We start from the raw sequence: 56,908 nt of genomic DNA on the forward strand, positions 1-56,908 counted from the left end.
TGCTTATCGTGCTGTGATGCAGCAAGTGTATCCAGAACGAGAAATTCGCTGTTTTCTCGTCTGGACAGAAGGGCCAGAAGTGAGTGAATTACCGGCGGACCTTCTTAAAGAATATGAGAGAAGTTTTTGATAATTATCAAATATGGTTGCGCTTTTGGAAAAGCGCCCAATATCTCTATGTCCGAAGGCATTATCGCATCATGGATTGCGTTTAAGGGAGTTTTTTATGAGTGAGCATACAGTTGCCGTAACGGATCAGGGTTTTGAGGCAGACGTTCTTAAAGCAGATGGTTACGTTTTGGTTGATTTTTGGGCAGAATGGTGCGGTCCTTGCCGGATGGTCGGGCCTGCTTTGGAAGAAATTGGTGCCGATTACAAAGGTCGCGTGAAAGTGGCGAAGGTGGATATTGATTCCAATCCTGAAACACCAACGACTTATGGTGTGCGGAGCATCCCAACGATGATTATTTTCAAGGGTGGGAAGCCAGTAGCGCAGCAAACGGGTGCACTTCCAAAAAGCCAATTGAAAGCATGGATTGATCGTACATGCGTGTAATGGCCTGAAAGTATATTTTGTGTTCCTGACAGAGATGTGCTGTCATTTGGAGGCGTTGTACCGTTTTTCTTAGGATAGCATGAGTTGGGAGCGTGGCCAGGACGACAGGGAGAGTGTAAGATGGGAGGATGTCTAAGCGTCCAGTCTTTCCTTCGCCTGTCGTTCTGACCTCTTCAGAGGCAGTTGCATCATTATGTGAAACATTGCGTCATGAACCCTTCGTGACGATTGATACGGAGTTTGTTCGAGAGAAAACATATTGGCCTAAGTTATGTCTTGTTCAGTTGGGAGGGAAGAACGACGTTGCGTTGATTGATGCTTGTGCCCCGGGGATTGATTTGACGCCTTTAGCTAATTTGTTGGCAGAACCTTCGTGTAAGAAAGTATTCCATGCGGCTCGGCAAGATTTAGAGATATTTTTGCATCTCTTTGGGCGTTTGCCCGTTAATGTCTTTGATACTCAGATTGCGGCTATGGTGGCCGGATTTGGTGAGCAAGTGGGGTATGATAGTCTGGTAGGGGCTATTACAGGGCAATCAATTGATAAAACGCATCGCTTTAGTGACTGGGCTGCACGTCCATTAACGAAAGCACAAATTGCGTATGCAAGCGCAGATGTAACGCATTTGCGTGTTGTGTATTGTGCATTGCGTGATCAATTGAAAGAGCAGGACCGTATTCATTGGGTTGAGGCTGAGCAGGCTATTTTGACGGAGGAGAAGACCTTTCGTCCTGACCCACGGCGTTTGTGGGAAAAATTAAAGGCACGCACGAATAATCGTCGCATGTTGGCCATTTTGAGGGAGATTACAGCGTGGCGTGAAGGTGCTGCGCAACGTGTTGATGCCCCCCGGCAAAGAATTGTGCGTGATGAAAGCCTCTTAGAAATTGCTGCGGTGAAGCCACGGACCGCGAGTGATCTGGCGCGCATTCGGGGTGTTAGTTCTGGGTTGGCCGATGGAGAAATGGGCAAGGAGCTTTTAAACGCGATTATTGTGGGAGAAGCTGTTTCAGAAGATGAATTGCCAGTACCTCCTTCGAGAAAAAAAGCGGATCGCCCTAAAGTGCCTCAAGGTGTCGTGGCCTTATTAAAAGTTTTGCTCGCGGCGCGTTGTGAGACATATCGTGTAGCGGCCCGTTTGGTTGCCTCGAATGATGAATTAGAGCAACTGGCATTGGGAGAGACAGATTTACCTGTAATGAAGGGATGGCGACGGGATGTTTTTGGGCAGGAGGCACAATTGCTTCTTGCAGGAAAGGTCGTTTTTTCTATTCGTAAGGGGGAATTGCATGTGGAAGCGCCGTCGCTTTAAGAAGTGATGGTGCGTCGAGCTAAGAGATATGAACTCTTCCACCTGCATTTGAATTATTGCTAATGATGGGTTCCTTCTTTGTAGAGTAGAAGGAACTAGATGAATGGGAAAGGGAAGCCGAAGGCTATGGAATGGACAGAGGAACTGATCGCCAAACTTCGGGAATTGTGGAGCCAAGGTCTCTCAACGGCAGAAATCGGGCGACAATTATCCATTACGAAGAATGCGGTTGTAGGTAAGGCACACCGTTTGGAGCTTCCTCCACGCCCTTCTCCTATTCGTAACAAGGGAGCAACTTCTGAGGGAGGCGCTACCACGGCACGTTCACGGACTAGTAAAACGACGCGCCGTAAAAAAAATGCCGAGAGTGAGTTACCTTTTGAGGATGCGAAGGAAAGAAGAGTCCCAGCAGCATCAGATGGGGCTTCGTCAGCAGGGGACGTGAAAGAATCGGCGAAGAAAGTTAGCGAATCAGTTGCCGTGGAAAAAGTTTCTTCCCGTGAGAAGAAGGCTCAGCCAGAGAGGAATATTCTTTCCGAGGATGTCGTAGCACGGGATGTTTCCAAAGAAGAATCACCCCCTGTGCGTTCGTCAGCGCCTCAACCACGGAAAGTTGTCCCGCCTCGTCGTGTAAGAGAGGCGATGGACCGTCCTACTCGGCAGGGGCCATCATGTCAGTGGCCCATTGGTGATCCTGGGACACCAGACTTTCACTTTTGTGGTGCTACCCCCTTACCTGGCAAGCCTTACTGCGGTGAGCATGCGGCTATTGCCTATGTAAAGATACGGGACCGCCGGCATTAGTGGACGCAGCGCACCTACCCCCTCTTTATCAAGAGTAAGGAGGGGGTGCGTTGGTCTCATGGTTAACTGGCAGGATCTTCAGCCTTATTAGGCTCATCATTTTCTACTTGTTTGGCAGGTGTGGCAGCGTTGGGCTGCTGCGGTGTTGTGATGATATCGAGTTTGCCGATAATTTCGCCACCTTCATCAACCTGCAGACGACGGCATGAAGCATCGCCGTTCAAACGGCCGGAATTACGGACACATAAGCTATTTCGTGCCGTTAATTCGCCATCTAGTGTTCCACTAATTTCGGCAGTCTCTACGTTGGCAATACCTTGAAAGGCTCCACCGTGAGCAATAACAAGCTCTTTCGCTGTGAGATGATCCGTTTCAACAGTGCCTTCAATGACGAGCTTTTCAACATCTTGAAGAGCGCCTTTGATCGTGATTCCCCGACCGATCACTAATGTTCGGGAAAAATTCGTTTTGGGCCGACGTTCTTCTCCATTGTCGTGATTAGACGTTGTATGGCGCGCACGAGAGACGAGAGCAGGAGAGCGGGAAGGAGCAAAGGACATATTATCTCTAATGTTACGAAAAGGGGTTGGTTGAGTTGGGGATGTGTTCCCTGGAGTTGATTGGGAGTTATCAGTTGAGGAAGGTTTATCAACCAAGGGGACCTCGCTATTGTCTCTAGAGTAGCAGAAGTGAAGAAAGTCCATTAGGGCGGAAGCCCCATTGGAATAGATAATACCCAACTGGCACAAGATGATGGCAAAATCTTATACGCCACTACGTGATGGCGACAAGCGTTGCGTGGACGTGTGGCGCTGTTTTCTGTCCAGTGTTGTTAAGATATGTCAAAATTTCACAAGATGATGCAATGCGTTTTGTTAATTCTCATGAGAGTTTCTTGTGAGGAATGGGGTAATAAATAAGCCGTTGCTTCGATCCATCGAGGCTTTATGGTGCAGCTGCATTGTTATGAAAAGTTAGGAAAATTATGTCAGATTCATCCACCCCTGTGCGGTATGATCTCCTTTGTGTTGGCAACGCCATTGTCGATATGTTGGCCTCAGTAACGGTTGATAAGGTGACGGAGTTGGGAGCGGTGCCTGGGAGTATGACTCTCATTGACACACCGACAATGGAGAATTTGCAGAAAACCATTACGGTGGAACATGTTGCAGGGGGCGGATCCGCTGCGAATACCGCCGTTGTCGCTGCACGGATGGGAATTCGCTCTGGATATCTTGGTAAAGTTGCCAAAGATCAAGCCGGAGATGATTTTACGGATGATTTGAAAGCACAGAAGATTGCTTTTCCGTCGCGTCCTTTGGAAGCATCTCATGGGAGTGATGTTATTCCAACGGCACGTTGCATTGTTTTGGTGACGCCTGATGGGCAACGTACAATGTTCACATATTTGGGTGCGTGCGTTGAGTTTACGCCAGATGACGTACAAGAAGAAATTGTTGAGCAGTCAGCGGTAACATATCTGGAAGGGTATTTGTTTGACCGCCCACGTGCGCAAGAAGCGTTTCATCGGGCTGCTGAGCTTGCCCATAAAGCAGGGCGTAAAACGGCATTAACACTTTCTGATACGTTTTGTGTGCAACGTCACCGTGATGCCTTCCGTCAATTAGTGGCGGAATCGATCGATATTCTCTTTGCTAATGAGGCGGAGATCCAGGCGCTTTATGAAACAGAACGTTTGGATGATGCTCTCGTCCAAGCAGCACGTGATACGGCCCTTGTGGTTGTGACGCGGGGAGCAGCCGGGGCTGTTGTGCAGTCTGGCTCAGAGCGCTTTGATGTACTGACTGCGCCCGTGAAGGTCGTGGATACTACTGGAGCCGGTGATGCGTTTGCTGCAGGCTTCTTGGCGGGTTTTGCGCGTCATAAATCCCTGAAGGAGTGCGCAGAACTTGGCAACCGTGCAGCTGGCTCGGTTATCACTCGTTTAGGGGCTCGTCCTAGTGAGGACTTTGATATAACGGTTTAATATCAAAATAGGATGGTTTTCAGTGGGAAGGCATAGATATTTTGGTGCTGCTTCCCACTGAAAGGACTCTATAGATCACGCCACCCAATAGAATGGATATGATTTTCTTCCAGGCAGTGGCGTGTTTCAGGGGCTATGAGGGCATTGAGTTCCCCTCGTTGGTCATAGCCAGGCATAAGCTGAGCCATTTGAGTGTTTTGGTGTGTCGCTGGGTGGAAATAAATCTCACTTGTTCCAGACGGAAGCTGTGGGAGTAGAGATTGAACTTTTTCTGGCGTCATATGGCCGGACCATCGAAGGCCGAAGCAATAGTGATTCGTTTTTATCCCGGCCAATCGGATTTGTGCGCGCAGTATATGCGTCCAATAGTGAAGTGCTCGATCCCCTAGGGAGGTTGCTTCGTTAAGCGGATTGGAAGGCTCATAAGGGGTACGCACAGCTTTTAAGCCATAATTGAGCCCAGTTTTAATCAGTAAATTTCCAATAGTGGGATGAAGATGCATGTGTTTATGTGCATTGGCATGATCCAGTGATAAGCCGCTGAGAGAAAAAGCACGAAACTGAGCTTCAATTTCTCTTTTCATGGCTGAGCGTGCATGGGGAGAGAAAAAATAGCGAATGCCAAGTTCTAATTGATTACGACCAAACCACCCTTGAGTGTCTGTAATGGCGGGGAGCTTTAAAATTGAATCGCCTTCAATGGTTACAAGATGGAGGCCGACCTTTAGATTAGGCATGCGTCGTGCGCGTTCGATCGCATCTTGAGCAGCCGGTGCTGCCACCATGAGGCTTGTTGTCGTTAAGACACCTTCACGATGTGCCTTTTCAATGGCTTCATTAACTTCAAGGCTCATCCCAAAATCATCGGCGGAGATGATGACGCGGCGCTGATGTGACGGTAAGGCCATAAGAGAACATATCCGTAAATAATAAAGGGAATAGCTGATAAGCTATTCCCTTTGATGCAGCCCATAAACGTGATGGGGTTTTAATTAGTTAGCGTGACGCTGGCGAAGGAACTGGAAGAACTCCACACCTTCACGAAGGCGACGTTTCATCATCTGAGGATCACGAATCATCTCGTTGACGATAGAAGCAATTTTTGACGGACGGAAATAAAATTCCCGGTAGAATGTTTCTACACTCTTGAAGATTTCTGTGTGTGACAGATGAGGGTAGTGAAGAGGAGCAATCTGCACGCCATCATCATCAATCAGCTCAGCTTCGTCTTCGTTTAACCAGCCATTCTCGGAGGCCTGCTTATGCAAGGCGGTACCAGGATAAGGTGCCGCAAGAGAAACTTGCAATGTATGAGGGTTAATTTCCTTAGCGAACTCGATGCTTTCACGAATTGTTTCGCGTGTTTCGCCTGGGAGACCAACAATGAAGGTTCCGTGAATTTTGATACCCAGTTTATGGCAATTCTTCGTAAATTCACGTGCAACTTCAATGCGCATACCCTTCTTGATGTTGTGAAGGATCTGCTGATTTCCGCTTTCGTAACCGACGAGGAGCAAACGGAGCCCATTGTCACGCAATACTTTTAATGTGTTGTAGGGAACATTAGCTTTTGCGTTGCAAGACCATGTAACACCCATCTTGCCAAGCTCACGCGCAATCGCTTCAGCACGAGGGAGATCATCGGTAAAGGTATCATCATCAAAGAAGAATTCTTTGACCTGAGGGAAGTATTGTTTTGCGAGTCGTACCTCTGCGGCCACATGTTCAGGGCTGCGTGTCCGGTAACGATGTCCCCCAACAGTCTGCGGCCAGAGGCAGAAGGTGCAGCGTGATTTGCAACCGCGGCCTGTATAGATGGAGATATAAGGGTGCTTTAGGTACCCAATGAAGTAATCTTCAATTTTAAGGTCCCGTTTGTACACTTCCGTCACAAAGGGGAGGCTGTCCATGTCTTCAATCATGGAACGGTCTTTGTTGGTGATAATCTCACCAGCGTCATTCCGCCAGGTAATACCGTCAACGTCGGCAAATGGCGTGCCTTCAGCAATTTCCTTAATGGTAAAATCGAATTCGTTACGTGCAACGAAGTCGATAGGGCTACCCTGAAGCAAGCTTTCGTTAGGTTGCACGGCTACTTTGGCGCCGACCATGCCAATTTTCAGTTTTGGATTGGCTTCTTTCAGCATCTTGGCGACTCGAACATCGGAGCTGAAAGAAGGGGTCGATGTATGAATGATGACAAGGTCACGATTCTTAACATCTTCCAAAATAGGTCCCATGCCCATTTTGGCTGGTGGAGCATCGATCAGACGGGAGCCAGGAACAAGCGCCGCAGGCTGGGCGAGCCATGTTGGATACCAGAAAGAACGAATCTCTCGTTTTGCTTGGTAGCGTGATCCTGCACCACCATCAAAACCATCGAAGGAAGGGGGTTGTAGGAAAAGGGTTCTCATCATGATCGGACACTACTCCTGTTGATGTCTGACGTGTCGACGCCGTGCCCATGGACGCTCGGAGAGGAAGGGTCGTCGGCTGCGCGTGGTGTTCGACGACGGGACGCTGATTGTGTTTTGTTACGGTTGATATGGACTGTTCGGCCACGCCATGCAACGCGCGAGCCGCGCGCGCTGGCGATCATGACGGCAGCAGATAGCCAATCTCGTAAAAGAATGTAAGGGGAAATGCTGGGTAGTGGGCATTTCGTCAAGCGGGAAATATGGCGAGTTGTTAAGCTGCGTACTAGCCATCCCCCAATTAGTAACAGCCACGCTTTCCGCGATTTAGGAGAAAGAATGACACTCAGTGTTGCCCAAACAAGTGGGAGTTGGAGGGATGAAAGAGCATAACCAAGAGGTTCAATGCTTCTTACCGTTCGCCCCCAACGAATCTCGTGCGCTAAAAGCTCCCCAAGAGTTTCCTCCGCAACGGTAGTTAAGCACAAAGTGGGAGCTAATGCGATAGTTCCGCCTTGGCGTACAATACGTTTTCCTAGTTCCGAATCATCAGCAAGATAATTGACGAGAGCATGGAAACCACCAATGCGTTCAAGATTTTTCTTCGTAAGTGCCATGGTCGCGCCTAGGCAATCTTGCCGACCGAGAAGGCGAGACATCATAACACCCGGAAGAAAATTGCTGTTGATGCTATAGGCCCCTAATTGCCGGACAAGGCGTCGGTCTGCAGGGAGCCCGGCATAAAGCGTCGTGACAAGCTGCACATCAGGTTTAAGCAGTGTAGCAACGATGCGCCGGAGATAAGAAGGTTGAACATGAATATCGGAGTCCGCGATCACAAAAAGATCGTGCTGGCACACCGATTGCATGTTGACGAGGTTGCTTACCTTACGGTTTGGTCCGTGGTTGGTTGTATCTATGACAACTGAGACAGGCCGTTCCGGGAAGCGGGCGCGCAAGCGATCTATGATAGGCAGAGCCTTATCATGAGGGTGCTGCACGCCAAAGATGAGCTCATAATTAGGATAATCTTGCTGGAAAAAGCTTTCAATGGCTTCTTCAAGAAGAGGCTCTTCCCCTGCGAGTGGTTTGAGTACGCTTACAGGAGGGCTGGTCTGAGGAGAGGCATCATGGGATGAAGATGCAGTTTCGCGTTCCATCCTACGGAAACGCGAAAGCAAGGTAACGCCGATGATGCCTTGAATATGGCCGGCAATCGATAAAAGGCCGCTAACGGCAGCTGCAAGTGTCGTCAATGCCGGCATCGCTTACCGTGCTCCTTTGCTTTTTTCATCACAGCATGAGGAGAAAACTCCCGTGCTGTTTGCACAGGAGTCGTGTGGTGAAAGAAGACTCGGAGGGTAAAAGGCCATACAGTGATTATTCATGAAGGAAATCATCAGCCTTTTGAGTCAGATTTTTTGTCAAACCGCTGGCTCCGCTTTGTCCGAAGATGGCTCTAAAATCGGATCGTTGGACGGCGACTTGGCTAATGTGACCATTCAGGAGGATGTCAATGATACGCCATCCCTGAGGGGTTTGCGACATAACATAGTCGATGGATGTTGCATCGCTCACGGGGTCTGCTTTGCCACGGATTGTGGTATGAACAACTGTGCCGCCCGTTGAATTCTTTTTCGTCGTAGGCGAGACCATGAAGACAGCATCCGTTCCAGGCTTAAAGGTGGATGCATAATGTGCAGCGGTGAAACGCTGAAAAGCAGCCAAAAGCTGTGAGCGCTCATCGGCCGAGAGGTGGTCAAACCGTAGCCCAATGGAACGGCGCAGAATGGCACTTAGATCAAATGCCTGATCAACGGCGGGACCAATGATAGTGCTACGTTTATCGGCACTATCTCCATCCGTTTCAGCCTTTTGTAGGGCTGCATACAGTCCTTGGATCGGCGTAGTGGCGGCGGATTCGTTTGTATTGCTGGCTGCATGTGCAGCTGACACGATGGGGGTTACACTAAGGCCGCTAGCAACGAATAGGCTTCCAACGAGCAAGACAGAACGGGTAGTGTGAATCATAAAACGCCTGTTCATGTTCATGCTATTTCTCCCATATGGTTTCGTACAAGTTTGCCGTCATCCAGCTGCCTTGTAACAGATGGAGACGCTCCGTGCTGTGTTAGATATGATACAGTCATGATGGCAATATGGTGTTTTGTCATTGAATGAACAGTTACCAACGAGCTATATCAGCACATGAATTGCGTGGCGTTTGCCGTAGCTGGTGCTGCCATGGCCACGCGCAGTCCATATATTGGGCGTGGCTTTGGAAAATATAAAGAGGCAGTTTTCCGGTTTGGTCGCTGTGTGGAATTGTTGTCCCGACATGTCGGGGTGTGCTGGGCGTTGCCCCAGAGAGTGATCAGAGGATTATAATGGCCGTACCATTGATGCAGGCTGTCCGAGTTGGACGGTACGTTCTCAAGCAGCACCTATCAGGGCGTAAACGCTACCCGCTTGTGCTGATGCTTGAGCCGTTGTTCCGTTGCAATCTAGCTTGTGCGGGTTGCGGTAAGATTGATTATCCAGCGAAGATATTAAACCAGCGCATGAGTTTGCAGGAATGTCTTGATGCCGATAGTGAAGCGGGTGCGCCCATTATCGCCGTTGCAGGTGGTGAGCCGCTTTTGCACAAAGAGATGCCTCAAATTATTGAGGGTCTGATTGCGCGTAAGAAATACGTTTATCTTTGCACAAATGCGTTGTTGCTCGAAAAAAAGATTAACGATTATAAGCCATCTCCCTTTTTCTCTTGGGATATTCACCTGGATGGCGACCAGCAGATGCATGATTCTTCTGTTTGTCAGGAAGGGGTTTATGACCGTGCTGTCGCCGCTATTCGTTTGGCAAAATCCAAAGGATTCCGTGTTTCCATAAACTGCACTTTCTTCGATGGTGTCGTCCCGGAAAGAGCTGCTGCTTTCTTTGATGAAGTCATGAAGATTGGTGTTGATGGTATCATGACGGCTCCGGGCTATGCCTATGAGCGTGCACCTGACCAGGAGCACTTTCTTAATAGGCAGAAAACAAAGACACTTTTCCGGGATATTTTCCGTCTTGGGAAAGGGAAAAAGTGGCGGTTTACCCAGTCTCCTCTCTTCCTAAACTTTTTAGCAGGGAACGAGAACTATCGGTGCACCCCATGGGGTAAGCCGTTGCGGACCGTCTTTGGTTGGCAGCGCCCATGCTATTTGCTGGGAGAGGGCTATGCTAAAACGTTCAAGGAATTGATGGACGATACAGCATGGGATCAGTACGGCACAGGTGCTTATGAGAAATGCGCAGATTGCATGGTGCATTCAGGGTATGAATCAACAGCGGTTATGGATGCTGTGCGTCGCCCATGGCATTTCATTAAAGTAGCTCTTACAGGCCCTGAGACAGAGAAACCAATGCTGCCTGAGATTTCTCTCGCTAACCAACGTCCTGCCTCTTATGGGTATGATGAACAGGTGGCTGAGCAGATGAATCGTATTGAGACAAAAGAGAAACCCAGCCGGGGGCCGCGTATTCGTGTTAACGGTAAGCCGGTTAATACGGCGGTGGAATCTGCCGGCGCAGCGAGATAATTAGTATTTAAGGAGTTTCTGCTGGGCAGGTAGGCTATGTTTTAGCAGCCTACCTGTTCTATGCTCCCAACCTCATGCTCATCCCTCTTTTAACGATTGTTATGCTGATCTTCCTCAATGGCGTTTTTGCTATGGGGGAGTTAGCGCTGATTTCTGCAAAAAAACCGCGTCTTGCACGTATGGCAAGTGAGGGAGTAGCGGGGGCCGAACGAGCCTTAAAATTAGCAGAGCATCCACATAAATTCCTTCCGACCGTCCAGATTGGCATGACGCTCGTGTCAATTTTGGAAGGGGCCTTCGGGGGGAGTCAGCTTGAAGAACGCGCGAGTTCTTTTATTGGGCTTGTTCCTGCATTGCGGCCTTTTGCTGGTGAGATTTCGATTGTTGTCGTTGTCGCGCTGATTACCTTTGTCATGTTGGTTTTTGGCGAGTTGGTGCCAAAGCAAATTGCGCTACAACGTCCAGAGATAATTGCAAGCCGCTTGTCGCTGTTGCTTCTCGGTCTAGCGAGAGTGACACAGCCGATCGTCTGGCTCTTGAGTCAAACCTCAAGTTTCGTTTTGCGTTTGATGCGCAGTGGCTCTTTTACCCATTCAGCCGTCACAGAGGAAGAATTACGTGCTGTTCTGACGGAGGGGATGCAGGCTGGTATCTTGGAAACAGAAGAAAGAGCCATTATCGAGCGTCTCTTGCGGTTAGCTGATCGTCCGGTGAGGGCGATCATGACGCCACGAAATGATTTATTTTGGATAGATCGTCATGCTAGTCGAGAGACGTTGGTCCGTAAATTAAGGCAATCATCTTATGGCAGAATAGTTGTCTGTGAAGGTGATGTAGACCATCCTGTTGGCGTTATTTTAGCAAAAGATATTATGGATCGCCTTCTCTTGGGGCTGCCTGTTTCCATCGAAGCTGTATTGAGGGAAGCTCCTGTTATTCCTGATAGTTTGACGGCCCAGGGGATGATCGAACGTCTTAAGGGTATTTCTCTGGGAATTGTCTTTGTCTTGGATGAGTACGGATCATTCGAAGGCATTGTTACACCATCAGATGTTTTCGAAGCGATTATAGGTGATGAAACCGCAGAGACATCATCAAAAAATCTCACGGAAACGGAAGGTGTTGAAGAATGCGAGTTGGATGGTGTGATGCCCGCTGATGAGGTTTCGTCTAAACTCGGTATTCCTCCATTTCCAGATACAGCGACTTATCACACATTAGGTGGGGCGATTATGGCTCTTTTAAAACGTGTTCCGGCTAAAGGGGACAAAGTCGTTTTTGCCGGGTGGTTATTTGAAGTGCTTGAAATGGAGCGGCGACGTGTTGTGCGTGTACGGGCAAGCCGTCGGGTTTTGGCACGTAATTAAGCTTTTTTAGGATATTGCGGTCAAAAGTATTGTTGCGCTCTTGGCTATTTGTGGAAGGCCAGATATACAGCCCCGTAGATCACCCTCCCTTGTATCGCTCGATGGTTAGAGTGGTGAGGTGATGGTGATGCGTCAGTACGGGGAATTGCGCATGATCACGCTCTCGCCAGATTATCGTCCATCTGACGATGAAGAATTCATGAATGAACGACAGCTTGAATATTTTCGCCAGAAGCTTTTGCACTGGCGAGGGGAGTTGCTGCGTGAAGCTGGAGATACCCTAGCGAGTTTGTCCGAAGGCGGTATTCATGAGGCTGACCTTGCGGATCGTGCGACGGTTGAAACAGATCGCGCTTTTGAATTGCGCACGCGAGATCGTGCTCGTAAGCTGATCGGTAAGATAGATATGGCGTTAGCGCGTATTGAAGACGGTAGCTACGGTTATTGTGAAGAGACTGGTGAGCCGATTTCTCTTCCACGATTAGAGGCACGTCCTATCGCGACGCTTTCTCTTGAAGCCCAAGAGAGGCATGAAAGACACGAAAAAGTGTACCGTGACGAGTAAGGGGCTTGCATAGCTGCTCTTAACACGGTAGGAAGCTCTGCAATAGAGCGTGTGCTGCTGTAGCTCAGTGGTAGAGCACTCCCTTGGTAAGGGAGAGGTCGCGAGTTCAATCCTCGCCAGCAGCACCATTCATTTTGGCTAGCAGATTTCCGTTATCAGACAGGGTGTTTTTTTGTCAACCTGTCTGTTCACCCTCTCTGTATAGGGTATCGTTTCGTTTCTTAACTAAGTCGGCAGATTGACTTGTGTCTGTACTTGGGGGAAATGTAGTCGGAAGTCGTTCTCTTCGTGGTCGACATTAAACCTGCGGGTAGTACCGGGAGGGACAGCACTGTGAACAGTGTTGGTTCTTTGAAAGAAAAGGTTTCATGATTTGCGGTGTGACCATTTACGGTATTCGTAACTGCTCGACGGTGAAAAAGGCGATAAGTTGGCTAGATAGCCAGGGTATTGCGTATCATTTCCATGACGTTCGTAAAGATGGTCTCGCACAGGAGCTCTTGATGACTTGGGTGCGGGCGTTGGGTTGGGAGAGGCTTCTCAATCGTTCGGGAATGACTTTTCGGAAACTACCAGAAGAGGACAAAAATGGCCTTGATGAGGCTAAAGCGGTGTCGTTGATGCTGGCGCATCCTGCTTCTATTCGTCGTCCGATAACGGTTTACGGGGCGTGTATACAGGTGGGGTTCAAGCCAGAGGCTTACGAAGCGGCATTTTTGTTACATTCTGAGGATAACTAAACGTTCTGATTGATACCGACCTTCAGATTCTGGCCGGTTATTTTGGGTAGATTTTGGAGGACGGAGCAGATTTGCGCCGTCACCCTATTGCATGTGTTGTGCGCATAGCTGCTATATTTTTCCGGAATATAGGAAAAAGGAAGACGCTATGGCGAATCCCGACCAACTTGCGAACTCGCTTCGCACCCGTCACATCATGATGATCTCTCTTGGGGGCATGGTGGGTGCTGGGTTTTTCATTGGAGCAGCATCAGCCATCCTAAAGGCAGGCCCTGCTGTATTCATCTCGTACATCATTTCTGGGTTGATCGTTTATTTGGTCAATCTTTCTATTCGTGATCTTGCATTGGATGGGGGCCCAGATGGTGGGTCTTTCATGAAGCAGATTCGTACCCACCTTGGTGAGCGCGTGGGCTTTATTGCGGGTTGGGCCTATTGGTTGACCTGGGTTGTTGTGCTTGGCGCTGAGGTATTGTTTGGTGCTGAGCTTTTACAGCCGTACATTCACTTACCAATTGTGACGTTGGAAATCTTGATTCTCATTGTCATGACAGCCGTCAATCTGATGTCGGTTAAAGGTTATGGCGAGTTTGAATATTGGTTTTCTTTGATTAAGCTTCTTGCCATTGGAGTGTTTGTTGCTGTGGCACTCTGGGCGCTAGGGCGCGGTTTCTTTGGGTGGGGACCACAGGTTCCTGTGATGCATAATATCTTAGGATATGGTGGTTTTCATCCTAAAGGCTGGATGGCTGTTATTGCTGTTGTGCCGACAATCTTCTTTTCCATGAATGGCAGTGAGATTGTAACGGTTGCCGCGCTTGAGTCTGAAGATCCAGATGGCAATATTGTCAGGATTACCCGGACAATTGCTGTTCGGATTGGTGGCTTTTTCCTCATTTCTATCGCCCTGATTTTGGCATTGCGCCCATGGACGACGTTAGATCCTTCACAGTCACCTTTTCTTTTTGTGCTACGCCAAATTGGTGTTCCATATGTTGATACGTTTGTCTGGGCTGTGATTGTAACGGCTGTCTTATCATCACTGAACTCAGCGATTTATGTAACGTCACGTATTCTTTTTGAGATGGCGGAACATAAGGATGCTCCTGCGTTCTTTTTGAAGGTTGATGAGAAGACGCAATTACCACGTCGTTCCGTGATTGCTTGTTTTATCGGTGGTGTAATTGTCGTTCTTGCTTCGACACTTTCGCGTGACGAGATATTCTTTGTGATGCTGAGTTTGACAGGGACGTTAATGCTCTTCAATAATTTGCTGATTGTTTTGGCACGCATGAAGATGGATGCGAAGAACCAGTTTGCTCCGCGTTTGGCCTGTTTCTTGCTGGCGATTACGTTTGGGTCGATGTTCTTGGTTCCGAGTACGGTGAGCCAGGCGTTAATGGGGGCTGCTGCGATTGTTATCATCGGTATTGCTGCCTATTTCCATAATCGTCGCTTAGAGGCGTAAGACTGTTTCTCATTAGGTGAAATACGACAGAGGGATATGGAAGCTTTTGTGAAGCAGCCCCGTTCTTCATCATTGGAGAATGGGGGGATCAAGTCGTTAGCGGTGGTAACACCGGCACGGTTTCAATCTTTGGTTGGTAGGCGTGCAAACGAGATTTGCTCACGTTTCGAAGAGTGGACTGTCCCTCTGACTGTTATCGGGCGTTTGGGGGCTTTCCCTCCAGACACTTGGCGTCGTTACGGCGTCTTACCACTGCTTGATCAGCAGGATGGTACGGAAATTCATCTCGAAGTGCCTTCTTCCCTGGTAGAAGAAGATACGTTGAAGCCTGGTGATGTCATAAGGGCGACAGGTTTTGTGCGTGCGCGATTGCAACGAAGTGAATTAGTCTGCCGATTGGACGTTGTATCCCTGGAGGCTCATGATCACGGGGCCTCTCTCTCATCAGGGAATGGACAGCTTCTACATAGTTTTTTGCGTGATCTTTCCGTAGGATATCATCCCTTTCCGGTGCGGCCAGAGGCCACATTGCAGGTTTTGGGAATTGGAGTGCTTCCTGCCGTCTTAGACGAGCTCTGTCAGACGTTGGGTGGCTTATGGCGGGAGAGCTCGGTACAGCGCACCTTGCTGCCAGCTAACGATCCATTAGCTTTTGTGAAACAATTTCGTCAGACAGAGTCGTTTGACATTGTGTTGGTCGTTGCGGATGAAAAAAGTGCCGCGATGTTAGAAAACCAGGACGTGTTAAAAATATTGTCTTTATGTCCAGCCCACCGCTTGTTGGTTGTGGAGCGTGGAAAGGAAGGAGAAGAGTCTCTCGCGCGCTATGTGGTGGATCATAGCTTTCCAAGCTTTGTCGAGGCAGGACGTTATATCCGCCGAGAAAAAGCATGTTTTCGAGAGAAACAGGAAGAAGAGAGAGCGATTCAGGAAGAGCTTAGTGCTTTGCGGGCAAGTATTGCTGAGCTTACGGACACGTCTAATCGGAAAAAAACCAAATTAGGGATCGTGATTTCGTTGAGTGTGTTGGCCGTAGTGATAGCATTCTTCGTTCTATTGATAACGAATAGTCGAGTTTTTCATTATGTGATGGGTATTCTGTAAAACCATGCCTATTTGGATAATAGGCATGGTTTTTAGAAGAGTTAACGTCGTGTCAGGGAAGAAAATCCTGCAATTCTGGGATTTCCTGACATAGGAGTATGGCATCCTCCTTCGTTAGTAGACATAAAGCCCGTTGTAGATCCTGTAAGTGTATTGAAGGATGCGCTTCAATCCATATGAGGAGACCTTCCAAGCTTAACCCTTGACGTCTATCCAAGTCTGGCAAGGAGAGGAGTTCAGGAGGCGTAAAGTCAGGTAATGGGACAGCTTCGAAAAGGGTCTTTCCATGTCCCGTTTCCTCTGGAAGAGAGAAAACATCGGGGCGATGTGTGCGACGTGTCATGACGGTGGCCATGCCCATGGGGGTTGGGACATCCCCCAATGTGAATTCACGATAGTCACGAGGGAAAAGGCACAGCAGCCGTGGGTTGTGCTCTTGGATAAGCGCAATGAGCGGACGATGAGATTTTGGAGGATCTGCCTCCAACAACATGCCTTCAGTTGAACGCAGAAGGAAAGCACGTGTGATTGTGCAAGGAGGGGCCGCTTGCGGATTTAACAAAAGTTGCTCTCGTCGTGTCAGTCTCTGTCGAAGATAAGCAAAGCCTGGACGTTGAGCATAATCAGGAAGATGAAAATCATCCTCAGATGATAAATTCTTCTGATCGTCAAGTTGGGTAATGATTGAGCGGAGGCGGTGAAGGCCTGCTTCAAGGAGCGTCTGCCATAAAGCATTTTGGGTTTGTCGCGCGGCATTTAATAATGTTGGAGAAACATTTTCTTCAATGTCATTGCGATTAAAGTGACGATAATGATGTGGTGGTAGTTCTTCTGCACTATCAGAGGACGGACAAATATAGTGCTGGATACGTCCTCCTTCCCAGTGAGGAGTCCCATCACTTTTATCTAACGGAGTTCCTTGCGGCGTGACAAGACGATGATGCGGAATATCAAGGGGCTCTCGTTCTGAAGCGTGGTTTGGAGAGGTCAGATAAGCCCCACGGACGAGTAGGCGCGTAAAGGCATGATCAGCAAAAGAAGGGGTGGCATGTCGTGTGTGTGTCGCCACAATGTGCCCTCGAGGGCGATGGCGATGCCCAGAGCTGCCGTAGATACACCAGTTTAAAGCAATACCAGCAGCGTCTTGGCCGCGGGCGAGAAGAGTGGATAAGTCTGGCTCAGGCACGAGGTATTCATCACTATCAAGGACAATGAGCCACTCTTCCTGACCGATGAGATGATTGAACGCGTAACGTGTTAAAAATTCTCGGCGCTCTTCACCAGAAAATTCTGGTTCTAAGGAAGGGGCATGCCACGTGACGGGCCATGCTTGCGCGAGAGACTGTACAATTTCAGATGTACCATCCTCGGAGCCTGCATCTATGACCGCGATATGGCGTATGCCGAGGGAAAGATGCCAAGAAATCCAATTAAGGATAGTATCCTGTGAATTGCGAACAAGAACGGCACAGGCAGCTGAGGGAAGATTATCGGACATTAACACGTACCATGGCATGTGAGACAGTGGAGTCGGTGCTAGCGCGCATTTCAATTTGGATAGGAAGCGCTCCAGCAGCTTGGATTCGTTTAGCAACAGGTACGACCAAATTTTGAGTCAGGTCAGAAAGTATCTGCAACTGCTTGTCTGGCGTGCTCTGCATGGGTGCTATGCCCTGTATGATAAAAAGAATATTAGACTTGCGAGCAAGTGCTGCTTTGGTGGCCGTTTCAACGGGGGCTGCATAATCGCTTTCAGGCGTGCCTTCCATGATTTGCAAGAAAGGGGCCTTCGGCGTGGGAGCTACAACAGGGGCTATATACGGCTTAGGAGGCGTTCCCGCACGCGGATCAAAGGTGCGTTGGTCGAGAGGAGAACAGCCTACTACCCCTCCCATAACGGCAAATACCGCAGGAAGGTAACAGAAGGAAAAAATCCGTGAAAATTCGAAACGGTCAAAAGCATCCATAATACACTAAATAGTCGCAGGAAGTAGAGTATTAGGCAAGAGGGAAGCGGGCATGCAGTAAAAACTTGTCTTACCCCCCTGTTGCTTCAATCCAGTGGTGCTATGGATAAAGGGTCTTTAGTTCCAAGTTAAATCGGAGGAACCGACCAATGGCCGTTAAAATTGCAATCAACGGATTCGGACGTATCGGGCGTTTGGTACTGCGCGGTATTATCGAGAGCGGACGCACGGATGTTGTTCCAGTGCTGATCAACGATCTCGGTTCTGTGGAGGCGAATGCCCACCTCCTGAAATATGACACCATTCATGGTCGTCTACCGGCTGAGGTAGAAGTGTCTGATGGCAATCTGCTGATCAAGACACATCAAGGTAAGACGATTGGCCCGATCAAAGTGACGGCTCATCGTAATCCAGAGGAAATTCCTTTGGAGGGTGTTGATGTTGCTATGGAATGTACGGGTCTGTTCACAGCACGTGATAAGGCTTCCGCACTTCTTAAAGCGGGTGCAAAGCACGTTCTGATTTCTGCTCCTGGTAAGGATGCAGATGCAACGATCGTCTATGGCGTTAACAACGACGCTCTGAAGCCAGGCATGCAGATCGTGTCTAACGCTTCTTGCACGACGAACTGCCTGTCCCCTGTTGCTTCTGTGTTGGATGAAAAATTCGGCATTGAGCGCGGTTACATGGTAACAGTTCACTCTTATACGGGTGATCAGCGCACTATCGATACCTTGCACAAGGACCCACGTCGTGCGCGCGCTGCTGCGGTAAACATTATTCCGACAACAACGGGTGCTGCTCGTGCTGTTGGTTTGGTGTTGCCTCACCTGAAGGGTCGTTTGGATGGAACATCTATCCGCGTGCCAACACCGAACGTTTCTTTGGTATCCTTGGATTTCGTTCCAAAGAATGCGCCAAAATCGGTTGAAGAAGTAAATGCTGCAATGCGTGAAGCTTCTGAAGGCCGTCTGAAGGGCATTCTTGGCTATAATGAAGAGCCATTGGTGAGCCATGACTTCAATCACGTGAAGTTCTCTTCCACCTTTGACGCAACAGAAACAGCTATCGTTGATGGCGGTAAGCTTGTGCGCGTATGTGCTTGGTACGATAACGAGTGGGGCTTCTCCAACCGGATGTCCGACACGGCGTCATTGTTTGGGAAACTCTAATCATGGCTTTTCGCACGCTTGATGATGTGGAGGTACGCGGTAAACGCGTACTTCTCCGTGCCGACCTCAATGTGCCTGTGCATGACGGGGCGATCACAGATACAACGCGCATTGAGCGCGTGTTGCCAACGATTCGTGAGCTTTCTAAGAAGGGTGCTAAGGTTATCCTTTTGAGCCACTTTGCCCGCCCTAAGGGTAAGGTGGTGCCAGAAATGTCTCTCGCTCCTGTTGGTAAGCGTCTTGCGGAATTATTTGGCCATCCAGTTTCCTTTGCCAAGGACTGCGTAGGACCAGATGCTAAGTCCGCTGTTGATGCGATGAAAGATGGTGATGTTCTCTTGTTGGAGAATACGCGCTTTCATGCAGGCGAAGAAAAGAATGACGCAGAATTCTCTAAGGCTCTTGCAGCTAACGGGGATATCTACGTTGATGATGCTTTCTCTGCGGCCCATCGTGCGCATGCTTCAACAGAGGGCGTTGCACGTATATTGCCAGCTTATGCTGGTCGCTTGATGGAAGCTGAGCTGAAGGCTCTTTCTGCGGCTTTGGAGAATCCAAAACGTCCTGTTGGGGCCGTTGTTGGTGGATCCAAGATTTCCACAAAGCTTGATCTGATCGGTAACATGCTGGATCGCGTGGATGTGCTCTTCATTGGTGGGGCCATGGCGAACACGTTCCTATCAGCTCAGGGCGTAAAGGTTGGCAAGTCCCTCGAAGAGAAGGATATGCACGATACGGCGCGGAAGATTACTGAACTTGCGCAAGAAAAAGGCTGCAAGCTCGTTCTTCCGGTGGATGCTGTTGTCGCACGTGAGTTCAAGGCGGGTGCCGAATCATCTGTTGTGCCTGTGAATCAGGTTCCCGATGACACGATGATTTTGGACGCTGGCCCGAAGACGGCTGAGCTGATTGAGAAGCACCTTGCTGATCTGAAGACGCTCGTTTGGAATGGTCCTTTAGGGGCTTTCGAGATTGAGCCTTTTGATCGTGCAACTGTTGATGTAGCACGTGCAGCGGCGAAGCTGACACAGGAAGGGAAACTCCTGACTGTAGCGGGCGGTGGTGACACTGTTTCTGCACTTCGTCATGCCGGTGTTGTCGATAAAATGAGTTATGTTTCCACGGCTGGTGGAGCGTTCCTTGAGTGGTTGGAAGGGAAGGCTCTTCCAGGTGTTGAGGTTCTACGCGCTAAGTAAAGTAAGGCGTATAGCTCATGTGAGATGGGGGTAGGGGTTTTCCCCTATCCCCATTTTTATTGGTCATTGGTTTGCATGACGTAAGAAGCGCCCCTCTCATTTGTTCAATGAATGAGAGGGGCGTTCTCAGATAACCATCTCCTAGCGACAGAGATGGAAGGGTCTACTTTTAGACGCTAAGGCCTTGCTCTCGGCGTCGATCGGCAACGGCAGAAGCCATAGCTTTTTGGAGTTTCTCCATAGCGCGGGCTTCAATCTGGCGAATACGCTCCCGAGATACATGATAGTGATGAGAGAGCTCCTCCAATGTGGAAGGATCTTCTTTTAAACGACGCTCGGTCAAGATGTGACGCTCACGCTCATTGAGTGTTTTTAAAGCCTCAGTGAGTAGAGCTCTACGCCCGCTCATCTCTTCGGAGTCAGCAAGTGTCTCTTCTTGAGTCTCATGCTCATCGACGAGCCAATCCTGCCATTCGTGCTCACCCTCGGCGCGTAACGGTGCATTCAGGCTATGATCTGGCGAAGAGAGACGTTGATTCATTGAGATGACGTCGTTTTCTGGCACCCCGAGTGTTTTAGCGATCTTTTGCACCTGCTCAGGCTGCAAATCACCATCATCAAAGGCCTGCATCTGCCCTTTGAGGCGGCGCAAATTAAAGAAAAGCTTCTTTTGTGCCGCTGTGGTGCCCATCTTAACCAGGGACCAGCTATGGAGAATATATTCCTGCATAGCAGCACGAATCCACCACATTGCGTAGGTCGCTAAGCGGAAGCCACGGTCTGGATCGAAGCGGCGGACAGCCTGCATGATGCCAATATTACCTTCACTAATAAGCTCGCTTATAGGAAGGCCATAACCGCGATAGCTCATAGCGATTTTAGCGACGAGACGCAGATGAGACGTAACGAGGCGATGCGCAGCGCGCGTATCCCCCTCATCGCGCCAACGGCGTGAAAGGGCGAGTTCCTCTTCAGCGGTTAGGAGAGGGAAACGGCGGATTTCTTGTAGGTAGCGAGAAAGATTATTTTCTGGCCCTACAGACGGAAGAGCAATTGGAGACCTCATGATGTTCGACTCCTTGCGCCCAAGTGGTGGGGTTGTTTCACGAAAAATAATCGCCACATGGAATACGTGACCAAACCCTCCAGGGGTGACGCAGCAAATAGGGAAGGACTTTATCTAACGTCCCCGCTTCTCATCCCTCTATTAGGCAATGCCGAAGCGGTACGTCCGTTCCGGCGATGCGTCGGATTCGTCGGATCAAGGATATTATTAATAGGTTTATCCTTGTCAGTCAAATGTTACGCAAAGTTTAGTCGATCACTTTTCGGATATAATCGCCGCAAGTTCTTGTAAATCTTGGGGAAGAGGCGTCTCGAATTTGAGCATATTTTTTGTTCGTGGATGCATGAAACCCAGTACGGCGGCGTGAAGGGCCTGGCGTGGGAAGTCGAGGGCTTTTGTACGGATGTCTTGGGGAAGATGTCGTGCAGCTGCAGGAATACGACGGAGATATGTAGGATCCCCGATTAAAGGATGACCTGCTTGGGAGAGGTGGACACGAATCTGATGCGTTCTGCCAGTAGCGAGGCGGCATTCCACAAGTGAGACGCTATTGTGGAATAGGGCTTTCGTCGTGAAGTGGGTAAGAGCGCTTTTTCCGCCTCGTTGGACGACCGTCATGCGCTTTCGATCGCGTTTATCGCGTCCGATGGCGCCATCAAATGAACCTGATGGTGGCAATGAGCCCCATGCGAAAGCAAGATAGGCTCTTTCGATATCGCGTCGAGCGAATGCGTCAGATAGGGCTTGGTGGGCTAAAGGTGTTTTAGCGACGACCATGGTGCCCGATGTGTCTTTATCCAGACGATGGACGATGCCTGGGCGTTTTTCTCCGCCAATTCCTTCAAATTCTGGTCCGCAATGTCCGAGTAAGGCATTGACCAGCGTTCCCGTTTCGTTGCCGGGGGCAGGGTGAACCACAAGGCCGGCCGGTTTATCTAAAACAATCAGATCGCGATCTTCATAAAGAATCGTGAGGGGGATATGTTCGGCTTGTGGTCGGGCTGGCTCTGGAGCAGGAAGATGGAGCTCTAAAAACATTCCCTCTTTTAAATTAAAAGCCGGGTCACGACGTGCCTCGCCATTGCATGTGAAATGGCCTGTTTCAATTAGGGTCTTGACCCGAGAGCGTGAAAGCGTGCCGATGGCGTCAGCCAAGATGCGGTCTGCGCGCTGGCCGGCATGTTCTACTCCAACATGGAGGGAGAAAGACGTTGCAGTATCAGCAGAGAGGGAATCGGACATGGAACAATCAAACATGCATCAGGGTGTAGCGAACTCGATACCAAACAGCGAATCGAATCAACTCCCTGCGTCATCAAAAGGTCTTTTAGTGTTGGTCGTGGTGATGGGAATCATGATCGTCATAGGTACAGGGGCATTGTTATGGGTTATTGTCCATCGCATGATGCATCCGCACGCGGTTTCTGAGCAATCTCTGCCCCAAGCGGTCAATACGGTAACTCCCCCAATCTCAGGAAATCCTGCTCTTTTGGCGATATCACGCCACGGTGATGAACAGATTCGCAGTGTGGTTCCCCGTGCTGATGGAACGTTAGCTGTTACGCTCGTATCGTCACAAGGGGATGGGCGTATTGTTGTTTGGTTGCCAGAACAGGCGCGTATCATTGCAGAGTTTGACTTAAGAACATTACGGCCCTGATGCAGCAAGAATGGCTGTCATGAGGCCAGGAAAGCGTTTTTCCAGTTCTTCGAGCCGCAATGTATTGCGATGTGTGACTCCTTCAATGCGTGTGTGAAGAATCCCGCCTGCTCGTAGAACTTGGAAGTGATGTGACATGCTTGATTTCGGACGAGAGGCTAGTAGCGTACTACAACTGGCTTCCCCTAAAGAGTGGAGATGACGCACGATGTCCAGGCGAACTGGGTCAGCCAGGGCGCGTAACACTGTTAAAATATCGAGTTCATCGAGATCTGGATGCGTATAGATATTGGCCATGGGGGTGTTATCTCTCTCTTGAGATCATCGTGCAATATGTCTATAGTTCCATATATATCGAACTATAGAGTCGATGATGAATTCCTACTTTGGGAAATGGCCTTTCTAACCGGTCGGTAAACAGAGAGGCTCATCAAGGAGAAAGCTTATGCCTACGTTATTTGATCCCATCAGCTTTGGATCCATTCACGCTAAGAATCGTGTCGTGATGGCTCCGTTAACACGGGCGCGTGCTGGACAGGATGGCGTCCCAACACCCATTATGGCTGAATATTATACGCAGCGTTCGAATGCGGGTCTTATTATCTCAGAGGCTACCGGAATCTCTCGTCAGGGCCTTGGTTGGATAAACGCACCGGGAATTTGGACAAAAGAGCAGATTGAGGGCTGGAAACCCGTCACACAAGCCGTGCACGCACAGGGTGGAAAAATTGTTTGCCAATTATGGCATATGGGGCGTCTGGTTCATTCCTCGGTAACGGGAGAGCAGCCTGTAGCGCCATCTCCTTCAACGGCTCCAGGTGGAATACACACCTATGATGGAAAGAAGCCTTATGAGGAGTCACGTGCGCTCAATGTTGAAGAAATACAGGTTATTGTAGAGCAATACGCACAGGCGGCACGGAACGCGATGGAAGCTGGATTTGATGGTGTTCAAATCCATGCCGCTAATGGTTACCTTATCGATACATTTTTGCGCGATGGCACGAATTATCGGTCCGATGACTATGGTGGAACAGTGGAAAACCGTTTGCGTCTTTTGCGTGAAGTGACAGAGAGTGTGGTAAAAGCCATTGGAGGCGAACATGTTGGTGTTCGTTTATCGCCTAATGGTGAAGTTCAAGGAGTTATTGACAGCAAGCCTGAGACGGTATTCGTTCCTGCGGCGAAAATGCTGCAAGAGTTAGGTATTGCGTGGCTTGAGCTGCGTGAATCAAGCCCTGAAAGCACATTCGCTTTTGATAAGCCAACAGAACAGCCGAAGCTTTCGCCTGAGATTCGGAAAGTGTTTCAGCGTCCTTTAGTGCTTAACCAGGATTATACAGCAGAAGAGGCGAAGGCCGCTGTATCAGAAGGGAAAGCAGACGCTATTAGCTTTGGGCGTCGTTATATTTCTAATCCTGACCTTGTTCATCGTTTAGAGAATGACCTGCCGCTTCAAGATGATGATATGGGAACATGGTATGGTGCTCATCTTGGGGCAAAAGGATATACGGATTATCCAACAGCAACGTCGTAACATTTTAAGATCAGGCGGATAAACGACCGCGAACGGCCCTCTTTAAAGAGGGCCGTTTTTTATGCGTTTATGGTTAAATTATGAGGATAAACGTGTGAGTTCATAAAGGGCGACGGCTGACGCATTAGAAACGTTGAGGCTCTCCATTGGCCCAGACATATAAATAGACGCGATTTCATCACACGTTTCACGGGTAAGGCGACGTAGGCCTGCTCCCTCTGCTCCGAGAACAAGGGCAACACGTCGATTACCTAAATTATCGCTATTGAGCCGGATTCCGCCAGCATCAAGCCCAATGACCCAAAGTCCGGCTTGTTGTAGGCTTGATAAGGCGCGTGAGAGATTTGTCTCTCGGATCATAGGGACAACATCAAGGCCGCCTGAGGCTGCTTTCGCCATGGTTCCGGTTTCCGGTGGTGTATTACGGTCTTGAACCAGGACAGCGGCCGCGCCGAATGCGGCGGCTGAGCGTAAAATGGCTCCGATATTGCGTGGGTCTGTCACCTGATCCAGCACGAGGATAGGTCCAGGTCGTTCAAGGGCTTCTTCTAAGGAGGGAGGGGTAAGGGCTTCAACACGGAGACAGACTCCTTGATGAACAGCATCGCGACCGCAGAGAGAATCAAGCTGCTCCCGGTCAACAACCATCGGTTGATGAGTGGTCGCGGGGAGTAAAGAGAGCGTGTCACGTGTTACGAGCACTTCATAGACAACCCGTTGTGGGTTTTGCAGGGCTGTTACCGCAGAGTGAATGCCATAAAGCCAATAACCCTGAGCGGCGGCTTTCTTCCCAGTACGGGGCAAGCCTTTCTCCTGATTAGGGCGTTTACGGGAGAGATCATGAGCAGGAGGAATGGTGGCCCGAAGGCGTGATGATGATTTTCTAGCCATATAATCTTTATAATCTGATAAAACGGTCATTGACAGAGCCAGCGATGACGCTTATCAAGCACTCAACCTTAGACGGAGGGATGCCCGAGTGGCTAAAGGGGGCGGACTGTAAATCCGCTGGCGTACGCCTACGTTGGTTCGAATCCAACTCCCTCCACCAATTTCCAGAATTTATATAGTGATGTTTGGATGTTGGTTCGTTTCTTTTGGTTCTTCTAGAAAATATGATTATCCCGTTATTTTTCGTTCACCGTCGTGACGGTGTCACGATAGTTCAAAGAATGACAATTGTTGCTGTGTGTCTGCATCATTCTGGAGTGAAAGTCCGGATAATGTCACCCCAAGTAAACGAATAGGTTTCGGGAAAGGGGAGAGCGCTTTTAAAATCCCTTGGCTTATGGTGAAGAAAGTTTCTGCTTCTGTCATGAAGTGTGGAAGCGAGTGGGCACGGGTAATGGTTTTAAAATCCGTATATCGAATTTTGACCGTGACAGTACGTCCAGAAACGTGATGCTTTAAGGAAGAGGTCCAGACTTTTTCCGTTAGCTGTCGGAGTATTGGCTCGGCCTTGTCATATGTTGGAATATCCACTGAGAATGTTGTTTCAGTCCCCAATGATTTGCGTGGTCTGTTAGGTTCTACGGGTCGATGATCAATCCCATGAGCGATATCGTGGTAAAAAAGAGCGGCGCTGCCAAAATGAGCCCGTAAGCCATCAAGTGGATAGCGCCCTAGGTCGGCACCCGTGCGAATGTTGAGAGCATGCATTTTGGCTGTTGTGGCAGGCCCAATTCCATGGAAGCGTTCGACTGGGAGAGCGGCTGCAAATTTTGGGCCTTGGCGAGGTGTAATCACAAAGAGCCCGTTTGGTTTATTTTGTTCTGAAGCGAGTTTTGCCAGGAAGCGATTGTAGGACACGCCTGCTGAGGCGGTAAGTGACGTTTCTCTATAAATGTCAGCACGAATTGCTTCAGCAAGCGCTGTCGCTGACGTGAAGGGAGCGAGGTGATCTGAGACATCCAGATAAGCTTCGTCCAAAGCAAGAGGCTGGATTAGAGGTGTGTAACGTGTGAAGATTCGATGAATATGTGCTGATATGGCGCGATATTGCTCAAACCGTGGAGGAACAAAAACAAGGTCTGGGCACAGACGTTGCGCCACACGGGATGGCATAGCGGAGCGGACGCCATAGCGTCGTGCTTCGTAACTTGCGGCTGCGACGACACCTCGTGCTTGAGAACGCCCAACGGCAATAGGGCGATGACGTAGGGTAGGGTCATCACGTTGTTCTATAGAAGCATAAAAGGCATCCATATCGATATGAAGGATGCGTCGTAGAGGTTTGCCTGCAAATTGGTGAGACATGAGCTTAGTGTAGCACACGAGGGAGAAGGATTGTCCTTCTCCCTTTAGGAACGTTAAAAGATACTCATCAGCTATACGTCGTCAGAGTGCAGAGGAATCGTATTACGAAGCTCTAGTTCCAAATCTTGGACAATGAAGCGCCATTCTTCTGCAATACCATCAAGCGTTTTTTGTGATTGTATGCGTTGCCACAGGTCAAGGAGTTGTTCATTCAGCGTGGAACGAATGAAGTTTTCCGCTTTTCTAATGGCTGGATGGGCGCGAAGAGCGGCGAGTTCACGAAGAGTAGCATCGCGGCGTTCGACCATCCAATAGTTGAGTTCATGTTGAGGGTCTTGCAACTGCATACCAAATGTGTTGGCCCATTGGGTCGTGTAACGGCTGGTATCAAGTTCTTTATACGCGTCCGCACCGCTATTGCGCGCATGTTTCCATGTCCATTCGGCCATAGATTTAAAGTAATAGTGGGAGATGCAAATGCGATCATAAGTGCCATAATCGGCAAACGCAGGGTCACGTGGGAAGGGTGGTGGTGGATTTAGGTAGTTGTGTGTATCTCCATTTGTAAGGCGGAACGTGTAAGAAGTTACAGGGTTCCACAATGGATGATGGGGGCGTGAATGAAGGGTTCTGTTTGGACGGCAGGCTGATTTTACAAGACGCCATCCATCGCCAATGGCCCCGTTTCCGACGATACGTTCATTACGTTGTGTAAGCGGTACAGCAAGGTCTGAAAGGCCGTTCGCGTTCATAGAGGATGCAATAAAGCGCCAGTTCACAGCGATCGCATCGGTCTGCCAGTGATCAATCCAATTTAGATAATCTGTTAATAAAGGATAGGGTTGGGGGTTGAGTGTAATGAACTCATCCCCATCAACAATAAAACACCATTTAAAGTTTAGAATATCAGGAAGGGCATTGAGGGCATGACCATAAGCTTTAAATTGTGGGCTTTGGTCAGAGCTTGTTGGATTATCAATCCACGTAATGATCCCTTGATGGGCGAGTTCTTCCAAAAGCTTTTCTGAACCATCAGCATTATCATTACTATAGATAAAAAAGTGCTCTACGCCGATAGAACGATGGTAGGCGATCCATTCAAGAAGATAGATTCCTTCATTCCGTACCGTTGTGACCATACATACGGTTCGACGTGGTTCGATTGTGCGACGAGCAGCATGTGTCAGGGCATGTAGGAAGCCAGCAAACGAGCTATCAGCGCCTGACCAGGCCAATAATGAATCCTCTTCTGGGCTATGAAGTTCACGCGCCACAGGGAAAGGACTGATAGTTTTGTTGGCATGGGTAAGGCGCCGTAATTCCCAGTGAGCTAACTCAGGGAGGGCTTTATCAAGCCAAATATTATTTGGAACGATATCCTGTAGCTCTTGGCGTAAAAGAGCATCGTGGAGAAGGCGTTCGCCCAGCTTCTCGATTTCTTCCCAACGAATGAGAGGGATGAGACTATCAAGTGCTGGAAGAAGATTATCGCCGTTATAATTCTGGATATAATGAACAAGATCATTGGCCGTAACATCGCGTCGTGCGAGGTGGGCAATGTCGTTTGCAATACCATTCAAACGGTCAGTGCTTGAGACGGGGACAAGTCTAAATTCTTCCCATCCCATGACATGGTTACAATCACCGACAACAGGGTTTGCTGTTTGGCCGTCTGAAAAGGGGCGTGTTGTGAAATAATTTTTGGGGCGTGATGGATCTTCAAACGAAAAGAGCTGGCTTTGAGGACCACTGACATTCATTTGAACCGTCAATACGCAACCACGTGCTGTAAAATGTTCGACCCAAAGTTGAGGTTGAGAGGGCGTGTCTGTGGTTAAAAAGAGGAAGTCAGGACGGCTGGAAAGCCGTATGGCAACGAGAGGAATATAGCCTGTCTCATGTGGATCACGAGCGTTGCATAATAGGCCATCACGGCATCTGACAGCGAGATACGCATCGTGTGATGTCGCAACGTGGAAAAAAGAAAACCAATCCGAAGTGTGATCAGCTACGTCAGGTGTCAATGGTGTATGATGAGACATGCTAGTATTTCCTCGGTGCAGTATCGTGAGACCTAACAACTGAGGGTGTTATAGGAGGGAGATTACCTGTGAAGCAAGAAAGTAGGAGCCCTCTGAAAAAATACCCAATTGTTCGGTGAAGAATACAGTTCATTGTTTTTGGTAAAAGGTATACGCTTACTACTATATTAGTGCAGGAGCGATCAACGATGACTATTCAAAAAATAGCAACGAACCATTTGTCCCGTGTTTCTCTGCGTGATGGTCAGTCTATGCCGTGGTTAGGACTAGGCGTTTGGGAAACACCTGAAGCGCAGACCGCGGATGTTGTGCGGCAAGCTGTGAAGCTAGGATATCAGGCTGTTGATACAGCGCGTTTATATAAAAATGAGGCTGGTGTTGGTGAAGGCTTGGCTGAACATCCGAATATTTTCGTTACGACGAAGTTATGGAATGATGACCAAGGTTATGATTCAACGCTGCGTGCTTTTGAGAAAAGCGCACGCTTATTAAAACGTGATGTGGTTGATCTTTATTTGATCCATTGGCCAATGCCTAGGCAAGGGCAATATGTGGAATCGTGGAAAGCGCTGATCCATTTACAAAAGGAGGGGCGCATTCGTTCGATTGGTGTCTCTAATTTTGAAGAAGAGCATTTAGTACATCTCATGGACGAGACGGGGGTTGTCCCTGTGATTAATCAGATCGAGCTTCATCCTTATTTCCAACAGAGATCGCTTCGTGCTTTTCATGCAAAACATCGTATTCAAACAGAGGCATGGCGTCCCTTAGGGAAGGGGGTTATTTTAGGGAATTCTTTGATCCAAACGATTGCACAAAAATATAAACGGAGTTCTGCTCAAGTGATTTTGCGTTGGCATTTGCAGAATGAAATAGTTGTGATCCCTAAATCAGTAAATCCGGAGCGATTGGCTCAAAATTTGGACATTTTTGATTTTACATTGAGTCGGGAAGATATGGAGGCTATTGCCACTCTTGATCGCTCTGATGGCCGAATGGGAGAAGATCCACAGACGGTAACTTTTAAATAGAATCTTTCCTGCATGAGGGATATAGCAATCCTCATGCAGGAAAATTGTTAAATGTCGAGCACCTCAACAGAGTTCGCGTGTTCTTGGATAAAACGGAAGCGTAATTCCGCTTTTCGTCCCATGAGGCTTTCAACACGTTCCCGGGTTACAAGTGTTTCTTCCGTTGGAATAACAACGCGGAGGAGGGTGCGGTGTTTGGGGTTCATGGTTGTTTGTTTTAGATCAGAGACAGGCATCTCCCCCAAGCCTTTGAAGCGTGAGATATCGATACGTGATCCAGCTTTGAAATCTTTTTTGAGACGACGCTCACGGTCGGCATCATTCATTGCATAAATGGTCTTGCCCCCTTGTGTCAGACGGTAGAGTGGGGGTTGAGCAAGGTAGAGATGGCCACGTCGTACCAGCTCAGGCATTTCTCGATAGAAAAATGTCATAAGAAGAGAAGCGATGTGGGCTCCATCAACATCGGCATCCGTCATGATGATAACGCGACCATAACGAAGTTTTGTAACGTCAAAATTTTTGCCCGTGCCACATCCAAGGGCTTCAATCAGATCTCGTAGCTCCTGATTGGCACGCATTTTATCTTCTGTTGCAGAAGCAACGTTGAGAATCTTCCCGCGTAATGGGAGCACAGCTTGTGTCTCGCGATCGCGGGCTTGGCGTGCAGACCCTCCGGCTGATTCGCCTTCGACAAGGAAAAGTTCTGTTTCAGATGTTTTCGTGCGACTGCAATCCGTTAGCTTTCCAGGGAGACGTAACTTGCGTGTGGCGGTTTTACGCGCTGTCTCTTTATGTTCACGGCGGCGTAAGCGTTCCTCAGCGCGTTCGGTGATATAAACAACGAGGCTGTCAGCTTGTTGAGGGTTTCCACCGAGCCAGTGATCAATGCGGTCTCTCAGGGCGCCTTCGACAAGACGACTGGCTTCCTGTGTTGTGAGTCGGTCTTTTGTTTGCCCTTGGAATTGGGGGTCACGAATAAAGACCGAGAGTTTTGCGTTGAGTGTTCCAAAAACATCTTCAGCCGTAATGGTTGACGAACGACGAATTTTTCGTTGATCCCCCCAGTTACGGAATCCCTTTACAAGAGCAGCGCGAAGTCCGGCTTCATGGGTTCCTCCCTGAGGAGTAGGAATTGTATTGCAGTAGGATGTTACACTGCTTGTGCCATTCTCTAAAAAAGCAACAGCCCATTCCACGTTACCACTAGAGCGGCCGTCAGCAGCAACAGGAAGACTCGCTTCGCCAGACCATACCGGGGTTAAGAGAGCTGTGTCATCGCCCAGTTCAGCACGCAAGGCATCTTCTAATCCATTGGGGAAGTGAATGATGTCACTGTGTGGAGGAGGTTCTTCCCCCTTCAAAAGAGCGGGATTACAGGACCAATGGATGGTCACACCACGGAAGAGGGCCGCTTTGCTCTTACATAAGCGATAAAGGCGTGCGGGAGAAAAGCTTTGCTTGCCGAAAATTTCACTATCGGGTGTGAAACGAACAATGGTTCCGCGTTGTTTGGCAGGGACCTTGATGGTTTCGAGAGGGCCTATGGGTAGGCCTCGTTCAAAAATTTGGCGGAATCCTTGTCGATTCCGTGCGACGTCTACTTCTAATCGTGCTGAAAGTGCGTTGACGACAGAACTTCCAACTCCATGCAGTCCACCAGATGTGGCGTAAGATTTGCCAGAAAATTTTCCGCCAGCATGAAGCGTTGTAAAGATCACTTCAAGGGCGGACTTATTGGGAAAGCGTGGATGAGGATCCGTCGGAATACCACGTCCGTTATCGTGGACGACGAGGGTACAGGCTTCCTCAAGAATCACATCGATTCTGTTCGCGTGGCCAGCAACGGCTTCGTCCATAGCGTTATCAATGATTTCGGAAGCAAGATGATGATAGGCTGAATCATCTGTGCCTCCGATATACATGCCTGGACGACGGCGTACTGGCTCTAATCCCTCAAGAACCTCAATATCCTGGGCATTATAGTTTTGTACGTCGCCATGAGGAGAGTTATGAGAGCTCTCTTCTTTGGGATTCTTGTTTCGTCCCCGTACAAACATGTCGTCCATTCTATTTCCTGGCAACCTTACGTCGTGAATGAGAGGGATAAGGACTAACGATGATGCCGACGTGTCCGAGTCCGACTATGAGAAGAAGAGGACCGTGGTGCCGCACAGCTTTCATAAGAAGCTGGTTGAGAAATATCTTTAGCCTCAGCGTAATGCGCTAGGTCATCCCCTGTATCGAGGGCATTAATCTCATCAAACATGGGCATACGTTGATCACAGAAGATCGTGCCGGATTTTAATCCTCCCAATGATTGCACGTCTGCTAACTGGGTAATGTATTCATCATGTTGTTTTTGAGCTTGGCGGCCGTAACTGCTGCGAAAATATGTATCAAGGCGCTTTTCCGCGGTTGTTAATACGGGGCGGAAACGACCAATAAAATCGTTATAACGGCCCTGTGCTTGGCAAGAGAGAGCCGTCACCATAAGCTCGGATTTAAGCCCTTCAATAGCGAAAGCATTATGGACTTCGCTGGAAGAACGACATGAGGCAGCTTGAGCCAAGGGTGCTGCTAAGATTGAGCTCGTCAATGCAAAAGCGGTGCATAGATGACGGAACGAAAGAAATCGAGACAGAATAGACATAGGCAAACTCCGCTGACAGGGAACCTGCCTATACCATGATTTTTTAAAAGAAGGCATTGGCAATAAAAGAAAATTCGTTTCCTGACATTCTCTTTCTAGACAAGAGCGCTTATCCTCCCCCACTTGAATACTTTGGTTGGTGATAGGGAGAGAGGCATGGAAAGGCCTTTCCCGCTTTTCTGTGGAGTGGAATTGAACGTGCATTTGCGAAGTTCTGTTTTAAGCGTTGGGGTGGCTGGTGTAGCTCTCCTATCTCTTGCTGGCTGTGTCCAGAATCAACCGGCACAGCAATCGGCGAGTGCCGTGCCTAATCCTTTTGGGTATGAAAAGACCTCATCTCTTTGTGAAGTTGCTCCCCTGCAAACATCAGCTGATGGTCACATGAGCGTAGAGATGACGGTTGGCAGCGGTGAGGGACATTGTGCTGTTGCCATTAAGAAAGATGGGGGCGGTAGCTATGCTTCTTTTGGTGTAAATCCACCGCCAGAGCATGGGAAAGCTTTTTTGTATAACTACGATGGGCATACATATATTAGCTATACGCCGGTGAGTGCTTATGAAGGGCAAGATCAGTTCGGTGTTGAACTCATTCCAGCGCATGATCGTCCTCGGCGTCAGCTAACAGTGAAGGTAACAGTCAAGGCCGTGGGTGTGAGTGCACCGAAGGCAGCGGCACCTACAGCTCAAACGGCGACAACCGGTAAGAAGGCAGTGTCTTCTGGTAAGAAAACAGTGCGTAGAAGTGCTCGTGTGCGTCGTCACGTAGTAGCGAAGAGCCGTCACAAATAAGCAGATATAGATTATGGTAAAAAATAAGGCCGGGGAAATCCCCGGCCTTATTGATAGATGCCGTATTAATTAAAAAACAGAACTTCAGTTATCGAAGGTCAATTTCAACACGACGATTCTGAGGCTCACGTGAGTTTGGCCCTCTTGCCACTAAAGGCTCACTATCTCCATAGCCTTTGACTGAGATCAGCCCCGCAGCAATCCCATCTCGGATTAACTCTGCCCGGACAGCATTGGCGCGTTTAAGTGACAAAGCGAGATTATATTCTTTTCCACGTTGGGAAGAACCGCCAGCAGCTGAAGAATCTGTGTGGCCATTCACTTGAATACGGGTGAACTGAGCTGAGGTCGAATTACGTGCTGCTGTAGCAACGATACTCCGCGCCGTTGATGTCAACTCGCTGGAATCCCAATCAAAGAATACAAGATAGGTCCGGACCGGGGTCGGTGCAGGGGCTGCAACGACAGGGGCGACAGAAGGCATTGGCGGTGGAGCGGGGTTAAATTCGTAGCGTAACCCTAGCATAAGGGAGTGGTTAAAGTCGGTACGGGTTCCACGACGGCCGGAAACATAATCACCGGTTCCACCGTTAGCCATAGCCAAATCGCCTACAGCGGTGGCATTATGGCGATGGCGTCCTGTGATGGTGTAGAAGCGATATTCCATCGTTGTAGAGAGGCCAACAACCCAGGGAACGGGGATAGAAAGACCAAAAATCCCCTGATAGGCGAATCCCCCGGAAGTCCCATGAACATGCTGTGTATAATTACCACTAGTTGAGCTCAGTCGTGTATTCATAGACTGCCAGCCGTAACCGATACCGGCACCAAAATATGGATAAATCCAGTTCTGGCCTATATCCATATCAAACAGGGCATTGGTCATGACCCCATATTGCTGTTGGTGGCCACTTGTCGTGGTTGGAAAATTAGCGCCATGAAAACCGGAATAACGATTACGACGATAATTGCCTTCTACCTCGACACGGAAACCATTATTGAGCCCCCAGCCGATGCTGCCAAGTCCTGTAATACCCGCATCAAATTCATCTCGTCCACGAGGGAAAAGCCGGACATGCGGATTGACTGTCTGAGTCTGATTAAAGCTTGCTCCTCCCGCACCAGAGACGTAAAGCCCCCGAACAGGCTGAGCGTGAGCTAAACCAAAGGTCAGCACCGACATGCCCGCGGCCAATCCGCTATAAGCCAGTAGGGCCATGACCGTGGTGCGTTGTATCATGTGACTACTCTCCAACCAAACATACGCTCCCCTTCTTGCTGAAATGAGACGTAAGCGCAATGCGTCTCAGAAAAATATTCCATCAAGTAAGAGGCATTTTATCGATTTCCTTACGAGAGCCCAAAGAATATTCGAGTGGGCGCGAAATGTCCCGAACACCGAGCTCAATGATCCACAAATCAGGATCATATTTTTTCTGGCGTTGCAAATATGTATCAACTTGCTCTTCAATAGGACGTGTCTCGTCGTCATTAGTATCAAAATGGTGTCGGCGCCAAGACGAACCATATTCTTGTAAGACGACCATGTTGTTTGAGCGATCCCGGAGTATGATGAAAATACTTCCAGCATCATCATTTCCTTTATGGACGATCATTGCCGAATCACCATTTTGATCAAATCGACGTAAGAGAGCTCGAATCCAAAAACCACTTTTTAGTGAGAGAGACATGGAACGTTACTCGGCAGGAGAGAGTGATTCAGGAACACTATTAAGGGCAGCCCGATAGGCCGCCGGAGAACGAAGCAGTTGGACGGCTGCTTCCATGTCCGTTTTACCTCCTGCAAGGGGCGGACAATGATTTCGTAGCTCCATAATAGTATTCTTTGAAAGCGGGGGGTGATTTGCTCTTGTCTCAACTAAAAGAGAGTGCTCAAGGGATTTCCCTTCTCGGAGTGCACTTAATTGGGCTTTGACTGAGGGGTGTGATGTTGCTGTGCAGAGTTGAGGGGCAACTCCTATCCCTTGAATAGGCCATCCTTGAGGGGCGATATTGCGCGCCCATGTGACGACGATTTCCCCCTGATTAGGCATTTTACCAGCGATTTGAACAAATCCTTTACCGAATGTGTAGCTTCCGACAATCACAGCACGATGATGATCAGCCAAAGCGGCAGCAAGGACTTCCGCAGAACTTGCGGTGTCTTCATCGACAAGAACAATGATAGGCGTGTTATTTGTTAGGTCACCGCCTTGTACTGTCCAGATATGGTTGGCTGAGGGGTAACGCCCTTCTGTGGTAACAGCGACACCGTGATCAAGAAATAGGGCGGCTGTAACAACGGCTTGTTGTAGCAGGCCGCCGTGATTGCCGCGGAGATCAAGGATAAGACCAGGTAATTTGCCGGTTGATGAGGGTGTTGAATCACCTTCTTGTGGGCTGTCTGGGAGCATAGAAGAAAGATACTGACTGATTTCTTCAGCAGTTTGTTGTGTAAAATGCGCGATATGTAAAACGGCGTATGGCCCTTGATGAGACAGAGAAACTGTTTCTTGAGGAAGGCGCATCCGGCTTACAGCGAGTGTGCGTACACGCCCTTTAGCTGTGCGAATGGTCAAAACAATTTTGCTTCCAGGAGGTCCAGAAAGCCAATGTTGTAGCACGTGGAGAGGAATATGCCGGGTATTATGGCCATTAATGGCGAGAATTGTTTGACCAACGCTAACCCCTTGCGCCCAAGCAGAGCCTGATGTGTTGATATCACTAACGGATGGGTAGGACACTTCTGTATGGCGTTTAAGGGTAATGCCTACTGCACATGTATCATCGCGTTGGGTATGTTTTTCTGCGGCGACATCATCAGGGGAAAGATAGCGTGAATAAGGGTCAAGATGACGGAAAAGGCCAGCAAAAAAATGAGATAAGAGTTGATTGCTTCCCTCCGTCTGGAGGGTGTCACTGTCATTCCAGCTAACCTGGATGAACATGAGAATAAAATCGACCCAGTGAGAGAGATCATTCCCAGTTGGAATAGGGCGTGTGAGCAGGACTGATTTCCCTTGTTGAAGGGTAACCGTCTTGATTGATAGTGGAGCGGAGGGAGAGTTCCCATATATGAGATGTAATGATGGGTCTGTTTCTATTACGCCTCCTAGTCCCCACAAAGAGAGTTCCTCAGGAGAGTGTTCGTTTAAGAGGCGGGGTAATATAAAGCTTAAACCGGATGCTAAAACATTGCGTGTTACAGCGGTGTTGAGAGGTGTCTTGTGTCCCGGAGATGGAGGTGGTTTGGGTGTTGTGGGCGCTAGTCCTTCGGGTAGTTTGGACATGGATGCAGCAGCGTAGGTCGGAGCTGCGGAGAGGCCGACAACGAGGACGAGCGCTAGCAGCGTTGATTTGACAAGCTGTGGCGTCTTTAAGTGGAGACGAAAGGAGCGCAACGAAGATACCAACATAAATGGGCGACCGATGTGGGGAGTATAAAGTCCCTCACGACCACGGCAGAATACGATCTTCCCCAAAATCGAGAGATTCCTACTCTGCCTTTTTATAATAGTAGGTCAAGGCCTACCTTGGTCGGATGATACTGCCTCCTGATTCCATAAAGCAATAAGCAGTTCTTTTGCTAAAGAGGGTTGATTGCACATCGGGAAGAAGACTGTGTCTTTTATGTCTTTATGAAGCCTCCTTCTTTTTCCGGCTTTTTGCTTTTGGGGCGGGTTTTTCTTTCGTTGCGCTCTCTTTTTTGGGCGTTTTTTTGCTTCTTGTTGTCTTACTGGTCTTCCCTTTGAGGGGTTTCCCTTTTTCTTCTAGGAGGGTGATGGCTTCCTCAAGTGTGACATCTTCCATTTTCTGGTCCTTGGGAAGTGTCGCCACGGTAGAGCCATGCTGCACATAGGGGCCAAATCGTCCTTTCCGGACGATGATCGTTTCTTGGTCTTTAGGATGAACCCCAAGCGTGCGGATGGAGGCCAGCTTTTTGGCGAGCGCTTCAATGGCTTGTGGCATACCGATGGTGAGGACGTCTTCATCCTTGCCAAGGGTGCCATATATGCTTCCCATTTTAACGTAGGGCCCAAATCGTCCTAAGCCAGCTTCAATCATTTCGCCCGTGTCAGGGTGTGTTCCAAGCGAGCGAGGAAGAGAAAGCAAACCAATGGCTTCTTCTAAACTCACGTCATCGCTAGGGCGGTTTTTGGGTATCGTGGCGCGTTTCGGTTTGATTTTTTTGTTGTCAGGGTCGGGCTCGCCTTTTTGGACATAGAGACCATAGGGACCACGACGTAAGGTAATTTCTTCTCCCGTTTTTGGGTCATGCCCCAGGCTCTTTACCCCTTCTGCGAGAGAAGGGCCTTCACCTTCACTGATGGTGAGGGGGCGTGTAACGCGACATTCTGGGTAGTTTGAGCAACCAAGGAAAGCACCATGTTTCCCGAGGCGGAGTCCTAAACGACCTGTCTCACAAGAGGGACAGCGGCGAGGGTCGCTCCCATCTTCATGAAGTGGGAAGAAGTGATTGCCGAGATCGTGATCAAGTGCATCAATGACATCTGAAATTTTTAAATCTTTTGTTTTATCAACGGTTGCAGAGAAATCGTGCCAGAAGGCTTTCATAATGTCGTGCCAGTCGGCTCGACCGCCTGAGATGTCATCGAGTTGTTCTTCTAGAGACGCTGTGAAACCAGTATCGACATAGCGCTCAAAAAAGGATGTTAGAAAAGCGGTAACGAGCCGACCTCGATCCTCTGGAATGAAACGGCGACTATCCAGACGAACGTAATTTCGGTCACGTAAGACCCCCAAAATAGAGGCATAGGTGGAAGGGCGGCCGATGCCGATCTCTTCCATTTTCTTGACAAGAGAGGCTTCAGAGTAGCGTGGCGGCGGTTGTGTGAAATGTTGGTCCGCTGTGACGGCTTTGGTTGTGAGAGGGTCGCCTTCTTTCATGGGAGGAAGAAGGCGATTTTGATCATCATCTGTCTGGCTATCGTCGCGTCCTTCCATGTAGAGCTTTAAGAAACCATCAAAGGCGATGATGGAACCCGTTGCGCGCAACATGGTTTTATTATCTTGTCCAGCAAGAACAACGGCTGTCTGGTCAATTTCAGCAGATTGCATTTGTGAAGCAACTGCCCGTTTCCAGATGAGCTCGTACAGTCGACGCTGATCATGTGATAAAGCTGGGGCGACTTGGTCAGGGGTGCGCCGAACATCAGTTGGGCGAACAGCCTCATGGGCTTCTTGTGCATTCTTGGCTTTGGTCGCATAGGCCCGTGGGGATGTTGGGCAATAGCGGTCGCCAAAACTTTCATGGATGTGAGAACGAATCATATCAATGGCTTCACGTGCCATTGTGACACCATCAGTACGCATATACGTAATGAGACCAACGGTTTCTCCGTGAAGATCAACACCTTCATAGAGTTGTTGAGCAGTACGCATGGTCACTTGGGCACTCATGCCCAGTTTGCGCGAAGCCTCTTGCTGGAGAGTGGATGTTGTAAAAGGAGGTGCAGGGTTTCGTTTACTGCGTTTACGTTCAATCTTTTTAATGTGGAACGCAGTGTTTTCAACGGCCTGACGCGCTTCTAGAGCGTGTGTCTCATCAGGCAGATCAAATTGCTCAAGTTTTTTCCCGTTAAAATGAGTCAAGCGTGCTTTGAAGAGGGCTTGTTCAGGCGTGGTGAAGGCGCCTTCGATGCTCCAATATTCCCGAGGTTTGAAGACCTCAATTTCAGCTTCGCGTTCGCAAATAAGGCGCAGGGCTACGGATTGCACACGGCCGGCGCTACGACTCCCAGGGAGTTTACGCCATAAGACGGGTGAAAGCGTAAAGCCAACTAAATAATCAAGGGCTCGGCGTGCAAGATAGGCATCAATAAGCGGTTGATCGAGCGGCCGAGGAGCCGCCATCGCTGCGGTGATGGCGTTTTTGGTGATTTCGTTAAATGTAACGCGCTGGACGTCGATGTTTTTGAGAAGGTTTTTTTCTGCCAAAGCGCTTCGAACATGCCAGGAGATTGCTTCTCCTTCGCGGTCCGGGTCAGTTGCGAGAATAAGTTGTTTGGCACCCTTAAGGGCTTTGGCAATTGTTGCAATTTGTTTTGAACCGCGTTCGTCTGTTTGCCAGCTCATGGCAAAATTCTCATCAGGTCGAACACTGCCATCTTTTGGCGGTAAGTCACGTACGTGGCCGAATGAAGCGATAACGGCGTAATCACTGCCAAGATAGCGGTTAATGGTTTTGGCTTTAGCCGGGCTTTCCACCACTACAATACGTGTTGCTGCCATTATCCGTCCCTTTGCTTCACCTAATCAGGGAGGCGTGCCACGCGCCCACCTGGTAGACGTTCCACCACACCGTCCAGCTCTAATTCACTGAGTGCTGTTGTAACGGCTGAAACGGAGAACTGACAGCGTGACACAATCTCGTCAACTGGCGTTGGTGTGATTGATAGGAGAGAAAGAAGTTTTTTTTGTATGTCTTCAGGAGATGAAAGGGGCGCAGAAGGCGTGTTTTTAGGCAAAGATGAGGCTGCGGTTTTATCTTTAGGCGCCGGAAATTTTGTTGAGTGTGATGACGGCGCGGGGCGCGACGTTGTGGAGTTGATCGATTGTCGAGACTCGAAAAGTGGCGTCTCGTCGTGAAGAGATTGCTCCCAAGGAGCTGGCTGCCGGACGGGTAAATGTTGTGGGAGAGAGGTCAACACATCCATCCCATTTTCGACAAGAAGGCTTCCTTGTCGAATGAGCTGATTCCCTCCTCGAGAACGAGGATCAAGGGGGGAGCCAGGTGTTGCAAAAACAGTGCGATGATAGGATTCGGCGAGGGATGCGGTAATCAGCGTACCGGAATGGAGGGCCGCTTCAATGACCAAGCAGCCTTGTGTGATTCCGGCAATGAGCCGATTACGGCGTGGGAAATGACGTGCTTGAGGGATGGAACCGAGTGGAGCTTCCGTAATCAGGCAGCCCTTTTCGGCAATTTCTTCTTGTAATCGTTTGTTTTCTGGGGGGTAAGGATGATCAAGGCCGCCTGCGAGAGCGGCAACAGTCAGTCCAGGGTGGAGGGCACCACGATGTGCTGCTGTATCAACACCGCGGGCGAGACCGGAAACAATACAGATTCCCCCGGCGGCAAGTTCAGCCGCGATACTCTCGGCAAGGCGTAACCCCGCTGATGAAGCATTGCGTGCGCCCACAATGCCTACACCATTGATGGAGAGTCGTTGTGTATTCCCCTGTACGAAAAGCAAAGGTGGGGCATCAGGAATATGTGTGAGAAGAAGAGGGTATTCTGGATCGGAACGGAGGAGGTGACGGGCACCGCGCTGTGCCAATGTCGCTATTTCGTCCTCAATTTCAGTGAGCGTTGGGATATCGGGAGGTGTGCGCCCATTGCGTTGAAAACGATGTGGAAGAGCCTCGAGAGCACGGGATGCGGTGCCGTATAGTCCCAAAAGACGTGCAAAATTTACAGGGCCGATACCGCTGGTGCGGGCCAAGCGGAGCATGGAAAGACGTTCATGCTGGTTGGTGAGGGCAGTGGTCGACCGTGTAGACATAAAGGAGGCTACCTGAACAGGCTAATGAGATCATTCTTGCTGATGGGTTGTTTTACCAATACGTGGTTCTGTTCCTTGAAACAGGCGAACGATATTTCCGTAATGACGGAACCATACAAGGAGTGTGATGAGATCTACGGCCAGCGGTATGGGAGAAGATACAGGCTGCATACTCAGAGCTGGCGTGAGGAGCGGGGCTGCAAAGAAGGCCAGGAGAGCGCCTACGGAAGAAATACGGCTGAATTTTACGCCAAAAACCCATAAAATTGTGCTGATAAGGCCAACCGGCCAGCATAAGGCCCAAAAAGTGCCAATGCCGGTTGCAACCCCTTTTCCGCCACGGAAGCCAAGCCAGATTGGAAAGCAATGTCCAAGAATGGCGGCCATACCGGCAACAGCCATTGCAAGTTGAGTTTGGTGCACGCAGAGGGTCGCCGCTAATAAGACAGCAAGGAACCCCTTAAAAGCGTCAAGTAACAAAGTGGCTGCGGCAAGGCCTTTCCGCCCTGTCCGCAGGACATTGGTTGCTCCAATATTGCCTGAACCAATGCGACGGATATCGCCACCTCCTGCAAGGGCCGTTAAAAGCATTCCAAAAGGGATGCTGCCGAGCCCATAGGCCGCTAAGGCGATGATAGGAAGGCTCGGGGGGAATAATGACCATTGCAGGAAAGGCATTAATGAGCGTCCTTTAACAAGTGCGGGGCTGTGTAAACCTCACGTCCACGGTGGAAGGTGCGGAGAACTTTCCCTTTTAAAACACGACCATCAAAAGGAGTATTCTGTGCGAGTCCCGGCATGGAGCCAGCTGTGACGGTCCATTTCGCCTCTGGGTCAAAGAGGCAGAGGTCCGCCTTTTTGCCGATTGCGAGGGTTCCTGCTTCCAATCCAAGTAATTGAGCTGGAGCGGAGGTGAGGAGACGCAAGGCTTCGATAAGAGGCAGATTGGCTTCTAAGGTGACACCGAGCAAGGTTGCTAGCCCCGTTCCGCCAGCGCGCGCATGCGCGAAGGGGAGACGTTTATCATCAGCATCGGCTGGGACATGATCAGAAGCGATCACATCAATGGTGCCATCAGCCAAAGCGGCGAGAACGGCTTGACGATCATGCTCCTCGCGCAAAGGAGGGGAGAGCTTCGCATAGGTGCGGAAATCACCAATAGCGTCTTCTGTCATGGAAAAATATGGTGGTGCCGTATCACAGGTGACACGGATATTTTTTGCTTTGGCCTGTCGTATTAAATCAAGTGCTTCACCCGTGGAGATATGGGCAAAGTGGATACGTGCTCCTGTCATTTCAGCGAGTCTGAGGTCACGCGCAACCATCATCGCTTCTGCTGCAGCCGGGATTTGAGGGAGACCTAGGCGAACGGCAAGCTCACTCCCGGTTGCGCATCCCCCGCGTGCTAGAGTGGGCTCCTCAGGGTGGAGCACAATCAGAGCATCAAGAAACCGCGAATATGCGAGTAGATTTCGCATTTGTTTGGCGTCACTGATGGCGCGTGCACCATCGGAGAATGCAACGGCTCCTGCTTGTTTGAGCAAGCCAATCTCGGCCATTTCCTTCCCTGCGCAATGGCGGGTTAGGGCTCCGTAGGGATGAAGCGAGACCATATTCGTCTCTTCCCCACGTTTGGTGATGTAATGGACCAACGCAGGGGTATCAATTGAAGGGTCTGTATCTGGTAAAACGGCAAGAGAGGTAATGCCACCAGCAACAGCGGCCTGAGCCCCAGAGTGGATATTTTCGCGATATTCTGTCCCAGGTTCTCCTAGGCTTACACGCATATCGACAAGGCCGGGACACAATACAGCGCCCTGACCATCAATGATCTGAGCGCCTTTAGGGGCTTCATGCGTGTCATACCCAGCGATTTTACCGTTTTGCACAACCAGTCGTCCTGGCGTATCGCGACCAGAAGCGGGGTCAATGAGACGGACATTTTCAAAAACAAGGCTTGTCATGAGGGGCTCTGCATCCGTGAAAGACGGTCGAGTACGGCCATACGTACGGCAACGCCCATTTCGACCTGTTCAGAAATGACACTTTGTGGAGAATCGGCGACATCCGAGGCAATTTCGATCCCACGATTCATAGGACCAGGATGCATCACTAAAGCATGGGATTTGGCCAGGGAGAGGCGGCGGCGATCAAGCCCAAAAAGAGAAAAATATTCTCGTGCGCTGGGCACAAGCCCACTCCCCATGCGTTCGCGTTGCACACGGAGGCACATGGCGACGTCAACACCTTTGAGCGCTTTGTCCATGTCGTGATAGAGGGTGACCCCTTCCATCTTGGCAAAGGCTGACGGAAGAAGGGTTGGTGGGCCAACCAGGCGTATCTTGCTCCCCATAGCACGAAGAAGGTGAATATTAGAACGTGCAACACGGCTATGGCTGACATCACCACAAATGGCGATTGTTAGCCCATCAAGGCGATTGAAGTGCCGCCGAATGGTTAAAGCATCCAATAAAGCCTGGGTTGGGTGTTCATGCATGCCATCGCCGGCATTTACGACGCTTGCTTCTACTTTTTGTGAGAGAAGAGAAGGTGCTCCTGATTGGTCATGACGGACAACAAGGAGGTCACAATGCATGGCGTTGAGCGTAGCGGCTGTATCAAGCAGGGTCTCCCCTTTACTGACAGAGCTCGTAGAGACGGACATATTGACAACGTCAGCTCCCAAGCGCTTCCCAGCAAGCTCGAAACTCGTTCGTGTTCGGGTGCTATTCTCAAAGAATAGGTTAATGACGGTACGGCCTTGAAGAATATCGCGTGGAGCATTGCGTGAGCGACTGAGGAGAGCGTAGCTTTCAGCGAGATCCAGGAAGGGCGTAATGTCATTGGGTTGCATCCCCTCAATACCAAGAAGATGAACATTATGGCGGCGCACACTCATGATTCTAATACACTCCGAATACGAGCGAGAACCTCATCCTTGCCAAGAGCGAGGAGAGTGAGGTCGATCCCTGGTGAGGTGGTTGTTCCTGTCATAGCAGCACGCAGTGGCTGTGCAACAGCTCCCAGTTTCAGATCATGTTCTTGAGCATAAGAGCGTAGGGCAGTGTCAATATTTTCTGCGGTAAAGGGCTCTAGAGTCGCGAGCTTTTCGCTTATGCCGCGTAATACAGTGCGGCCATTCTCATCGAGAATTTTTTCCGCTTTGGGTGTAAGACTCAGAGGCAAGCGAAGACCAGCAAAGGCTGCATTATCGCTTAATTCAATTAATGTTTTCGCGCGCTCTTTGAGGCCAGGCATGAGGGTTAGGATGCGTTTGCGTACGGTCTCAGTGAGTTCTACATCATCATGTTTTGCAAGACGCTCCATAACGTCATTGGTCAAGCGCTCATCATCAGCCTGACGCATCCAAATACCGTTGAGATGTGTGAGTTTGACATAGTCCATACGGGAAGGGGATTGCCCGATTCCATCAAAGTCAAACAGCTTAATTTGCTCTTCCCGGGACAATACTTCGGCGTCGCCATGTCCCCAACCAAGGCGGAGGAGATAATTATCGAGCGCTTCGGGCAAAAAGCCTGCTTCGCGGAAATCGACGACGGATTGTGCACCGTGTCGTTTGGAAAGTTTTGCGCCATCAGGGCCGTGGATGAGGGGAAGGTGAGCAAATTCGGGTAAATCCCACCCCATTGCACGATAAATCATGGCTTGGCGAAATGTATTGGTCAGGTGATCATCGCCGCGCATGACATGGGTGATTTCCATGTCGTGATCATCAACGACAACAGCGAGAAGATAGGTAGGTGTTCCATCGGAGCGTAGAAGGATGAGGTCATCCATTTCGCTATTGGCGACACGTACATCACCTTGGACGTGGTCATGAATGATGGTTTCCCCTTCTTGCGGGGCTTTTAGACGAATAGCAAAAGGAGCACCTTCGGGAGCTTCCGATGGGTCGCGATCACGCCATGTGCCGTCATATCGTGGAGGGCGTTTCTCTGCGCGCGCCTTTTCGCGCATTGCGGCGAGTTCCTCTGGTGTGCTGTAGCAACGATAAGCCTGACCTTTTTCGAGCAATTGCTGCACGACTTCTGCGTGGCGTGCTTGTCTCGTTGATTGGAAAACAGGTTCTCCGTCCCAGTCGAGCCCCATCCATTTGAGGCCATCGAAGATAACATCAACAGCATGCTGCGTTGAGCGCTCGCGGTCGGTATCCTCAATACGGAGGACAAACTCACCGCCATGATGGCGTGCATAGAGGTAATTAAACAGGGCTGCACGGGCATTCCCGATATGGAGCAAACCTGTCGGCGAAGGGGCAAAACGGGTACGGATCTTCATGAAAACACCTTATATCATGCTCCAACGCAGGCGGCTATCACCTTGAAAAAGTCTGTTAGCGTACCTTTCAGCGGTCATTAATTTTAAAGCAAAGTATATTCCTTATTTATAGGGAGAATTACGGCGCTTTCTTTTTGAGTATTCCAGAGAGATTGTTGCGGTTATCATACGAAAGTGGACAGGATGTTCTGGGGGCGATGGATAGAACAGTCTTTGTTTCGGCAAGGGCGCCGGCTTTTTTGTTGGGTTCCTGTCGCTATGGGGGCTGGGATCGCCGCTTATTTCGCGCTTTTATCTGAACCATCTTTTCTTTTTAAATGTGTGGTCGCCATCATGGCATTCGGTGGCGTTGTGGTCTGTGTCTTGGCAAGGCCTCGCTTCCCTTACGCGTTGACAGCGCGTGCCTTGGGTATTGCCCTTGTAAGTGTTTCCGTGGGGTTCTTGGATGTGGCCGTCCAGGCGCAGAGGCAGCCGCCCATCATGAGGCTTCCTCAGCAAGCAGTGTGGGTGGAAGGCCAGATTCAGCACGTGGAACGGTTGCCACCACGAGAATATGTGGAAGATAAAGACCCCCGTTACCGTGTCGTATTGCGGCATGTGCGATTGGAATCGGTAGAAGGGGTGGAGGCGCTCCCCTTAAAGCGAGTGATCCGTATTACCTTGAAAAAAGGGGAGAAAACACTTCCCATAAGTGGTGAAGCCATTCGATTACGCGCTCTATTGCGTCAGCCTTCTATGCCGAGTTGGCCTTATGGACGAGATTTACAGCGTGAAGATTGGTTCAATGGCTTGGCGGGTAGCGGTATGGCGCTATCGTTTTTTCAGGTCATCACCCTTGGGCAGGGCGTGTTCTGGGGACATTGGCGTGAGGTATTAGCTGCCCGTATTTTAAGAGAACTTCCAGGTCAAAATGGCGCTATTGCTGCCACGTTGTTATGCGGAGAAACAGGAGCGCTTTCCTCGCAAACACGGCGTGATTTTTCTGCGTCGGGATTAGCACATTTACTTGCGGTGGCCGGGCTGCATTTGGGCTTCGTGATGGGGGCCTGTTATTTTGTATTAAGGCGTGGGTTAGCTTTTTCTGAGAAGGCCAGTCTCTTTTGGTCGTGCCGTGAGATTGCTGTTATCGGGTCACTCCTTTGTGGTGGGATCTATATTTGGTTAACGGGAGAGCATCTTCCCGGGCTGCGTGCTTTAGGGATGGCGAGTTATGGTGTGCTCGCTTTGTTGTTTGGGCGGCGTGTTTTGTCGTTGCGAGCCTTAGCGTTGGTGGCGCTTGGCATGGAGCTTTGGTGTCCTGCTGTCATATTAGATGTCTCTTTTCAAATGTCGTTTGCCGCGGTGTTGGTATTGATCGTGGGATATGATTTTTTATGCCCCTATCTGGAGAAACTCAGACAAAAATCATTGGTATGGGAGCGATGGGGTGTTCCTTTTTTGATGTTAGGGCTCACATCTCTTCTCGCTGGAATGGCAACGTTACCGATTAGCATGGCGCATTTTGGTGCTTTTCAACCGTGGTTTGTGGTGGCGAATCTTGTTGCTGTGCCCATCACAGGGATGTGGGTTATGCCCATGGGGTTACTGTCCCTCATATTGAGTCCCTTTGGGCTTGATACAGCAGCTTTGTGGGCCATGAGTTGGGGGATTAAAGTCATTAGGCTAACAGCACGGATGATGGCTCATGCACCATGGGCGAGTTGTGCTGTACCATCATGGCCAGGATGGGGAGTATTCCTCGTTATGGTTGGTTTAACGATGGTGTGTTTATGGCAAGGGAAAGGACGGTGGATGGGAGGGGTGATCCTGTCCGTTGGTGTTGGGGTCGCTTGGATTGTGCCGCGTCCCGTTCTTTTGTTAGCACCTGATGCTCAAGCCATAGCCCTGCATATAGAGGGGAATTGGTTTATTGGAGCGCCAAAAGCCGACGTATTTATTCGGAATGCCTGGCAACAAGATATGGGAATAAAAGCGCATATGTTGTCAGAGATATGCCCAACAGGACTATGTCGTCTATCGCTCTCTCGGCAGACAGTTTTGATTGATTGGGGAGCTCATGACGAGAAAATCATGCGTGGCGATGAGTCTCTTTGTCGGGATGTCATGTTGGTCGTGAGTCGGGAAGACCGTCGTGCATTATGTCAGACAGCGCAGCATTTGAATGGTGCGATGGCCCGGAAAGAAGGGGCATGGGCCGTTTACGGACAATATGACGGTCATTTTTCTCTTATATCGGATCAGACTGCACGCGGGGCGCGTCTGTGGGTCCCTCATATGGGCTATGTGGATGTCATTAATCTCCCTATGGCGAAGGAAGAATAGGAGGGACGTTGGTTTAAGAATGTGTGCGCTGTTTGGTTTTCGGAAGAGGAGGCGTTAGCTGCTTGTCTTCATAGAGGCATTGAGCCGTGACGGCGCATCTCCAGCATTCCGGTGTGCGGGCTTTGCATGTGTAGCGTCCCAGAAGAATAAGCCAATGATGAGAAGGGCGGAGCATCGCTTTAGGGATGCGCGTGACAAGAGCATCCTCAACTTCGCGAACATTCTTGCCTGGGGCGAGGCCTGTGCGATTGCTAATGCGGAAGATATGTGTGTCTACAGCCATTGTATCTTGATCAAAAGCTACGTTGAGAACGACGTTGGCGGTTTTTCTTCCGACGCCTGGGAGTGCTTCTAAGTCTTTGCGATTAGAGGGGATGTGCCCGTGGTGATGCTTCAGTAATTGTTGGCATAATTTCGCAACATTATGAGCTTTAGCACGCCATAGGCCGATCGTGCGGATATGGCGTGCAATACCTTCTTCTCCTAACGCGACCATTAATTCAGGTGTCGGAGCTTCGGCGAAGAGACCTTGGGTTGCTTTGTTGACGGATTTATCGGTTGCTTGAGCAGACAGCACGACAGCAACAAGTAATTCAAAAGAATTACGAAAAACGAGTTCACTCTCGGCATGGGGATATTCGTGAGAAAGAATTGTTATGAATTCTTTGACAGCGCGTAAACTCATCGCCTTTGTAGGAGTGGATACCACAGGAGGAACTCCGTTAGGATATTGTATCGGAAGGGAAGAACCTTCACAATTATACAGATTTTTAGCCATCAATAGGCAAAGCCTCCCTGATATCATGATGGGGAGTACAGCGTAAGAGGCGCATGCGCAGCAACCAGGGAGTTCGGTGGATCTATGCCTGACAATCAAGAAACGGCGACGAGCGGAAAGAATAAAGACCAAAAAGGGATATCCACTGTATCATTCGTTGGTGTCGTGCGTTTTGTTGTTCGGCGTTGGCTGGAACATCCTGGTCTTTTGAGCCGTACGTTGGGTGGTGTGGCTCTGGCGACGTTGGCTGATATTTGCACGCCTCTTCTCGCTGGGCGTCTTGTTTCGGATATCTCTTCGCCTTTGCGGGCGGAGAGTGCATCACGTATTGCCTTGCTGCATGATGCTCTTTTGATGGTAAGCGGATTGCTGGTACTTGGTTTGGTAAGCGTCATGGGGCGGCGTTTTTCCTATCTGGGCATTAGCCGCCTAAGCCTTGCGATCATGCGGCGTATTCTAGGCGATGCTTTTGCACGTGTGCAGCGTTTTTCAGCGGATTGGCACGCAAGTAACTTTGCGGGTTCTACAGTAAGGCGTCTGACGCGTGGCATGTGGGCGCTTGATTCTCTGGACGATACATTGCTGTTGCTTATTGCTCCAGAAGTTTTGGTCTTGTTTGGGACGACAATCGTTTTGATGGTGCGTTCACCATTGATGGGATGTGTTCTTGGGTTTGCTGTCATTTTATTTGCTTTTTTGTCTATTCGGCTTGCGCTGCGTTACGTAGCGCCGAGTGCGCGGGTGGCGAATCAATGGGATACGAAAATAGGGGCTGCTCTGGCTGATGCTGTGACGTGCAACAGTGTTGTGAAAGCTTTTGGTGCAGAGCGCCGTGAAGAAAGGCGATTGGAACGCCTGTCTTGGTTATGGAGCCGACGCACGTATTGGAGTTGGTTTAGGGGAACCAATAGCGCGAATTTGCAGGCTTCTTATACATTGCTGATGCGCGTGATTATGATCGGGCTTGCTGTCTTCCTATGGTGGAAGGGAGAAGCGGGGCCAGGTGATGTTGCGTATGTGTTAACAATGATGTTTTTGATTCAGGGATATCTCCGTGACCTGGGCCAGCAGGTGAGTCAAGTACAGCGTTCCGTCAATGAAATGGAGGAATTGGTTGCCCTGTTTCAAATGGAGCCGGGGGTGAAGGATGCCCCAGGTGCGGCTACTTTGCAGGTGTCTGAGAGGGGAAGTGATATTGAGGTAAAGGATGTATTTTTCCGCTACCCATCACAAAAAAAGCCGATTTATCAAGGGCTCTCATTACATATCAAAACAGGAACACGTGTTGCTTTTGTCGGTGCAAGTGGTTCTGGAAAAACGACGTTAACACGACTGTTACAGCGTTTTTATGATGTGAATGAAGGAGCCATCCTGATAGATGGGCAAAATATCGCTGCGGTCACGCAAGAGAGTTTGCGTCGTCAGATCGCGTTAGTGCCCCAAGAGCCTGTGCTTTTCCACCGAAGTTTAGCGGAGAATATTTCGTATGGCCGCCCAGATGCGAGTCATGCAGAGATTGTTGAAGCTGCGCAATTGGCGAATGCGAGTGTGTTTATTGATCGTTTGCCAGAAGGCTACGCCACGATGGTTGGTGAGCGAGGGGTTAAACTCTCAGGAGGAGAGCGTCAACGTGTGGCGATTGCACGAGCTTTTCTAACAAAAGCGCCGATTGTGATTTTTGACGAAGCGACAGCGAGTTTAGATTCAGAATCGGAAGCTCTCGTTCAGGAAGCGATGAGTCGTTTGATGGATCATCGTACTGTGCTGGTGATTGCGCATCGTTTATCAACGGTTCGAGAGCTAGACCGCATTTTAGTTTTCCAGAACGGTGTCATTGTAGAAGATGGCACTCATGACACATTGATGAAAAGAGAAGATGGAATCTATCAGCATCTTGTTCATCTTCAATCACTTGAAAAATAGATAAAAATTTAAAACATTTTGGTTAGATTGCTCAGCGGTATCTAAATGCAACGTCATTTTAGCGCTGCTTAGCTCAACTGTATGATGATATAAGCAGCCAAACGGGCAGCAATGAGATTCCTCTATAGGTGCTGCTTGGATGACGTTTTGAGGGAGATTGAGTAGGTGACTGAGAATAAGAAGCGTCCTCTAATAGTGAGAATTGGTAAGAAACTAAGGCCATGGTTCAATAAAGCGATTGCGAGTGGCTCATGTGTTTCCAATGCCCCTTTGTTAGAGAACAGTATTTTTCCGTGGGTTGAAGCGCTTGAGAAAGCGGCTCCGCTTATTATCAAAGAGTTTCAGGGCGTTATCGCCGAACAGGGTGGGGTACCGCCTTTGAGGGAACTGTCCCCAGATCATAAGCGTATTGCTCCAGATAATAGCTGGAAATCATTCTTTCTCTATGGTTATGGCATTAAAGTGCCTGAGAATTGTGCGAAGGCTCCTGTTACGGCCCAGCTTGTTGCCGGAATACCAGGGTTGTGTTCGGCTTTATTCTCTATTCTTGAGCCTGGTGGAGAAATCCCCCCCCATAATGGTGTTACCAAGGGAATGCTTAATTGTCATCTGGGACTCAGTATTCCGAAAGATGGCAAGAATTGTTGGATTAAGGTGTCAAATTACACCCTTCACTGGCAAGAAGGGAAAGTGTTTATATTTGATGATACGTACAATCATACAGTTCAAAATAATACGGACGAAATACGTGCTATTTTATTTATTCAGGTTGAGCGTCCAACGCGAGGGTTTGGGCGTTTGGTACAGAAACTCTTTCTCGGCGGCATAAAACGTTCAGCTTTTGTCCAAGATGCGAAGAAAAATATTCAGCGTTGGAATCAGCTGCAAGCACTACTGGAAAAAGCTTAGATTATTCAGAGTTAGGAGGAGCTTGCTAGGGCTTCTCCTTGGTGCTTATCCCTAACAGCCTGCGTATAGGGTTATCGTGCGGCAGAGAGTAGATTATGTGGTCACAAGTAGGCTGTTTACGAAATATACGGCGCCAGACGACGTCTCTATCAAATATTTAAAATAATAAAGAGTGATTTATCTGAAGTGAGGGTGTGGTATTGTTTTTTTGTTACAGATATCAAAGAAACGAAATCTAAATTCTTTCGTGATGAAAGTATATTGTGTAATTATCCCCACTAAATATCGAATCCGGTAAACGTTTGTTTGCGGAAGTGGTATATCACAGGTTTCTAATGTGTTTGAGGCGTATCAGAGTTATCGTTCAGGCGTCATTCTAACGTTTTTATTCGGTTGACGATCGTTACGAGAGCGCTTTAGGCGCGGTAGGTTGTTCATCAGTGTGAGTCATTACAAAGATAAAGAGAGGATGTTGCGTGCCAGCTTCGAATGAGTCAGAGACGATGAGCTCATCTCCGTCTAAGGGGTGGTGGCCTGTTCTGCGTCAGATTCTCCGTAATACTGGAGCAAGTCAGACGTCTCTTTGTGCAGCGGGGTGCGCTTTTTACGCAACGTTGTCACTTTTCCCAGCCGTTACGGCGCTCATTTCAGTTTACGGACTTGTGTTTGATATTCATACGGCTGAGTCGCAGCTACATTTAATTCGTAACTTGATTCCTGCATCGGCCTATTCGCTAATTGTAGATCGTATTCATACACTAGTTCAGCAGCCGCATTCATCATTAACGCTTGGCCTGGTATTTTCTTTAGCGATTACCTTATGGTCGGCGACGGCGAGTAGTCGTTCTATTCTCTCAGCTCTTAATATTGCTTATCATACAGAAGAAAATAGAGGTTTTCTGCGTTTCCAATGTCTTGCATTTGGAACGACATTTTTAGGAATTATAGGAGCATGTTTGACATTAGCTCTTATGGTAGCGGCTCCGGCTATTGTTGATTATTTGCCAAAGTATTTAGGACGTTTTGGGATTGATCTGGATAAAATCCCACCTTCTCTGCATTTTCTCGTCGATAAAGGAACGCCAATGATGGTTCATTGGCTTGCTCCTTCTCTCATGTTGTTATTTGTTTTTGTTGCGGTGACGCTTTTATACCGTATCGCTCCTTGTCGTGACTGGACGCTATGGCGTCTTATCGTGCCAGGAGCAGGCGTTGCGACAGTTTTGTGGGTCATCGCATCGCTGGGCTTCTCTTGGTATGTGTCACATTTTGCAAGTTATAGTGCGACATATGGACCGCTAGGTGCCGTAGCTGCCATTATGATGTGGCTTTTTGTCAGTGCTTATGTGGTGTTATTTGGAGCGGTGATTAATGCTGAACTTGAAGAAAATGCACGGCGGAAATTAAGCCATGCAGAGGCGCATCGTGTGACTGTGGAACAATCTTCAGGAGTGGAAGCGCATTAAAGGCAACGAAGAAGAGTGCCATGAATATGTGGCATTCTTTTAGATAATGTCTATTCTGAAGCGAGCGTAGAGAAGTCGGCTTGCGTTGCCTTAACGGGTGTAACGACTGTTATAGAAACAGGCGAAACGCCTCGTTTCATGATTCCCAACTGTATGGCAGCCATTCGCGAGAGATCAATAATGCGGTGACCTGTAAAAGGACCGCGATCCATAATGGTGACGAGAATACTTCGGTGAGTTTTGAGAGAGTGGACAATGACTTTCGTGCCGAAGGGTAGGGTAGGATGTGCAGCCGTAAGGGTGTTGTGATCAAAAGTACTTCCCTGGGCTGTGCGTTTAAATTGAAATTTTGTTCCGCCGTACCAGCTTGCGAGCCCTGTTTGCACAGAGTGATTGGGGTCTTTTTTAAAAACCCCCTCAGAAGAATGGGCTAAGGGTACAGCATGTGCTTGAGAAAATAGTAAGGGAATGGAGCATGCAACATAGAGACGGGCCGAATAACGTTTCAGTAGGCAAGTGAAGTATCTTTTGTGTTTACGATAGGGATGGCTATGATGGGCCATATTGAGCTCCTCGTATGATTTTTGATGAATATACATTGTATGCTAGCACTATGATGATCTTTTCTAAAAGATAAGAAAATGCTATCAGCCCGCCAGATGAAGCGACCTCTTATAGTAGTCCTGAATGGACCTAACCTAAATTTGCTGGGTTTACGGCAGCCTGATATCTACGGACATGCAACATTAGACGATGTGGAGCAGGTTTGTCTTCAGGCGGCTGAGCGCTTGGATGTAGCTATTGATTTCCGGCAGACAAATGGTGAGGGGGAGTTGGTATCATGGGTGCAGGAGTGTCGTAGTCGCGCGAATGGAATAGTGATTAATCCTGCAGCGTATGGACATACATCAATTGCTTTGCTTGATGCGCTTCATGCCGTTGAGTTGCCGGTGATTGAAGTGCATATTTCGAATATTCATCGCCGGGAAGCGTTTCGTCACCATAGTTACGTCTCTCAAGTGGCTCGTGGAGTTATCTGTGGGCTAGGGGTACGGGGGTATGCACATGCTCTCCAGGCGATGGCAGATATAATTGAGGATGAAGGATGAGCCGTATGCTCGTGGATAAGGAGGCTATTCGGGCGTTGGCCGATATCCTGACGGAAACAGGCCTGACCGAAATTGAAGTAGCAGAAGGGGATAGCCGTCTGCGTGTTGCACGCGAAGTGAGTGTGCAAGCAGCCCCAGCCGTAGCGCAAGCTCCTGCGCAGCAGCCTAAGGAATCTGCCGCTCCTGTAGATATGGCGTCTCATCCTGGTGTGGTGCCAAGCCCGATGGTTGGTGTTGCATTCTTGACGCCAGACCCCTCATCGCCGCCTTTTGTTCAGGAAGGTTCCCATGTGGCGGAAGGGCAAACCATTATGTTGATTGAGGCCATGAAAACCTTTAATCAGATTAAAGCCCCTCGTGCTGGTAAGTTAATCAGATATTGTGTGACGACTGGTGAACCAGTCGAATATGGTGCACCACTGGCGATTATTGAGTGATGTTTTCCAAAATTCTTATCGCCAATCGTGGCGAAATTGCTTTGCGAATCCTTCGTGCATGTCGCGAAATGGGGATTCGCACGGTTGCTGTACATTCGACGGCAGATTCGGATGCGATGCATGTAAGGCTGGCGGATGAAGCCGTTTGTATTGGCCCTGCAAGCTCTCGTGATTCGTATTTAAATATTGCGGCAATTTTATCAGCGGCGACCATTACAGGGGCTGAAGCTATTCATCCTGGCTATGGTTTTCTATCAGAAAATGCTGATTTTGCCGAGCTTGTCGAAGCGCACGGGATGGTCTTCATTGGACCAACCGCAGAGCATATCCGCATGATGGGCGATAAGATTACGGCAAAGACCACGATGGACGCCCTTGGTGTTCCATTGGTTGCTGGGTCTGATGGGGCGCTGGCCAACATTGAGGAAGCTCGGGAAGTTGCGGCGCGCGTTGGGTATCCTATTCTGATTAAAGCTGCCGCTGGCGGCGGTGGTCGTGGGATGAAGGTTGCTCAGGACGAGAGCGAGCTTGCTGAAGCGTGGAGTGTTGCGCGGACAGAGGCACGGGCGGCTTTTGGAAATGATGAGGTTTATTTAGAGAAATACCTCAACCGTCCCCGGCATATTGAGCTGCAAATTATGGGTGATATGCACGGTAATGTCGTGCATTTTGGAGAACGTGACTGTTCGTTACAACGCCGTCATCAGAAGTTACTTGAAGAGGCTGGTTCTCCTGTCATCACAGAAGAGCAAAGAAACCAGATAGGGCATACGGTCGTCGAAGCACTGGCGAAGATGGGCTATCGTAATGCTGGGACGTTAGAGTTTTTGTATCAAGATGGACAATTTTGCTTCATTGAGATGAATACCCGTCTTCAGGTTGAGCATCCAGTCACAGAGATGGTGTGTAGTGTTGATTTGGTTCGCGAGCAAATTCGTGTTGCGGCAGGAGAGAAGCTCAGTTATCGCCAAAGCGATATTAAGGTGCAGGGGCATGCCATTGAGTGCCGCATCAATGCTGAAGATCCGCAGACATTCGCCCCGAATCCAGGGGAAGTAAAAATGTTTCATGCCCCGGGTGGGCTGGGTGTGCGCATGGACAGTGCGCTTTTTGCTGGATATAAGATTCCCCCTTATTATGACAGCATGGTCGCGAAGCTGATTGTTCATGCTCCAACGAGGGATGAAGCGATTGCACGTATGAAGCGTGCTTTGCATGAATGTGTCGTGGAAGGTGTGAAAACGGTTATTCCGTTGCATGAGAAAATTTTAGACGATCCTGAATTTAGGGCAGGTGAGTATACTATTCACTGGTTAGAAAATTTTGTAGCCCGTCAAGGTGGCAAGTAAGGGTCGAAAAAAAACCGCTCTTTCAAGGGCGGTTTTTTATGGGGCCGATATTATCTTTGCTTTGGGAGCCTGCAATAGTCGGTTAGCGGCAAGCTTCACGAAGTCCAGCGCCTGCAGCCAGTGGGCAAAAAGGTAAAGCGAGGCAAAGACAGGCCCCTAAGAGGGATAAGTTAGTCGTTATAGACGCGCCTATTTGCATCGCATAGGAGCTTAGAGCGCCAAAAATAAGAACGGGCGTGTTAAGGGGGAGGACAAGTAGCGGCAGGATGAGGGTGTTACGGCGTGCGCCCAATATGCTGGCAGCGATTGTTCCTCCAATGAGCGAAAAGGTGAGGCTGCCGAGAGTAAGGCTTCCTAAAAGGATGAGTAATTCCTTTGTCTGCATACTAAACATGATTCCTAGAGGAACGCTTGTTAGTAGAATAGGCAGACTACTTGTCAGCCAGTGAGATACGATTTTAGCGAGCGCGATTCCTGCAGGAGGAAGGCCGCTTAACATAAGAAGATCCAAAGAGCCGTCGTCATAATCGGCAGCAAAAAGTCTTTCCAGAGGCAGTAGGCTCGCAAGTAAAGCACAAACCCAAATAATGCCTGGCCCCATCATATGCAAAAGAGAGGGAGAAGGGCCAAGGGCTAGAGGGAAGAGCGAAGAACATAAGATGAAAAAAAACAGCCCTCCCAGAGTATCAGACCCAAAGTAGAAAGCGAGGCGAAGTTCTCGTCGAATAAGCGTAATGAAAAGAGCTACCATAATGTTTCTTCATGAGAGGTGTTAATGGTGAGGGGGAGGTGAATGTTATTGGGGACATGGAGTGGCGTGTGACTTGTTAGCGCAACCATGCCGCCTTGCTGCCGGTGGTTGGCAATAAGTTGTTCTAGTTGGGTGATGCTCGCAGCATCCAGACTTGTAGCCGGTTCATCTAAGAGCCATAGCGGTGCTTGAGAGAGGTAGACACGGGCGAGTGCTGTGCGTCGTTTCTGACCAGATGAAAGACGATTTACAGGCATATGTACGAGTTTAGAAAGATTTAAGTAGTCTAAAATATAAGTAAGATCTGTAGGACAGGCTTTTCTTGTAAGAGTGAGGTTATCCTGTACAGTGAGTTGTGGCTTGAGGGCATTTTGTGGACCAAGCCATGCAATAGCTCCAGAATGATACATAGACCCGGAAGTTATTGGGCAAAAACCTGCGATTGTTCGAAGTAATGATGTTTTCCCTGCACCGTTAACTCCGGTGATATAGAGGGCATCGCCTGGGAAGAGTTGTAGAGAGATATCATTAAGAACTAACTTTTCCCCTCTAATGACATCAATATTGTTGAGAATAAGAGCAGGGTTAGCAGTCATAAGGGCCATGTATAAGCGCTGAGTAAGCGGTTAAAGCAAGAGAGAACCGAAATGGAGAATTTGCTTACGCAAAAGATTTCGGTATGAGGAACGCGTCAAGCGTGCAAGATGGGCACATATTACTATCCGACAGCAAGAAGGATGTTCCGAACTGACTGATTTGGTGCTGCAGGCG

At 49.2% G+C, this 56,908-nt stretch carries 53 protein-coding genes and 2 tRNA genes (2 of these 55 running past the window's edge); 27 read left to right on the forward strand and 28 right to left on the reverse strand.

Going from position 1 to position 56,908, the window contains the following annotated elements; genetic code table 11:
- From addA to GS501_RS01880, 4 genes are all read left to right on the forward strand, one after another.
- Positions 1-130, forward strand: partial view of a double-strand break repair helicase AddA gene (gene addA / locus GS501_RS01865; protein ID WP_370517905.1) — the final stretch only. It extends 3,503 nt beyond the left edge of the window; 130 of the gene's 3,633 nt are visible here — the last part of the coding sequence; the start codon falls outside the window, past its left edge; the stop codon is at positions 128-130.
- A gap of 96 nt (positions 131-226) precedes the next feature.
- Positions 227-556, forward strand: a complete 330-nt coding sequence (trxA, locus tag GS501_RS01870; protein ID WP_160830174.1) for a thioredoxin — start codon at positions 227-229, stop codon at positions 554-556.
- A 128-nt stretch (positions 557-684) separates the two neighbouring features.
- Positions 685-1,869 (forward strand): ribonuclease D, encoded by a 1,185-nt coding sequence (gene rnd / locus GS501_RS01875; RefSeq protein ID WP_160830175.1) that lies wholly within the window; start codon positions 685-687, stop codon positions 1,867-1,869.
- Between the two features lie 126 nt (positions 1,870-1,995).
- Positions 1,996-2,673 carry a GcrA family cell cycle regulator gene (locus GS501_RS01880; RefSeq protein ID WP_160830653.1) on the forward strand — a complete coding sequence of 226 codons (678 nt, stop codon included), beginning with the start codon at positions 1,996-1,998 and terminating at the stop codon, positions 2,671-2,673.
- A gap of 62 nt (positions 2,674-2,735) precedes the next feature.
- Here GS501_RS01880 and GS501_RS01885 read toward each other — a convergent pair whose 3' ends face one another.
- On the reverse strand, positions 2,736-3,233 hold the full coding sequence (locus GS501_RS01885; protein WP_160830176.1) for a polymer-forming cytoskeletal protein: 498 nt from the start codon (positions 3,231-3,233) through the stop codon (positions 2,736-2,738).
- Between the two features lie 425 nt (positions 3,234-3,658).
- Between GS501_RS01885 and GS501_RS01890 the strand changes: the two genes are divergently transcribed.
- Positions 3,659-4,660, forward strand: a complete 1,002-nt coding sequence (locus GS501_RS01890) for an adenosine kinase (protein ID WP_160830177.1) — start codon at positions 3,659-3,661, stop codon at positions 4,658-4,660.
- A 68-nt stretch (positions 4,661-4,728) separates the two neighbouring features.
- Here the strand turns inward: GS501_RS01890 and hpnK are convergent, their stop codons facing one another.
- The 4 genes from hpnK to GS501_RS01910 all read right to left on the reverse strand — a co-directional run bounded on the left by hpnK (position 4,729) and on the right by GS501_RS01910 (position 9,126).
- Entirely contained in the window at positions 4,729-5,568 is an 840-nt protein-coding gene (hpnK, locus tag GS501_RS01895) for a hopanoid biosynthesis-associated protein HpnK (protein WP_160830178.1), read from the reverse strand.
- Positions 5,569-5,652: 84 nt separating this feature from the next.
- Entirely contained in the window at positions 5,653-7,077 is a 1,425-nt protein-coding gene (gene hpnJ, locus GS501_RS01900; RefSeq protein ID WP_160830179.1) for a hopanoid biosynthesis associated radical SAM protein HpnJ, read from the reverse strand.
- The gene (gene hpnI, locus GS501_RS01905) at positions 7,074-8,339 is read right to left on the reverse strand and encodes a bacteriohopanetetrol glucosamine biosynthesis glycosyltransferase HpnI (protein WP_160830180.1); all 1,266 of its coding nucleotides are present in this window, start codon (positions 8,337-8,339) and stop codon (positions 7,074-7,076) included. Before hpnI ends, hpnJ begins: the two co-directional genes overlap by 4 nt.
- Positions 8,340-8,454: 115 nt before the next feature.
- Positions 8,455-9,126: an ABC transporter substrate-binding protein gene (locus tag GS501_RS01910; protein ID WP_160830181.1), complete on the reverse strand. Its 672-nt coding sequence runs from the start codon at positions 9,124-9,126 to the stop codon at positions 8,455-8,457.
- Positions 9,127-9,461: 335 nt separating this feature from the next.
- Between GS501_RS01910 and hpnH the strand changes: the two genes are divergently transcribed.
- The 7 genes from hpnH (at position 9,462) to GS501_RS01945 (ending at position 15,899) form a co-directional block, all read left to right on the forward strand.
- Positions 9,462-10,655 (forward strand): adenosyl-hopene transferase HpnH, encoded by a 1,194-nt coding sequence (hpnH, locus tag GS501_RS01915; protein WP_160830182.1) that lies wholly within the window; start codon positions 9,462-9,464, stop codon positions 10,653-10,655.
- A gap of 74 nt (positions 10,656-10,729) precedes the next feature.
- Entirely contained in the window at positions 10,730-12,022 is a 1,293-nt protein-coding gene (locus GS501_RS01920; RefSeq protein WP_160830183.1) for a hemolysin family protein, read from the forward strand.
- Positions 12,023-12,173: 151 nt separating this feature from the next.
- Complete coding sequence (dksA, locus tag GS501_RS01925; protein ID WP_160830654.1) at positions 12,174-12,587, forward strand: RNA polymerase-binding protein DksA; 414 nt, start codon at positions 12,174-12,176, stop codon at positions 12,585-12,587.
- A gap of 53 nt (positions 12,588-12,640) precedes the next feature.
- Positions 12,641-12,715, forward strand: a tRNA-Thr gene (locus GS501_RS01930).
- A gap of 240 nt (positions 12,716-12,955) precedes the next feature.
- Positions 12,956-13,327, forward strand: a complete 372-nt coding sequence (locus tag GS501_RS01935) for an arsenate reductase (protein ID WP_160830184.1) — start codon at positions 12,956-12,958, stop codon at positions 13,325-13,327.
- A gap of 148 nt (positions 13,328-13,475) precedes the next feature.
- Complete coding sequence (locus GS501_RS01940; RefSeq protein WP_160830185.1) at positions 13,476-14,795, forward strand: amino acid permease; 1,320 nt, start codon at positions 13,476-13,478, stop codon at positions 14,793-14,795.
- Positions 14,796-14,843: 48 nt separating this feature from the next.
- Entirely contained in the window at positions 14,844-15,899 is a 1,056-nt protein-coding gene (locus GS501_RS01945; RefSeq protein ID WP_160830186.1) for a hypothetical protein, read from the forward strand.
- A 52-nt stretch (positions 15,900-15,951) separates the two neighbouring features.
- Here GS501_RS01945 and GS501_RS01950 read toward each other — a convergent pair whose 3' ends face one another.
- Both GS501_RS01950 and GS501_RS01955 read right to left on the reverse strand, forming a co-directional pair.
- Positions 15,952-17,397: a glycosyltransferase family 2 protein gene (locus GS501_RS01950; protein ID WP_160830187.1), complete on the reverse strand. Its 1,446-nt coding sequence runs from the start codon at positions 17,395-17,397 to the stop codon at positions 15,952-15,954.
- Positions 17,387-17,866 (reverse strand): hypothetical protein, encoded by a 480-nt coding sequence (locus GS501_RS01955; protein WP_160830188.1) that lies wholly within the window; start codon positions 17,864-17,866, stop codon positions 17,387-17,389. Before GS501_RS01955 ends, GS501_RS01950 begins: the two co-directional genes overlap by 11 nt.
- Before the next feature lie 149 nt (positions 17,867-18,015).
- Here GS501_RS01955 and gap point away from each other — a divergent pair, with 149 nt between their 5' ends.
- Both gap and GS501_RS01965 read left to right on the forward strand, forming a co-directional pair.
- Positions 18,016-19,038 carry a type I glyceraldehyde-3-phosphate dehydrogenase gene (gene gap, locus GS501_RS01960; RefSeq protein WP_160830189.1) on the forward strand — a complete coding sequence of 341 codons (1,023 nt, stop codon included), beginning with the start codon at positions 18,016-18,018 and terminating at the stop codon, positions 19,036-19,038.
- A 2-nt stretch (positions 19,039-19,040) separates the two neighbouring features.
- Entirely contained in the window at positions 19,041-20,234 is a 1,194-nt protein-coding gene (locus tag GS501_RS01965) for a phosphoglycerate kinase (protein ID WP_160830190.1), read from the forward strand.
- Positions 20,235-20,403: 169 nt separating this feature from the next.
- Here the strand turns inward: GS501_RS01965 and rpoH are convergent, their stop codons facing one another.
- Together rpoH and GS501_RS01975 are read right to left on the reverse strand one after the other, a co-directional pair.
- Positions 20,404-21,300 carry an RNA polymerase sigma factor RpoH gene (gene rpoH, locus GS501_RS01970; protein ID WP_160830191.1) on the reverse strand — a complete coding sequence of 299 codons (897 nt, stop codon included), beginning with the start codon at positions 21,298-21,300 and terminating at the stop codon, positions 20,404-20,406.
- 255 nt (positions 21,301-21,555) lie between these two features.
- Positions 21,556-22,542 (reverse strand): RluA family pseudouridine synthase, encoded by a 987-nt coding sequence (locus GS501_RS01975; protein WP_237442367.1) that lies wholly within the window; start codon positions 22,540-22,542, stop codon positions 21,556-21,558.
- Here GS501_RS01975 and GS501_RS01980 point away from each other — a divergent pair.
- The gene (locus tag GS501_RS01980) at positions 22,541-22,960 is read left to right on the forward strand and encodes a hypothetical protein (protein WP_160830193.1); all 420 of its coding nucleotides are present in this window, start codon (positions 22,541-22,543) and stop codon (positions 22,958-22,960) included. The genes GS501_RS01975 and GS501_RS01980 overlap by 2 nt on opposite strands.
- Here the strand turns inward: GS501_RS01980 and GS501_RS01985 are convergent.
- Positions 22,949-23,257: a helix-turn-helix transcriptional regulator gene (locus tag GS501_RS01985; RefSeq protein WP_160830194.1), complete on the reverse strand. Its 309-nt coding sequence runs from the start codon at positions 23,255-23,257 to the stop codon at positions 22,949-22,951. The two genes, GS501_RS01980 and GS501_RS01985, sit on opposite strands and share 12 nt — an antisense overlap.
- A gap of 148 nt (positions 23,258-23,405) precedes the next feature.
- On the opposite strand from GS501_RS01985, the gene GS501_RS01990 reads away from it, so the two are divergent.
- Positions 23,406-24,497, forward strand: coding sequence for an alkene reductase (locus tag GS501_RS01990; RefSeq protein ID WP_160830195.1), 1,092 nt, complete (start codon positions 23,406-23,408; stop codon positions 24,495-24,497).
- Between the two features lie 78 nt (positions 24,498-24,575).
- Here the strand turns inward: GS501_RS01990 and rlmB are convergent, their stop codons facing one another.
- Complete coding sequence (gene rlmB, locus GS501_RS01995; RefSeq protein WP_160830196.1) at positions 24,576-25,388, reverse strand: 23S rRNA (guanosine(2251)-2'-O)-methyltransferase RlmB; 813 nt, start codon at positions 25,386-25,388, stop codon at positions 24,576-24,578.
- 74 nt (positions 25,389-25,462) lie between these two features.
- Here rlmB and GS501_RS02000 point away from each other — a divergent pair.
- Positions 25,463-25,548: transfer RNA gene (locus GS501_RS02000), tRNA-Tyr, on the forward strand.
- 104 nt (positions 25,549-25,652) lie between these two features.
- Here GS501_RS02000 and dinB read toward each other — a convergent pair.
- Both dinB and GS501_RS02010 read right to left on the reverse strand, forming a co-directional pair.
- Positions 25,653-26,753 carry a DNA polymerase IV gene (gene dinB, locus GS501_RS02005; protein ID WP_160830197.1) on the reverse strand — a complete coding sequence of 367 codons (1,101 nt, stop codon included), beginning with the start codon at positions 26,751-26,753 and terminating at the stop codon, positions 25,653-25,655.
- A gap of 71 nt (positions 26,754-26,824) precedes the next feature.
- Positions 26,825-28,795, reverse strand: coding sequence for a glycosyltransferase family 2 protein (locus GS501_RS02010; RefSeq protein ID WP_160830198.1), 1,971 nt, complete (start codon positions 28,793-28,795; stop codon positions 26,825-26,827).
- 188 nt (positions 28,796-28,983) lie between these two features.
- On the opposite strand from GS501_RS02010, the gene GS501_RS02015 reads away from it, so the two are divergent.
- The gene (locus GS501_RS02015) at positions 28,984-29,826 is read left to right on the forward strand and encodes an aldo/keto reductase (RefSeq protein ID WP_160830199.1); all 843 of its coding nucleotides are present in this window, start codon (positions 28,984-28,986) and stop codon (positions 29,824-29,826) included.
- A 47-nt stretch (positions 29,827-29,873) separates the two neighbouring features.
- Here the strand turns inward: GS501_RS02015 and parE are convergent, their stop codons facing one another.
- Positions 29,874-31,895, reverse strand: a complete 2,022-nt coding sequence (gene parE, locus GS501_RS02020; protein ID WP_202405266.1) for a DNA topoisomerase IV subunit B — start codon at positions 31,893-31,895, stop codon at positions 29,874-29,876.
- 44 nt (positions 31,896-31,939) lie between these two features.
- Complete coding sequence (locus GS501_RS02025) at positions 31,940-32,479, reverse strand: hypothetical protein (protein ID WP_160830200.1); 540 nt, start codon at positions 32,477-32,479, stop codon at positions 31,940-31,942.
- A 156-nt stretch (positions 32,480-32,635) separates the two neighbouring features.
- Between GS501_RS02025 and GS501_RS02030 the strand changes: the two genes are divergently transcribed.
- A complete protein-coding gene (locus GS501_RS02030) occupies positions 32,636-33,268 on the forward strand; it encodes a hypothetical protein (protein WP_202405267.1) in 633 nt (210 codons plus the stop codon).
- 88 nt (positions 33,269-33,356) lie between these two features.
- Here the strand turns inward: GS501_RS02030 and GS501_RS02035 are convergent, their stop codons facing one another.
- The 9 genes from GS501_RS02035 to gltX all read right to left on the reverse strand — a co-directional run bounded on the left by GS501_RS02035 (position 33,357) and on the right by gltX (position 45,093).
- A complete protein-coding gene (locus GS501_RS02035) occupies positions 33,357-34,508 on the reverse strand; it encodes an OmpA family protein (RefSeq protein ID WP_160830201.1) in 1,152 nt (383 codons plus the stop codon).
- A gap of 82 nt (positions 34,509-34,590) precedes the next feature.
- Complete coding sequence (locus tag GS501_RS02040) at positions 34,591-34,959, reverse strand: DUF1491 family protein (RefSeq protein ID WP_160830202.1); 369 nt, start codon at positions 34,957-34,959, stop codon at positions 34,591-34,593.
- A gap of 6 nt (positions 34,960-34,965) precedes the next feature.
- Positions 34,966-36,684 (reverse strand): S41 family peptidase, encoded by a 1,719-nt coding sequence (locus tag GS501_RS02045; RefSeq protein WP_160830203.1) that lies wholly within the window; start codon positions 36,682-36,684, stop codon positions 34,966-34,968.
- A 220-nt stretch (positions 36,685-36,904) separates the two neighbouring features.
- Positions 36,905-39,520: a type I DNA topoisomerase gene (topA, locus tag GS501_RS02050; RefSeq protein ID WP_160830204.1), complete on the reverse strand. Its 2,616-nt coding sequence runs from the start codon at positions 39,518-39,520 to the stop codon at positions 36,905-36,907.
- Positions 39,521-39,540: 20 nt separating this feature from the next.
- On the reverse strand, positions 39,541-40,794 hold the full coding sequence (gene dprA, locus GS501_RS02055) for a DNA-processing protein DprA (RefSeq protein WP_160830205.1): 1,254 nt from the start codon (positions 40,792-40,794) through the stop codon (positions 39,541-39,543).
- A 30-nt stretch (positions 40,795-40,824) separates the two neighbouring features.
- The gene (plsY, locus tag GS501_RS02060; protein WP_160830206.1) at positions 40,825-41,472 is read right to left on the reverse strand and encodes a glycerol-3-phosphate 1-O-acyltransferase PlsY; all 648 of its coding nucleotides are present in this window, start codon (positions 41,470-41,472) and stop codon (positions 40,825-40,827) included.
- A complete protein-coding gene (locus GS501_RS02065; RefSeq protein ID WP_160830207.1) occupies positions 41,472-42,758 on the reverse strand; it encodes a dihydroorotase family protein in 1,287 nt (428 codons plus the stop codon). The genes plsY and GS501_RS02065 overlap by 1 nt, the downstream gene beginning before the upstream one ends.
- On the reverse strand, positions 42,755-43,693 hold the full coding sequence (locus tag GS501_RS02070; protein WP_160830208.1) for an aspartate carbamoyltransferase catalytic subunit: 939 nt from the start codon (positions 43,691-43,693) through the stop codon (positions 42,755-42,757). The genes GS501_RS02065 and GS501_RS02070 overlap by 4 nt, the downstream gene beginning before the upstream one ends.
- Positions 43,690-45,093, reverse strand: coding sequence for a glutamate--tRNA ligase (gene gltX, locus GS501_RS02075; protein ID WP_160830209.1), 1,404 nt, complete (start codon positions 45,091-45,093; stop codon positions 43,690-43,692). The genes GS501_RS02070 and gltX overlap by 4 nt, the downstream gene beginning before the upstream one ends.
- Before the next feature lie 183 nt (positions 45,094-45,276).
- On the opposite strand from gltX, the gene GS501_RS02080 reads away from it, so the two are divergent.
- The gene (locus tag GS501_RS02080) at positions 45,277-47,415 is read left to right on the forward strand and encodes a ComEC/Rec2 family competence protein (RefSeq protein ID WP_160830210.1); all 2,139 of its coding nucleotides are present in this window, start codon (positions 45,277-45,279) and stop codon (positions 47,413-47,415) included.
- A gap of 13 nt (positions 47,416-47,428) precedes the next feature.
- On the opposite strand, the gene nth is transcribed toward GS501_RS02080, so the two are convergent.
- Positions 47,429-48,100 carry an endonuclease III gene (nth, locus tag GS501_RS02085; RefSeq protein WP_160830657.1) on the reverse strand — a complete coding sequence of 224 codons (672 nt, stop codon included), beginning with the start codon at positions 48,098-48,100 and terminating at the stop codon, positions 47,429-47,431.
- A gap of 177 nt (positions 48,101-48,277) precedes the next feature.
- On the opposite strand from nth, the gene GS501_RS02090 reads away from it, so the two are divergent.
- The 3 genes from GS501_RS02090 to GS501_RS02100 all read left to right on the forward strand — a co-directional run bounded on the left by GS501_RS02090 (position 48,278) and on the right by GS501_RS02100 (position 52,491).
- Entirely contained in the window at positions 48,278-50,116 is a 1,839-nt protein-coding gene (locus GS501_RS02090; protein ID WP_160830211.1) for an ABC transporter ATP-binding protein, read from the forward strand.
- A 165-nt stretch (positions 50,117-50,281) separates the two neighbouring features.
- The gene (locus GS501_RS02095) at positions 50,282-51,025 is read left to right on the forward strand and encodes an aspartyl/asparaginyl beta-hydroxylase domain-containing protein (RefSeq protein ID WP_370517907.1); all 744 of its coding nucleotides are present in this window, start codon (positions 50,282-50,284) and stop codon (positions 51,023-51,025) included.
- A gap of 503 nt (positions 51,026-51,528) precedes the next feature.
- Entirely contained in the window at positions 51,529-52,491 is a 963-nt protein-coding gene (locus tag GS501_RS02100) for a YihY/virulence factor BrkB family protein (RefSeq protein WP_160830658.1), read from the forward strand.
- 50 nt (positions 52,492-52,541) lie between these two features.
- Here the strand turns inward: GS501_RS02100 and GS501_RS02105 are convergent, their stop codons facing one another.
- Positions 52,542-53,054, reverse strand: coding sequence for a septal ring lytic transglycosylase RlpA family protein (locus tag GS501_RS02105; protein ID WP_160830212.1), 513 nt, complete (start codon positions 53,052-53,054; stop codon positions 52,542-52,544).
- Between the two features lie 96 nt (positions 53,055-53,150).
- Here GS501_RS02105 and aroQ point away from each other — a divergent pair, with 96 nt between their 5' ends.
- From aroQ to accC, 3 genes are read left to right on the forward strand one after another with little or no spacing between them, the layout of a single operon-like run.
- Positions 53,151-53,600, forward strand: coding sequence for a type II 3-dehydroquinate dehydratase (gene aroQ, locus GS501_RS02110; RefSeq protein ID WP_160830213.1), 450 nt, complete (start codon positions 53,151-53,153; stop codon positions 53,598-53,600).
- Positions 53,597-54,037, forward strand: coding sequence for an acetyl-CoA carboxylase biotin carboxyl carrier protein subunit (locus tag GS501_RS02115; protein ID WP_160830214.1), 441 nt, complete (start codon positions 53,597-53,599; stop codon positions 54,035-54,037). Before aroQ ends, GS501_RS02115 begins: the two co-directional genes overlap by 4 nt.
- Positions 54,037-55,386, forward strand: coding sequence for an acetyl-CoA carboxylase biotin carboxylase subunit (gene accC / locus GS501_RS02120; protein ID WP_160830215.1), 1,350 nt, complete (start codon positions 54,037-54,039; stop codon positions 55,384-55,386). Before GS501_RS02115 ends, accC begins: the two co-directional genes overlap by 1 nt.
- A gap of 82 nt (positions 55,387-55,468) precedes the next feature.
- Here the strand turns inward: accC and ccmB are convergent, their stop codons facing one another.
- Entirely contained in the window at positions 55,469-56,137 is a 669-nt protein-coding gene (gene ccmB / locus GS501_RS02125) for a heme exporter protein CcmB (RefSeq protein ID WP_160830216.1), read from the reverse strand.
- On the reverse strand, positions 56,131-56,733 hold the full coding sequence (ccmA, locus tag GS501_RS02130; protein WP_160830217.1) for a heme ABC exporter ATP-binding protein CcmA: 603 nt from the start codon (positions 56,731-56,733) through the stop codon (positions 56,131-56,133). Before ccmA ends, ccmB begins: the two co-directional genes overlap by 7 nt.
- A 163-nt stretch (positions 56,734-56,896) precedes the next feature.
- Between ccmA and GS501_RS02135 the strand changes: the two genes are divergently transcribed.
- On the forward strand, positions 56,897-56,908 hold the beginning of the coding sequence (locus GS501_RS02135; protein WP_160830218.1) for an amino acid ABC transporter ATP-binding protein. The gene runs 732 nt beyond the window's last position; 12 of the gene's 744 nt are visible here — the first part of the coding sequence; its start codon is at positions 56,897-56,899; its stop codon lies beyond the right edge, outside the window.

The sequence above is a fragment of the Saccharibacter sp. 17.LH.SD genome, from assembly GCF_009834805.1.
Lineage (GTDB): Bacteria > Pseudomonadota > Alphaproteobacteria > Acetobacterales > Acetobacteraceae > Saccharibacter.

Excerpts from the sequence above, each read along its gene's own strand:
- trxA (WP_160830174.1), top strand. The coding sequence starts at position 227 with ATGAGTGAGCATACAGTTGCCGTAACGGATCAGGGTTTTGAGGCAGAC.
- rnd (WP_160830175.1), top strand. The coding sequence starts at position 685 with ATGTCTAAGCGTCCAGTCTTTCCTTCGCCTGTCGTTCTGACCTCTTCA.
- GS501_RS01880 (WP_160830653.1), top strand. The coding sequence starts at position 1,996 with ATGGAATGGACAGAGGAACTGATCGCCAAACTTCGGGAATTGTGGAGC.
- GS501_RS01885 (WP_160830176.1), bottom strand. The coding sequence starts at position 3,233 with ATGTCCTTTGCTCCTTCCCGCTCTCCTGCTCTCGTCTCTCGTGCGCGC.
- GS501_RS01890 (WP_160830177.1), top strand. The coding sequence starts at position 3,659 with ATGTCAGATTCATCCACCCCTGTGCGGTATGATCTCCTTTGTGTTGGC.
- hpnK (WP_160830178.1), bottom strand. The coding sequence starts at position 5,568 with ATGGCCTTACCGTCACATCAGCGCCGCGTCATCATCTCCGCCGATGAT.
- hpnJ (WP_160830179.1), bottom strand. The coding sequence starts at position 7,077 with ATGATGAGAACCCTTTTCCTACAACCCCCTTCCTTCGATGGTTTTGAT.
- hpnI (WP_160830180.1), bottom strand. The coding sequence starts at position 8,339 with ATGCCGGCATTGACGACACTTGCAGCTGCCGTTAGCGGCCTTTTATCG.
- GS501_RS01910 (WP_160830181.1), bottom strand. The coding sequence starts at position 9,126 with ATGAACATGAACAGGCGTTTTATGATTCACACTACCCGTTCTGTCTTG.
- hpnH (WP_160830182.1), top strand. The coding sequence starts at position 9,462 with ATGGCCGTACCATTGATGCAGGCTGTCCGAGTTGGACGGTACGTTCTC.
- GS501_RS01920 (WP_160830183.1), top strand. The coding sequence starts at position 10,730 with ATGCTCATCCCTCTTTTAACGATTGTTATGCTGATCTTCCTCAATGGC.
- dksA (WP_160830654.1), top strand. The coding sequence starts at position 12,174 with ATGATCACGCTCTCGCCAGATTATCGTCCATCTGACGATGAAGAATTC.
- GS501_RS01935 (WP_160830184.1), top strand. The coding sequence starts at position 12,956 with ATGATTTGCGGTGTGACCATTTACGGTATTCGTAACTGCTCGACGGTG.
- GS501_RS01940 (WP_160830185.1), top strand. The coding sequence starts at position 13,476 with ATGGCGAATCCCGACCAACTTGCGAACTCGCTTCGCACCCGTCACATC.
- GS501_RS01950 (WP_160830187.1), bottom strand. The coding sequence starts at position 17,397 with ATGTCCGATAATCTTCCCTCAGCTGCCTGTGCCGTTCTTGTTCGCAAT.
- GS501_RS01955 (WP_160830188.1), bottom strand. The coding sequence starts at position 17,866 with ATGGATGCTTTTGACCGTTTCGAATTTTCACGGATTTTTTCCTTCTGT.
- gap (WP_160830189.1), top strand. The coding sequence starts at position 18,016 with ATGGCCGTTAAAATTGCAATCAACGGATTCGGACGTATCGGGCGTTTG.
- GS501_RS01965 (WP_160830190.1), top strand. The coding sequence starts at position 19,041 with ATGGCTTTTCGCACGCTTGATGATGTGGAGGTACGCGGTAAACGCGTA.
- rpoH (WP_160830191.1), bottom strand. The coding sequence starts at position 21,300 with ATGAGGTCTCCAATTGCTCTTCCGTCTGTAGGGCCAGAAAATAATCTT.
- GS501_RS01980 (WP_160830193.1), top strand. The coding sequence starts at position 22,541 with ATGGAACAATCAAACATGCATCAGGGTGTAGCGAACTCGATACCAAAC.
- GS501_RS01975 (WP_237442367.1), bottom strand. The coding sequence starts at position 22,542 with ATGTCCGATTCCCTCTCTGCTGATACTGCAACGTCTTTCTCCCTCCAT.
- GS501_RS01985 (WP_160830194.1), bottom strand. The coding sequence starts at position 23,257 with ATGGCCAATATCTATACGCATCCAGATCTCGATGAACTCGATATTTTA.
- GS501_RS01990 (WP_160830195.1), top strand. The coding sequence starts at position 23,406 with ATGCCTACGTTATTTGATCCCATCAGCTTTGGATCCATTCACGCTAAG.
- rlmB (WP_160830196.1), bottom strand. The coding sequence starts at position 25,388 with ATGGCTAGAAAATCATCATCACGCCTTCGGGCCACCATTCCTCCTGCT.
- dinB (WP_160830197.1), bottom strand. The coding sequence starts at position 26,753 with ATGTCTCACCAATTTGCAGGCAAACCTCTACGACGCATCCTTCATATC.
- GS501_RS02010 (WP_160830198.1), bottom strand. The coding sequence starts at position 28,795 with ATGTCTCATCATACACCATTGACACCTGACGTAGCTGATCACACTTCG.
- GS501_RS02015 (WP_160830199.1), top strand. The coding sequence starts at position 28,984 with ATGACTATTCAAAAAATAGCAACGAACCATTTGTCCCGTGTTTCTCTG.
- parE (WP_202405266.1), bottom strand. The coding sequence starts at position 31,895 with ATGGACGACATGTTTGTACGGGGACGAAACAAGAATCCCAAAGAAGAG.
- GS501_RS02025 (WP_160830200.1), bottom strand. The coding sequence starts at position 32,479 with ATGTCTATTCTGTCTCGATTTCTTTCGTTCCGTCATCTATGCACCGCT.
- GS501_RS02030 (WP_202405267.1), top strand. The coding sequence starts at position 32,636 with ATGGAAAGGCCTTTCCCGCTTTTCTGTGGAGTGGAATTGAACGTGCAT.
- GS501_RS02035 (WP_160830201.1), bottom strand. The coding sequence starts at position 34,508 with ATGATACAACGCACCACGGTCATGGCCCTACTGGCTTATAGCGGATTG.
- GS501_RS02040 (WP_160830202.1), bottom strand. The coding sequence starts at position 34,959 with ATGTCTCTCTCACTAAAAAGTGGTTTTTGGATTCGAGCTCTCTTACGT.
- GS501_RS02045 (WP_160830203.1), bottom strand. The coding sequence starts at position 36,684 with ATGTTGGTATCTTCGTTGCGCTCCTTTCGTCTCCACTTAAAGACGCCA.
- topA (WP_160830204.1), bottom strand. The coding sequence starts at position 39,520 with ATGGCAGCAACACGTATTGTAGTGGTGGAAAGCCCGGCTAAAGCCAAA.
- dprA (WP_160830205.1), bottom strand. The coding sequence starts at position 40,794 with ATGTCTACACGGTCGACCACTGCCCTCACCAACCAGCATGAACGTCTT.
- plsY (WP_160830206.1), bottom strand. The coding sequence starts at position 41,472 with ATGCCTTTCCTGCAATGGTCATTATTCCCCCCGAGCCTTCCTATCATC.
- GS501_RS02065 (WP_160830207.1), bottom strand. The coding sequence starts at position 42,758 with ATGACAAGCCTTGTTTTTGAAAATGTCCGTCTCATTGACCCCGCTTCT.
- GS501_RS02070 (WP_160830208.1), bottom strand. The coding sequence starts at position 43,693 with ATGAGTGTGCGCCGCCATAATGTTCATCTTCTTGGTATTGAGGGGATG.
- gltX (WP_160830209.1), bottom strand. The coding sequence starts at position 45,093 with ATGAAGATCCGTACCCGTTTTGCCCCTTCGCCGACAGGTTTGCTCCAT.
- GS501_RS02080 (WP_160830210.1), top strand. The coding sequence starts at position 45,277 with ATGTTCTGGGGGCGATGGATAGAACAGTCTTTGTTTCGGCAAGGGCGC.
- nth (WP_160830657.1), bottom strand. The coding sequence starts at position 48,100 with ATGAGTTTACGCGCTGTCAAAGAATTCATAACAATTCTTTCTCACGAA.
- GS501_RS02090 (WP_160830211.1), top strand. The coding sequence starts at position 48,278 with ATGCCTGACAATCAAGAAACGGCGACGAGCGGAAAGAATAAAGACCAA.
- GS501_RS02100 (WP_160830658.1), top strand. The coding sequence starts at position 51,529 with ATGAGCTCATCTCCGTCTAAGGGGTGGTGGCCTGTTCTGCGTCAGATT.
- GS501_RS02105 (WP_160830212.1), bottom strand. The coding sequence starts at position 53,054 with ATGGCCCATCATAGCCATCCCTATCGTAAACACAAAAGATACTTCACT.
- aroQ (WP_160830213.1), top strand. The coding sequence starts at position 53,151 with ATGAAGCGACCTCTTATAGTAGTCCTGAATGGACCTAACCTAAATTTG.
- GS501_RS02115 (WP_160830214.1), top strand. The coding sequence starts at position 53,597 with ATGAGCCGTATGCTCGTGGATAAGGAGGCTATTCGGGCGTTGGCCGAT.
- accC (WP_160830215.1), top strand. The coding sequence starts at position 54,037 with ATGTTTTCCAAAATTCTTATCGCCAATCGTGGCGAAATTGCTTTGCGA.
- ccmB (WP_160830216.1), bottom strand. The coding sequence starts at position 56,137 with ATGGTAGCTCTTTTCATTACGCTTATTCGACGAGAACTTCGCCTCGCT.
- ccmA (WP_160830217.1), bottom strand. The coding sequence starts at position 56,733 with ATGACTGCTAACCCTGCTCTTATTCTCAACAATATTGATGTCATTAGA.